This is a genomic window from Tropicimonas marinistellae, from assembly GCF_001509585.1.
In the GTDB taxonomy this organism is placed as follows: domain Bacteria; phylum Pseudomonadota; class Alphaproteobacteria; order Rhodobacterales; family Rhodobacteraceae; genus Tropicimonas; species Tropicimonas marinistellae.
This window is the reverse complement of record NZ_LNCI01000003.1, coordinates 170,906-227,084: the sequence shown is the minus strand read 5'-3', so window position 1 is coordinate 227,084 and position 56,179 is coordinate 170,906. Positions and strand designations below refer to the sequence as shown.

Here is a 56,179-nt window from a genome sequence, read left to right as displayed (position 1 = left end):
GCCTCATAGGTCGGTGACATCTGCCCGTTCTCGATCTTTGACAACGTGGAGCGTGCAAGCCCTGCCTGCCTGGCCGCCTGTTCCAGGGTCCAGCCCTGCGCCTTGCGCAATTCGCGCACCCGTTCGCCCAGATCGAGCGGCGCGCCGTACTCGTCCTGGCCGGATTCTCGCGCAATTCGAATGAGCGACTTGGGGTCGGATGGAGGCGATTGATCGGACATGCCGGTTGTCTTAGGTCGCAAAATTGGCGGTTTCAATGCCGATACCGTTGCCGCCGACGAGCTCAGGACCGAATGGGTCCCGCTTCTCTGCCAACCGAACAGGCGTTCCACGGCGCCTCTCAACGTCCCCGTCCGGCGTTGGCCCGTGTGAGTTGCCCGCCACCAATCGTTACCAACGGCATCTCCTGGCATTGGCGAAGCGCGCGGCAAATCCTCCCCTGGGACGGGACGGTCACGTTGCGCTCCGCTTGGCACCCTCACAAATCGGCCAGATCCCAACAGCATTTATTGAAATTCAGGGAAGCTGTGACCAACTTTCAAATATTGTCGAAAAGAGCTGTGTTTGCTTTGAAGGTGGTCGCTGCTGACGTTCAGGAACATAGTCTTGCTGACGCCCGTTGTGTGAGGAGCCTCTATGCCTTCCAGATACTTCGCTCCGACAGGAGGCCATCCCGGACAGGAGCAGCTCCTGACCGATCGTGCGGTCTTCACGGAGGCCTATGCCGTCATCCCCCGTAGAACGATGCGCGATATCGTGACGAGCTACCTTCCCTTCTGGACAGGTACGCGGCTCTGGGTGCTGTCCCGTCCCTTGAGCGGATTCGCAGAGACCTTCTCGCAATACATCATGGAAGTGACGCAGGGCGGTGGTTCGGAGCGCCCGGAAACCGATCCGACGGCGGAAGGCGTGCTTTTCGTAGTCGAGGGTGCGGCAACGCTGAATGTGAACGGCGCGGAACACGTTCTGACGCCCGGTGGCTATGCCTACCTTCCGCCCTCAACGGAATGGACGCTCTTCAATCGTGGTAGCGAGACACTGCGTTTCCACTGGATTCGCAAGGCCTACGTGGCCGTCGACGGACTGGACGCACCGGATGTGCTGATCCTGAACGAGAACGACATCGCGCCAACGCCAATGCCCGGCACCGATGGCAAGTGGGCGACCACGCGTTTTGTGGATCCGGCCGACATGCGTCACGACATGCACGTGACAATCGTCACCTTCGAGCCCGGCGCGGTCATCCCGTTCCTCGAAACCCATGTCATGGAGCATGGGCTCTATGTTCTGGAGGGCAAAGCCGTCTACAGGCTCAACAACGACTGGGTCGAAGTCGAGGCCGGGGACTACATGTGGCTGCGCGCGTTCTGTCCCCAGGCCTGCTACGCGGGCGGTCCAGGCAAGTTCCGCTACCTGCTCTACAAGGACGTCAATCGGCACATGGCGTTGAACTCGGGATCAGCCTCGGTTCACCGTCCGCAGCGGTTCAACTCGGCGGCCGAGTAGCCGGCCCACCAATTGCGATGGTCAGTTCCTGTGCCGCCTCCATCACCGGGCGGCTCAGGCGTTCGATCTGGCCACCATCGACGCGGCTTGTCGGGCCGGACACCGAAATGCCGGCGATGGCTTCGCGGTTCATGTCGAAGACCGGCGCCGCGATACAACGCATCCCGGTGTTCTTCTCCTCGTCGTCGATGGAAAACCCCCGACTGCGGATTTGCTTCAGATCCTCCAGTAGTGCCGCGCGTTCCGTGATCGTGCGGTCCGTGAAGATCGTGAGTTCCGCCCGGCCCAGCGTGCGTTCCAGCCGCTCGGAATCCATTTCCGCCAGGAGCGCTTTGCCGATACCGGACGCATGCATTGGCGAAAGCGTCCCGGGCGGGAAGAACGCGCGGATGCTGGCATTCGTCTCCACCTGACTGAGGAAAAGGACAGCGCCCTCCTTCTCGGTACCGAGGTTCGCCGTCTCGCCGGTCGCCTCCATGAGCTTTCTCAGGATCGGACGCGCACGGTCGACGAGGCTGGTGCGGCGCAGGAAACGCGCACCAATCACGAAGGCCTGCGGCCCGATGTGCCAAAGCTGTTCCTCGGCATCGAAGCCAACCAGACCACGCCCCTGAAGCGTGACAAGGATTCGATAAACCGTCGCCGGGGATTGCCCCATCTCATCGGAAATCGCGGTGAGCGTCATGCCCTGGGCTTCACTCAGGAACTCGAACACCTCCATTGCGCGATCCAGTGACTTGATCGTGTTCTGGGCCGTCTTGTCGACCCAGTTGCGAGGCCTTCCCCGGGCCTTGCGATGCGGGCGCTGATCATTCTCTCGGGATTCCATAAGATGTTTTCCGCACACTATGAAAGTATATTTCACATTATGAAAAATACAACCAACTGACAACTATACTTTTTTCTCCATACTCCCTCACTTGAAAAACGATTTCAAAAAAATTTCCATCGTGGGCGACTTGCCATAATGTCGCGGCAACGACGCAAGGAGACCGCCATGAGCTTTCAGAATCCCGTCTTCATCCCGGGGCCGACCAATATCCCCGAAAGCCTGCGCAAGGCCTGCGACATGCCGACGATCGACCACCGGTCGCCGCTCTTTGGCCAGATCCTGCATCCCGCCCGCGAGGGTGTGCGGAAGGTCCTGAAGAGCGACAGCGCGGAGGTCTTCATTTTTCCCTCCACCGGCACCGGTGGTTGGGAAACGGCGCTGACCAACACGCTTTCGCCGGGGGACAAGGTTCTGGCGGCGCGCAACGGCATGTTCTCCCACCGCTGGATCGACATGTGCCAGCGCCACGGGCTGGACGTCCAGATCGTCGAGGCCCAATGGGGCGCGGGCCTTCCGGCCGACCGCTACGAGGAGATCCTGACCGCGGACAAGGGGCACGAGATCAAGGCCGTCCTGGCGACGCATAACGAGACGGCGACGGGCGTGAAGTCCGACATTGCCGCCGTGCGCCGCGCGCTGGACGCCGCCGGTCACCCGGCTCTGCTGTTCGTCGACGGCGTCAGCTCCATCGCCTCGATGGACTTCCGCTTTGACGCGTGGGGCGTGGATGTCGCCGTGACCGGGTCGCAGAAAGGCTTCATGCTGACCGCGGGCCTCGCCATCACCGGCTTCAGCGAGAAGGCGATGGCGGCGACCGGCTCCGCCACCCTGCCCCGCACCTTCTTCGATATCCGCGACATGGAGACGGGCTATGCGAACAACGCCTACCCCTACACGCCTGCGGTCGGTCTGCTGAACGGGTTGAACGAGGCCTGCCGGATGCTGCTGGACGAGGGGCTGGAAAACGTCTTCGCACGTCACCATCGCATCGCCGAGGGCGTTCGTGCCGCGGTGCGGGCCTGGGGGCTGGAGCTCTGCGCGATCTCGCCGGAGGTCTATTCGGACACAGTCAGCGCGATCCGCACGCCCGACGGGTTCAATGCGACCGATATCGTCACCCATGCGGCCAACACCTATGGCGTCGCCTTCGGCGTTGGCCTTGGCGAGGTTGCGGGCAAGGTCTTCCGCATCGGGCACCTTGGCAGCCTGACCGATGTCATGACACTGTCAGGGATCGCCACCGCCGAGATGTGCATGGCCGATCTCGGGCTCGACATCACACTGGGCTCCGGCGTTGCCGCGGCGCAGGAATACTACCGTGCCCATTCCGCCCTGCCGCAGAAAGACGCTGCATGATGAAGGACACCGCGATGTATATCCCGACCTACGAGGACATGCTGGCCGCGCACGAGCGCATCAAGCCCCATATCCGCCGGACGCCGGTCCGGACCTCGGACTACTTGAACGAGCTGGCGGGCTGCGAGCTGTTCTTCAAATGCGAGAACTTCCAGGAGCCGGGCGCCTTCAAGGTGCGCGGCGCCAGTAACGCTGTGTTCGGACTGGATGATGCGCAGGCGGAGAAGGGCGTGGCGACGCATTCCTCCGGCAACCATGCCTCCTGCCTCAGCTATGCGGCCATGCTGCGGGGCATTCCCTGCAACGTGGTCATGCCGCGCACGGCGCCGCAGGCCAAGAAAGACACGGTGCGCCGCTATGGCGGCAAGATCACCGAATGCGAGCCTTCGACCAGCTCGCGCGAGGCGACCTTTGCGAAGGTGCAGGCCGAAACGGGAGGCGACTTCGTGCATCCCTACAACGATCCGCGCGTGATTGCCGGGCAAGGGACCTGCTCCAAGGAGTTCATGGAACAGACCGACGGGCTGGATGCCGTCGTTGCTCCGATCGGCGGCGGCGGCATGGTCTCGGGCACCTGCCTCACCCTCTCGACGCTGGCGCCGGAGACGCAGGTCATCGCGGCGGAGCCGGAGCAGGCCGACGACGCCTATCGCAGTTTCAAGGCCGGGCACATCATCGCCGACGATGCGCCGAAGACCATCGCCGACGGGTTGCTGGTGCCGCTCAAGGACCTGACCTGGCACTTCGTCTCGAACCACGTCTCCGAGATCTACACCGCCAGCGACCAGGAAATCATCGACGCGATGAAGCTGACATGGAAGCATCTGCGCGTGGTGATGGAGCCCTCCAGCGCCGTGCCGCTGGCCTGCATTCTCAAGAACCCGGACGCCTTCCGCGGCAAGCGCGTCGGCGTCATCATCACCGGCGGTAATGTCGACCTCGACCGCCTGCCCTGGACTCAGTGAAGGAACCGCAGCCATGAACGCACCCGTTAATCTCGACAATCTCGAAGTAGGTTTCGACGTGCCGGCCCTGCCGGGTATGGACGAGGCCGATATCCAGACGCCCTGCCTCGTGCTCGATCTGGACGCGCTGGAACGCAACATCAAGAAGATGGGCGACTATGCCAAGGCGCATGGCATGCGCCACCGCGTGCACGGAAAGATGCACAAGTCCGTCGATGTGGCGAAGCTGCAGGAGAAACTCGGCGGCGCCGTCGGCGTCTGCTGCCAGAAGGTCAGCGAGGCGGAAGTCTTCGCGCGCGGCGGCATCAAGGATGTGTTGGTGTCGAACCAGGTCCGCGACCCGGCCAAGATCGACCGGCTGGCGCGGCTCCCCAAGCTCGGGGCGCGCACCATCGTTTGCGTCGATGACATCGACAACGTGGCCGAACTGTCCGCCGCGGCGCAAAAACACGGCACCGAGATCGAGTGTTTCGTGGAGATCGATTGCGGCGCCGGTCGCTGTGGCGTGACCACCACCGAGGCCGTCGTCGAGATCGCCAAGGCCATCGACGCCGCGCCAAACCTCAAGTTCACCGGCATCCAGGCCTATCAGGGCGCCATGCAGCACCTCGACAGCTTCGAGGCGCGCAAGGAGAAGCTCGACGTCGCCATCGCGCAGGTGAAAGACGCCGTGGCCGGGCTTTGCGAAGCCGGGCTGGAACCCGAACTGGTCTCCGGCGGCGGCACCGGCTCCTACTATTTCGAGTCCAACTCGGGCGTCTACAACGAGCTTCAGTGCGGTTCCTACGCCTTCATGGACGCCGACTACGGCCGCATCCTCGACAAGGATGGCAAGCGTATCGACCAGGGCGAGTGGGAGAATTCCTTCTTCATTCTCACCCAGGTGATGAGCCACGCCAAGGCGGACAAGGCGATCTGCGACGCGGGGCTCAAGGCGCAATCGGTGGACAGTGGTCTGCCGTTCATCTTCGGCCGCGACGACGTGGAATACATCAAGTGTTCCGATGAACACGGGGTGATTTCTGACCCCGATGGCGTGCTCGCGGTCGGCGAGAAGCTGCGGCTGGTACCGGGCCATTGCGACCCCACCGCCAATGTCCACGACTGGTATGTCGGCGTGCGAAACGGCAAGGTTGAAACCGTTTGGCCGGTCTCCGCCCGTGGAAAGGCTTACTAGCACGTCGCTGCCGACAAAGGGGAAGGACCGGTTCCAAAGTGGGCCGGGAAGCCGCCCGTGTGCATGCCTCCTTCCGGCTCGGCACACGGGCGCACGAACAATCTACGGAGAAACATATGCTGATCGTCCCCGAGCGCGAGATTGCCAACCTGATGACGCGCGAAGCCGCCTTTGAGGCTGTCCAAAAGGTCTTCGCGGCCATGGCATCAGGCGATGCCTACAATTTCCCGGTCGTGCGCGAGGCCATCGGCCACGAGGATGCGCTTTACGGCTTCAAGGGCGGTTTCGACCGAGCCGGTCTGACCCTCGGTTTGAAAGCGGGCGGCTACTGGCCGAACAACCTCGAAAAGCACGGGATGATCAATCACCAGTCCACCGTCTTCCTCTTCGATCCGGATACCGGACGGGCGACGGCGATGGTGGGCGGGAATCTCCTGACCGCGCTGCGGACGGCGGCCGCCTCCTCCGTGTCGATTGCGCATCTGGCACGCGAGGATGCCCGCGTCATCGGCATGATCGGAGCCGGTCACCAGGCGAAATTCCAGCTGCGCGCTGCGCTGGAACAGCGGAGCTTCGAGAAGGTCATCGGCTGGAACCTGCATCCGGAGATGCTGCCGAACCTGGAGGAGGTCGCGTCAGAGGCGGGGCTGCCGTTTGAAGCGGTGGAGCTGGACGGCATTCGAGACGCGGATGTGATCATTTCGATCACCTCCTCCTTCGATGCGATCCTGACGGCCGATCAGGTCAGCCCGGGCACCCACATCGCCTGCATGGGCACCGACACCAAAGGCAAGCAGGAGGTCGATCCGGCACTTCTGGCGCGCGCCACTGTCTTCACCGACGAGGTGGCGCAATCCATCTCCATCGGCGAGGCGCAACACGCCATCGCCTCCGGCCTGATCGCGGAGAACGACATCGCGCAACTCGGCTCAGTCATCAACGGCACGCACCCGGGCCGCACGTCGGCGGAGCAGATCACGCTTTTCGACGGCACCGGCGTCGGTCTTCAGGATCTCGCGGTGGCCGCTGCCGTTGTCGATCTCGCCGCCAGGAACGGCAGTGCCATCGAGGTGGATTTCTGACGAGCCATTGCTGCGGTTTGCCCCCAAATCCATTCTGGGGCCTAGGGGACCTTCGTGACGACCCCGGCAAGGCCGTCGCCTTGCGCAATAGAAGAATGGACGGAAGGGCAGCCTACGTGCATCCGGTGTAATCCGGACGACACTCTCGTTTCGCGGAGCGTCGGCGCCGTGGGGCGCCCGCCCGTCGCGCTCTTCCGGATAGGTAGCCGGGCGGCCGCAGTGTGCGGCCGCCCGGTCTTTCGAAGGACTCAGTCGCGGGCAGCGGTCCAGCCTTGGTACTCGCCGAGGTTATCGGCCGTGATCAGCACCGGCTCGATCAACACCGTGTCCTCGTCCGGAACATTGCCCATGAACAGCTCATACCCCATTTTGAGCGCCATGCCGGCCATGACATAGGGATCCTGAGAGGCGGAGGCCTTCAGGAGCGAGCTCGGATCGGCAAGGGATTCCTCGGTATCGGGCGCGCCGTCCACACCGGTGATGATGATGTCCGTGCGGTTGAACTGCTTGGCCGCGAGTTGCGCGCCGAGCGCCATCGGGTCGTTGGCGCCGAAGACGGCATCGAGATCCTGGAAGCGGGTCAGCAGGCCCTGCATCACTTCGAGCCCGCCATCGCGCGCCGCCTTGCCGTTCTGATCGTCGGAGAGAACGTTAATGCCACCATTGGCCGCGAACACGTCCGAGCAGCCCTTGAAGCGGTCGTTCAGCGACGAGGAGGACGGGCCCTTGATGATCGCGACGTTGCCTTCGCCGTCGAGCGCATCGACGATGAACTGGCAGGCCTTCGTGCCGGCGGCGATGTTGTCGGTCATCACGGTGACGTCGGCGCCGGGGGCGGAAACGTCGAACGCCGCAACCACGATCCCGGCATTCTTGGCGCGCTTCACGGCCGGCGCGATGGCGGTATCGTCGACGGCGTTCAGCATGATGATGTCAACGCCGGCGGCGATGAAGTTGTCGATCTGGTTGACCTGCTTGTTGAGGTCATAGTCGGCCGAAACCGAGGTGATCTCGACATCGGGATTGATCTCGCGGGCACGGTCCTCGATGCCCTTGATCGTGGCCACGAAGAACGGGTTGCCGAGCAGACCGACCGAGATGCCGATGCTCTCGAGCTTCTTGTCCTCGGCCTGCGCACCGGTGGCGATTGCAAGGGCAGCGGCAGTGCCAAACAGGACTTTCGTTAACTTACGCATGGGGATCCTCCGTGTTTTGCGTAGGTTTCTTTCGATGACGGGGCCGGATACCGGCGACCGCATCGTTCAGGTGTTCGAAGTGCCCTTGAGCCGGTAGCGGTCGAGCGCCACGGCGGCGATGATGACAAGGCCCTTGATGATGAACTGCCAGATGTCAGACACGCCGGAGAGGATCAGGCCGTTGGAAAGCACGGCAATGATCAGCGCGCCGATCAGCGTGCCCCAGATCGACCCGACACCGCCTACCAGGCTGGTGCCGCCGAGGATGACCGCGGCGATGGCGTCCAGTTCGTACCCTTGTCCGAGTTGCAGCCCGTTCGCGGCGTAGAGTCGTGCCGCCGACATCACCCCGCCAAGTCCGGCGAGCACCCCGGAGACGGCGTAGACGAAGAGCAGCACCAGCGAGACCTTGATGCCGGTGAGCCGCGCGGCCTCCACATTGCCACCGACGGCGTAGATCCAGGTACCGAGGATCGTGCGCTTGAGTACGAACCAGGACGCGACGACAACCGCCAGCGCGATGATCGCCAGCCAGGGCACGCCCAACAGGCTGCCATTTCCAATGGCCTCGAAGGGCAGGTCCGAATTGAAAACAGTCGTGTCATTTCCGAGCAGCCGCGCGATTCCGCGGACGGCGGTAAGCGACCCCAGCGTCACGATGAAGGGCGGCAATCCCATCCCGGCAACAAAGGCGCCATTTGCCAGGCCGAAGACCAGCCCCGCAAAGAGCCCGGCCAGCACGCCGACGATGCCGCCCAGCGGCCAGAAGGACGCCACCACGGCACACATCGCCGCCGCCGCCAGCGTCGATCCGACCGACAGATCGATACCGCCGGTGAGAATGACGAACGTCATGCCCGCGGCGAGAACGATGTTGATCGACGCCTGCTGCATGACGATCGACAGGTTCGACACGGTGATGAACTTGCCGGTCAGGGCATGGAAGCCGATGGCGAGAAGTACCAGCACCGGCAGCATACCCAGGGCGAAGAAGTAGCTCCTGAAACGCTCCCGCGTGGAAACAGTTTGCGATGCGGTTGCGTCGCTCATGCTGACGCTCCTTCGGTCAGAGGTTGATGTTTGGATCCGCCGACGGTGTCGGCGTGGGTGGCCAGTGCCATGATGGCCTCTTGCGTGATCGGGGCTCCGGGGGCGCGCGCGATGTTGCCGGCGATGACCCCGTCCCGCATCACCAGGACGCGGTCGGCCATGCCGACGATTTCGGGCAGCTCGGAAGAGATCATGACCACCGCCATGCCCTGCTTCGCGAGGCTGTCGATCAGCTTGTAGATTTCCGACTTGGCGCCGACATCGACGCCCCGGGTGGGTTCATCGAGCAATAGCACCTTGGGCTGCAACTCCAGCAGCCGGGCCAGCAGGACCTTCTGCTGGTTGCCGCCCGAGAGCGCGCCCACCTTGAGGCGCGAAGACGGGGTGCGGATATCGAGCGCGCTAATCGCTTTCTGCGCCCGCGCCCGGACAGCGCCCAGGTCACGAACACCGGGGCCGTTGGAATCCTGCTCCATCACGCACATGTCGATGTTGTCGGCGATGGACATCTCAAGGAAGAGGCCGAGGATCTTGCGGTCCTCGGTCAGGTAGACAATGCCATGGTCGAGCGCATCGGAGGGCGATTTCGGTGTGACCTCAGCACCTTCGAGGAAAACCTTGCCCGACTGGGCCGCGTCGGCGCCGTAGATCAGCCGCGCGAGTTCGGTCCGTCCGGAGCCGACAAGACCGGCGATCCCAAGCACCTCGCCCTTGCGGACCTCGAAGCTGCAATCGTGCACGCGCCGGCCGTCGGACATTCCCTCGACACGCAACGCGATATCGTGGTCATCGACCTCAATTGCCTTGTCCTTGGTGTAGAATGTGGAGATGTCGCGACCCACCATCATGCGCAGGAGCGCATCTTCGGTAAGTTCCTCGCGCTCGAGCGACCCGATATAGGTGCCGTCGCGCAGCACCGAGCAACGGTCGGCGAGTTCAAAGATCTCGTTCATCCGATGCGAGATGTAGAGGATCGCGATGCCCTCGCGTTTGAACTGCGCGATCACCTCGAAGAGCTTCGCCACTTCCTGCGCCGAAAGCGAGGTCGTCGGCTCGTCCATGACAATGATGTTCGCGTCGCTGGCCAGGGCGCGCGCGATCTCGACAAGTTGCCGGTCTCCGAGCGACAGCCGCGCAACAATCGTGTCGGGCGAGAAATGCACGCCCAGCCGGTCGAGCACGTCCTGCGAGCGGCGGCGCATCTCGCTCCGGTCCACCCGCCAGCCCTTGCCGATCTCCTCGCCAAGAAACAGGTTTTCGGCAACCGTCAGGTTGGGGGCGAGCGACAGTTCCTGGTAGATCACCGCAACTCCGCGCCGGCGCGCCTCCTGTGGATTGCCATGCGGCAACGGTGTGCCGTTGACGGTCACCTCGCCGCCGGGATCGGGCGTGTAGGCGCCCGAGAGGATCTTCATCAACGTGGATTTCCCGGCTCCGTTCTCGCCCATCAGGCAGTGGACTTCACCGCCATAGGCGCGAAGGTTCACCCCCCGAAGGGCCTTCACGGGTCCGAACGTCTTGTTGATCCCGTTCATCTCCAAAGCCGGAGAGGCGCCGGAACTCGGATCAGGCATGTGGGTCCCTTTTCGTGTCTGCAACAAGGAACGTAACACCCTGGTCTTTCAGCATTTTCGCATGCTTGTCCGACAAGCCATCGTCGGTGATCAGTTTGTCGACCTTGTCAAAGGTCATCGCGACCGTCGGCGGGCGCTCGTCGAATTTGCGGCTGTCGACCAGCACGATGGTTTCGGTCGCAATGGCGCTCATCTCGCGGCTCTGCCGGATCAACAACGGGTTGGATTCGAGAATCCCCTCCTCGCCGACGCCCAATCCCCCCACGAAGAACTGCGCCGCGAAGTCGTTGCGCCGGTTTGCCGAGGGATCGAAGAGGATTCCGGGCTCGCGGTGAAGGTCTCCGCCCCCCACCGTCAGCTGGCAGGTACCATGGTCGGACAGGTAGCACGCAAGCGGCATGGAATGCGTGATGACACGGACATTGCGCTGGGCAATCATCCGCCCGAGGTAGAAGCACGTGGACCCACCATGGATCAGAATGATGCTTCCGTCGCGGACAAGCGTGCCCGCCACCTCCGCGATGGCCTTCTTTTCCTCGACGCAAATGTCGATGTTCTCGACGAAGGGATGCGAAACGGATTTTCGGCCTGCTCCCGGCTTGAGGAGAGAGGCCACGCCACCGTGAACCTTCTTCGCAGCCCCAGCCTTGTCCAGCTTGTCGATGTCCCGACGGATCGTCGCCGGTGACGCACCAGTCTCGCGCTGCAGACTGCGCACGCTGATGAATGACTGCTCCTCGAGAATCCTGAGGATGACTTCTCGGCGACTCATACCGCTCATCTCTCCCCCCAATTATGTTCTTTCGTAATCACCTTCCGGCAAATCTGCAATAAATATTATTATTGGCTTGCCGATTATGACGATCTTTAATCACTTTTCTGGATCCACGCTGTCCCACGCCGCGAGTCCCTTGCGATCGATCTGGATCACAGACCGGATGAATCGCTCAACGCCAACCGCAGGATGGGCAATGCGGCTGCCGAAACTGCGCGTGGCAGGACATCACGCATAGGACCCGGTGGCTCCGCGATGACATGTCTGAGATCCGAGGCACGCGAGAGCATCGCGACCCACGGCGGATTCTTCCTTCAGAGGCACTGCAAAACGGGCGGCGCAACCGGGCACCGTTTTCTGCCCGAGCGGGGGCGCATCCCGCGACTGCGCCTGCCTGTTTCAGACCGGACGCTTCAGGACGCCCCTTGCCGCCATCTCCGCAACTTCGTCCTCACTCATCCCGAGATCCCGTGTCAGGACGTCGGTAGTGTCTGCGCCAAGCAAGCTTGGCGCCGTGCTCGGGGCCGGTCCCTGGCCGTCGAACGTTATCGGCCCGCGCACAAGTTGCATCTCTCCCTGGGTCGGGTGGTGCACCGTTTCGATCAACCCGCGCGACCTCACATGGGGTTGCTCAAGCGAGTCTCCGATGGAAAGGATCGGCGCGCTTGGCACGTCGAACGTCTCCAGCCGGGCGAGCCAATAGGCGGTGCTGTCCTGTCGCATCCGCATGTCTATCACCTCGTGCAGCGCCTCGCGGTTGACGAGCCTGTCCTCGTAAAGCGCAAAGCGCGGGTCCGAGATCAGCGCCTCCTGCCCGAGGCAGCGGGCGAAATTGTGCCAGAACCGTTCGGTCAGACAGGCGACAATCACATGCCCGTCCGCCGTCGAGAAGGACCCGTAGGGCACGATGGACGGATGCTGGGTGCCGACTGGCTGCGGGCTCTGGCCGGTGACGAAATAGATCTGCGAGAGATAGCCCTGCATGGCGATCAGGCTGTCCAGCATAGCGACCTCCACATGCTGCCCCTTGCCGGTGACATTCCTCTCATGCAACGCCGCGAGCAGCCCGAACAGCGAGAAGATGCTGCCAGCCATGTCGCCCAGCGGGATACCCAGCTTGTTCGGCGCCTGTCCGGGCTCGCGGTTGACGCTCATCACACCCGACAGCGCCTGCGCCACGATGTCGAAGGCGGGTTTGTCGGCCAGCGGACTCTCCTGCCCGAACCCGGTGATCGAGCCGTAAATCAGCTTCGGGTTCTCCTCCCGCAGGCGCGCATAGCCAAGGCCGAGGCGCTCCATCACGCCGGGGCGGAAATTCTCCAGCAGGATATCGCTCTGGCGGGCGAGATCGCGGGCGATCTTCTGACCGTCGGGCGTTTTCAGGTCAATCGCGATGCTCTTCTTGTTGCGGTTGAGCGCGATGAAATAGTGGCTCAACTCCCCTTGGAAAGGCGGAAAACTGCGGGTCTCGTCGCCCTTCTCGATGGGCTCGACCTTGATCACCTCGGCGCCCAGATCGGCCAGCACCATGGTCGCGTATGGGCCGGAGAGGATACGGGAAAAATCGAGCACCTTGATGCCGGAGAGCGGGCCCGGGCGCCCCTGCGTGGCTGTGTCGGTCATTCCGTCCCTTTCCGCATCGGCGTGATCTTCATGACGGCGGTCGCGGTGGCGATAGGGGCGTCGCCGCGCGTCACCTCGCCATCGACGAAGAGCAGCGTGCGCGTCGCGTGCCGCAGCCGCGCGCGGCTTTCGAGGAAATCGCCCGCCTTCGCGGCGCCGAGAAAGCGGGTGTCCATCTGCACCGTCACCGTCGGCTGCCGGTCGGCGGCCTGCCAGGCGGTGAGCGCGATGACCTGGTCGAGCAGGCTGGCGATCACCCCGCCATGGATGCTGCCGATGTGGTTGGCATGGCTGTCATTCGTCGCCAGCCCGTAGCGGTCCGCCTCACCCTCCCGGGTCGAGCGCTGTAGCGGGCCTATCTGGTCCATGAACCCCGCGATCTGCAAATTGCGCCACCCCGGCTCGGCGCGTTGTGCTCCCTCCATTCCCTACCTCCCTGTCTCCATCTGCATCTCTTCCAAGTCGTCCCTGATCTTCATCATCGCCCGGGCCAGCGTGGGAATCTCGCTGTCCTTCAACCGTTCGGAGATGCCGATGGCGACCAGCGACCGGGTCATGTTTCCGTTTCGGCCAAAGACCGGCACCGCAACGACCGTCACCCCCGAGATATAGACGCCCTGATCCACCGCGTAGCCGCGCGCGCGGGCCTCCCCGATCTGTTCGAGCCATGTGTCGTAGGCCGGCGGATGGTCCCAGACGAGCTTGTCGAACTCGGACTTGAGCCGCGCATCGTCGGTCACGTTATAGGCCGCGAAGAGGCGCCCGGTGGCGCTGATCAGCGCCGGAAAGCGGCTGCCCAGATCGACCTGCAGCCGGAAGGGGATGTTCGATTGCGACAGCGCCACCACGACCATCTGGCCCGGCTCGGAGAGCTGCGTGGCAATGGAGGTGACGCCGAAATCCTGCGAGAGCTGCGACAGGCGCGGCTGGATCAGCACCGAGAAGGTGTTCTTCTGCAGCGCCGACCGGGCGAGCGGGAGGATGCCGATTCCGATCGAATAGCGCTTGGTCCGCGAATCGAAATCCACCAGCCCCTCGTCTTCGAGCGCGCGCAGGATGTGCAGACAGGTCGAGGGCACCAGCTCCAGTTCCCGCGCCATCGGATTGACCCCGACCGGCTCTGCGCTTCGGGCAAGAAACCTCAGGATTGCAACGGCTCGCGTCACGGCGGGCACCTGTCGCCGGGTTGTCGATCCAGGGTCCTTCTCGGCCATTTTCAACTCCTCGTTTCGCCTGTTTTTATTGCCTATATACAATAAAACTGCGTATTGACAATAAATGACCCACATCCCTACCGTTGTCAACGAGACGGACGTAGCCCGACGGGCGGTCCGGGAACGACTGGGAGGAGATGGCGCGACATGACCCGCCTGACGGATTTCACGTCCTATGCGGACGCACAGAGGCACTACTCGAAAGAGGGCCTTTGGGAGCTGTTCGACGGGACCCGCGAGCGGTTCAACATCGCGCATGAATGCATCGACCGGCATGTGGACGGCGACAGCGTCGCGCTGCGGGTCGCCCATGCCGACGGGGCGGACGAGGTCATCACCTTCGAGGAAATCTCGCGGCGTTCCGCGCAGGTCGCCCATTTTCTGACCGAGCAGGGTATCGGCACGGGGGACAGAGTGGCGGTGATGATAGAGCCGTCTCTGGCCTTCTACTGCGCGATGTTCGGGGTGATCAAATCCGGCGCGGTCGCGGTGCCGATGTTCTCGCTCTTCGGCCCGGACGGCATACGTCTGCGGGTGGATGACTGCGCCCCGAAGGTCTTTTTCACCAATGCCCAGAAGGCGCCAGACGCCATCGAAGGCGGCGCGCAGAATGTCACCATCGTCGACAGCGACTTCCTCGCAAGCCTGGACGATCTTCCGGCAACGTTCGACTGGAGCACGACGGGCCGCGATCTGGCGGTCCTGCAATATACCTCCGGCACAACGCGGCTCCTGCCGGCCGCCGTCAAGCACAGCCACCAATCCATCGTAACGCTCATGGTCGCGGCGCTCTATGGCACCGGCATTCGCCCGGGCGACCGCTTCTTCTGCCCCTCCTCCCCGGCCTGGGGGCATGGTCTCTGGCACGGCACGCTGGCGCCGCTGGCCATGGGCGTTTCAACCGGCACCTTCAGCGGCAAGTTCGACCCCGTCCGCCTGCTGCGTGCGCTGCAGGATTTCCGCATCACCAACCTGACCGCGGCGGCCACGCATTACCGGATGATGCGCAATTCCGGCGAGGCGGAGAATTACACCTATAGCTTCGACAAGCTCTCCTTCACCGGCGAGCCCATCGACACCGAGACCGCTGCTTACGTCGAGCGCGTGTTCGGTACCAAGGTGCGCTCGATGTACGGCACCACCGAGATCGGCGTGATCATCGCCAACTATCCCGGCGCTGCGGATCTGGAAGTGCGCGACGGCGCGATGGGCAAGGCCGTTCCGGGCGTGGAAGTGCAGATCCAGCGCGCCGATGGTACGCTCGCCGACCCCGGAGAGACCGGCGAGTTGATGGTTCTCAAGCGCGGCGAATGGTTCCCGACCAAGGATCTCGGCCGGGTCGATGCGGACGGCTATTTCTACCATGGCGGGCGGGCCGATGACGTGATCATCTCCGCCGGCTGGACCATCGGCGCGGTCGAGGTCGAGGACGCGGTTCTGAGCCACCCTGCCGTGGCCGAATGCGCCGTGATCGGCGCGCCGGACGCGGTGCGCGGGCTGGTGGTGAAGGCCTACATCATCCTCAAGGGCGAAGAGACCCCCGGGCTGGTGGAGGACATCCAGAACCATGTCCGCGCCCGGCTCGCCCGCCACGAATACCCAAGACAGATCGAATTCGTCACCGAGCTGCCCAAGACCCCGGCCGGCAAGGTGAACCGCAAGATCCTGCGCGACCGCGAAGCGGGCAAGCTCGCCGCCGCGCAATAGAGCCAGCCGACACGAGACACATACCGGAGAGACAAAGATGAACGAGATGACGCACAAGAAATTCCCCAAGATCACGCAGGAGGGGCTCGACGATCTGCGCCAGCGGATCGGCGTGAAAGTCGAGAATACCGTCGAGCCGTGGTGCTACGAGGCCACGCGCGACAACATCCGCCACTACGCCCACGGCATCGGCGACGACAACCCGCTCTGGTGCGACCCGGACTACGCCAAGACGACCAAGTACGGCGACGTGATCGCCCTGCCCTCCTTCCTTTTTGCCACCAACCGGATCATCTCCGGCTATGTCGGCGGGCTGCCGGGCGTGCACGCCATGTGGTCGGGCGCCAACTGGAACTGGCACAAGCCGATTGCGCGCAACACCGAGTTCCGCACTGTCGCGCATCTGAAGGACCTGATCGAGCACGACACCCGCTTTGCCGGTCGCGCCGTGCAGCAGATCTACCATGTCGATTTCTACGACGCGCAATCTGGCGAGCTTCTGGCCGATGCCGATAGCTGGTGCTTCCGCACCGACCGCGATCAGGCGCGCGAGAATGGCACCAAGTACACGGAGGCCAAGGCCAAGGGGCGCCGCGTCTGGACCGACGAGGAGCTGAGCGAATTCTACAAGTATTACGAGCAGGAAACGATCCGCGGCGCCGAAACCCTCTATTGGGACGACGTGGCCGAGGGCGAGGAGCTGCCCACCATGGTCAAGGGTCCGATGACCGCCACCGGCTTCATCGCCTATGCCCAGGGCTGGGGCGGTCTCTACATCCGCGCCAACAAGCTCGCCTGGCAGTTGCAGCAGAAACACCCGAGTGCGGGGCCCAAGAACCGCTACGGCATTCCCGACTGCCCCGAGCGGGTGCATTGGGAAGAGGAGTTCGCGCTGGAGGTCGGCGCGCCGGGCGCTTATGACTACGGCCCCGAGCGGACCTCCTGGCTCACCCACCAGATCACCAACTGGATGGGCGATGACGGATTTCTGCGACAGGCCAAATGCCAGGTCCGGCGGCACAATCCCGAGGGCGACATCATCCTGATCCACGGCAGCGTGATCCGGAAATTCGAGGAGGAGGGTCGTTTCCTCGTCGAGATCCAGCAGCGCGCCGAACAGCAGGACGGCGAGTTGTCGGCCATGGGCTCGGCAATCGTCGAGCTGCCCAAGCGCTGAGGAAACGCGCAGTCAACCAGACGGGAGGCAAGGTTGAAGGTCTTTGAAAAGATCCTGACGAAACTCGAGGACATCCTCCATCTCGGAGGGTGCCTCGGCCTCATCGCCGTCGCCGTTCTGATCAACGGCGACATCCTGCTCCGGCTGTTCTTCAACCGGCCGGTGCAGATCCAGTTCGAACTCACGGAACTGTTCCTGATGCCGGCCGTCGCGACGCTGTCGCTGAGCCGTGTGTTTCGCGATGGCGGGCATCTGGCGCTGGACTTCATGCCGGACCGCTGGCCCGGCGGGCTGGGGCGCGTCATCGCGAAGATCCGCCTGCTCTTGCCCGCCGCCTTCTTTGCGGCACTCACGTGGATGTCCGGGAAATTCGCCCTCAAGGCGATCGCTCACGGAGAGATCGAATACGGGGTTATCGACTGGCCGCTCGGGTGGGCCTACGCGCTGATCCCTCTGGGATGCGGCGTGTTGGTCCTGCGGCTGCTTCACGATGCGCTGCGCGAAGGCGCCCTGGAGCAAACCTGACACACATCTTTGGGAGGACGACCAAATGAACACTGCACGTACCATGATTGCAGCACTTGCCGGAACACTGGCCATTGGTGCCGCCGCGGCTCAGGCTGAAACGCTGCGCCTCGGTGATTTCCAGTCAACGAGCCACATCGTTTCCGTGGAGGGGACGTCGAAATGGATGTCGGCCGTGGAGGAGGCCACCGGCGGCGCGATCACTTTCGAACATTTCCCCTCGCAGCAGGCCGCCAAGTCCAAGGCCCAGCTCGACGCGGTGAACAACGGCATTCTCGACGCCGCCCTGCTCGGCGCGTCCTATCACGCCGACGCGCTGCCGCTGAACTCCGTGGTCGGGCTGCCCGGCTTCTATGGCTCCGCCGAGGAAGGGACCAAGGCCTTCCAGGCCATGCTGAAGGACGGTCCGCTGCGCGAGGAGGTGCTGGCCACCGGTGTCACGCCGATCTTCGGCTTCGTCCTGCCGCCCTACCAGGTGCTGGCCAAGGGCCGCCTCGGCAAACCCGCCGACTGGGACGCGCTGGATGTGCGCACCTCCGGCTCCACCCAGGCGATGACGGCGCGCGCGCTCGGTGCGGTGGGCATCTCCATCCCCGGCCCCGAGGTCTACACGGCCGTGGAACGCGGGCGGCTGGACGCGGTGCTCTTCCCGCTCGCCTCCGTGCCCGGCTACAAGCTGAACGAGGTGGTCAGCCATATCTCCACCAACGGCTCCTTCGGCGGCTACAGCTTCATCATGGTGGTCAAGAGCGACCTCTTCGACAGCCTGCCCGAAGACGCCCAGGCGGAAATGCTGCGGCTCGGGGACGAGACCGCCATGCATGTGGCGCAGGCACAGGATGCTTCCGTGTCCGGGCTCATCGAGGAGTGGAAGGCGCAGGGGATCGACACCTATGAGTTCGACGCCGACGAACTGGCGATCCTGACGGATGCCCTGGGCGCGGTCAGTGCCGACTGGGCCGAGCGCATCGGCGGCGATCAGGCGCAAGCCGTGCTCGACAGCTACGCTGCCCTGACGCGCAAGTAATTCCAGCACCACTCACGCCGGAAACGGGACGGGCGGCCGCATTGCCGGCCACCCGTCCCACAAGGAACGCCCCGTCGACATGCTGACTTTCTTCGTCATACTCGCGCTGCTGGCCGTGCTCATGGCCATCCGCATCCCCATCGCCTTCGCCATGGGGATCGCCGGGACAGCCGGGCTCGCCGTTCAGCTCGGCCCCCGCCCCGCGCTGGCCGTGCTCGAACGCACCTTCTTCGACTCCTCGTCCTCCTTCATCCTCGTCGCCATCCCGCTCTTCATCCTGATGGCCGAGTTGCTGACCGTCGGCGGCGTGACGAAGCGGGCGATCGTAGCCTGCCAAAGCTGGATCGGCCATGTGAAGGGCGGGTTGGCGATGGCCACCGTCGCGGCCTCGGTCATCCTCGCGGCACTGGTCGGCAGCTCGACCGCCTCGACCGCCGCCATGGCGGCCTCTGCCTTCCCGGAGATGCGCGCCCACAAATATTCCGACCGGCTGGCCGCCGCCGTCGTTAGCGTCGGCGGCACGCTCGCCGTCGTGGTCCCCCCCTCCATCGTGCTGGTTGTCTACGGCGTGCTGACCGAGACCTCCATCGGCAAGCTCTTCATCGCCGGCATCCTGCCGGGCCTGCTCACCGCGACCGGCCTCGCCGTGGTCATCAAGATCGTCGCCCATACCACCGACCAGGCGCCCAAGGGCGACCCCTTCGTGCTGAAGAAAGCGGTCAAGGACAGCCGGCATGTCGTGCCGATGGTGCTGCTGATGATCGCCGTGATCGGCGCGATCTATGGCGGTATCGCCTCGCCCTCGGAGGCCGCGGCCCTCGGGGTGATGGGCTCGCTGATCATCGTTCTTGCCCAGCGGACGCTGAAATTCGAGCAGTTCAATCGCTCCGTCGGCAGCTCGATCCGCGCCACGGTGATGATCGTCACCATCGTCGCCTGCTCCGCCATCTTCTCCAACTATCTCGCCTTCACCCGCATCACCCACAGCCTGCTGGAATTCGTCGCCGCAACCGAGATGTCGCCCACGCTCATCCTCGGCATCATCATCCTGGCCCTGCTGGTGATGGGCATGTTCATGGACCAGCTCGCCATCCTGTCGCTGGCCATGCCGCTCGCCTTCCCGATGGCGATGGCGCTGGATTACGATCCGGTCTGGTTCGGCATCGTGGTCACGAAGACCGTCGAGATCGGATTGCTGACGCCGCCGCTGGGGCTCAACGTCTATGTCGCCGCCGCCCAGACCCGCGTGCCGCTCCGGACGATCTTCAGCGGCATCCTGCCCTTTCTCGCCATGGAGATCGTGGTTCTGCTGATCCTGCTCTCCTTCCCGCAATTCACCCTGTTCCTGCCGGATCTCATGACCCGCTAGGCCCGCAACCCCACCCTATTTCCGATGCGCGCCGAGACATGCCCTCAGGCCGAGGGCCTCCCCGCGCCTGCCCGAACACCAAGGAAAACTGCCGCATGACCATTCTGGAAAGCAGCATCTCGCCCAACTCGCCAGACTTCGCCGCCAATGCCGAGGCGATGGAGGCGCAATACCGGAAGATCGCCAGCGCGGCGGCGCGCATCCTCCAGGGCGGCTCGGAGGCCTCGCGCCAGCGGCATGTCGCGCGGGGAAAACTCCTGCCGAGGGACCGGATCGCCGGGTTGCTCGACCCCGGCTCGCCCTTCCTCGAAATCGGCCTCTTCGCGGCGAGCGGGCTCTATGGCGACGAGGTTCCGGCGGCGGGGGCCATCGCTGGCATCGGCCGCGTCGAGGGGCGCGACTGCATGATCCTGTGCAACGATGCGACGGTGAAAGGTGGCACCTATTTCCCGCTCACGGTGCGCAAGCACCTGCGCGCGCAGGAGATCGCCGAGCAGAACTACCTGCCCTGCATCTATCTGGTCGATTCCGGCGGGGCGAACCTAAACAATCAGGACGAGGTCTTCCCGGATCGGGACCATTTCGGCCGCATCTTCTTCAACCAGGCGCGGATGAGCGCCGCCGGCATCGCCCAGATCGCGGTGGTGATGGGCTCCTGCACGGCGGGCGGCGCCTATGTGCCGGCGATGAGCGACCAGACGATCATCGTGCGCGAGCAAGGCACGATCTTCCTCGCCGGCCCGCCGCTGGTAAAGGTCGCGACCGGCGAGGTGATCGACGCCGAAACACTCGGCGGCGGCGACACGCATACGCGCCTCTCGGGCGTGGCCGATTACCTCGCCGATGATGACCGCCACGCGCTCGCGCTCGCCCGCGAGATCGTCAGCCACCTTGGCCCTGCGCCGCGCCCGACGGTGGATTTCAAAGCGCCGCAGCCGCCGCGCTACCCGGTCGAGGATGTGATGGGCGTCGTGCCCGCCAATGACAAGACGCCCTATGACGCGCGCGAGCTGATCGCGCGGCTGGTGGACGGCTCCGATTTCGCCGAGTTCAAGCCGCGCTACGGCACCACGCTGGTGACGGGCTTTGCCCATATCGACGGGGTGCCGGTCGGCATCATCGCCAACAACGGCGTGCTTTTCTCCGAAAGCTCAACCAAGGGCGCGCATTTCATCGAGCTCTGCTGCCAGCGCAAGATCCCGCTCCTCTTCCTGCAGAATATCACCGGCTTCATGGTCGGCTCGAAATACGAGGCGGGCGGGATCGCCAAGGACGGTGCGAAGCTCGTCACCGCCGTCTCGACCGCCTCGGTCCCAAAGGTCACGGTGGTTGTCGGCGGTTCCTATGGCGCGGGCAATTACGGCATGTGCGGGCGCGCCTTCGGGCCGCGCTTCCTCTGGATGTGGCCAAATGCGCGGATCGCGGTGATGGGCGGCGCGCAGGCCTCCGGCGTGCTGGCCGATGTCCGGCGTGCGGCCATCGAAGCCAAAGGCGGGGAATGGTCGGCCGAGGAGGAAGCCGCCTTCAAACAGCCGACGCTCGACATGTTCGAAGAGCAATCCCAGCCGCTCTACGCCTCCGCCCGGCTCTGGGATGACGGCATCATCGACCCGCGCAAGACCCGCGACGTGGTCGCCCTCTCGCTGCGCGCGGCGCTCAACGCGCCCGTCGAAGACACGAAATTCGGCCTGTTCAGGATGTGACGATGCAAAAGCCCTTCTCCAAGATTCTGATCGCCAACCGCGGCGAGATCGCCTGCCGGGTGATGCATACCGCCGACCGCATGGGCATCCGCACCGTGGCCGTCTATTCCGATGCCGATGCGGGCGCGCTCCATGTGGAGACGGCGGATGAAGCGGTGCATATCGGCCCCTCGCCCGCTGCCGAGAGCTACCTCGTCGGGCAGAAGATCATCGAGGCCGCGCTTGCAACGGGCGCCGAGGCGATCCATCCGGGCTATGGATTCCTGTCGGAAAACCCCGATTTCGTGGAGGCGGTCGAGGCGGCGGGGCTGGTCTTTGTCGGCCCCTCGGCGGCCGCGATCCGTGCCATGGGGCTCAAGGACGCCGCCAAGGATCTGATGACGAGCGCGGGTGTGCCCGTCGTGCCCGGCTATCAGGGCGAGGAGCAGGAGGCTGGTTTTCTCGCGAAAGAGGCCGAGCGCATCGGCTATCCAGTACTGATCAAGGCGCGCGCCGGGGGCGGCGGCAAAGGCATGCGCAAGGTCGAAGAGTCCGCCGACTTCCCCGCCGCGCTGGCCTCCGCGCAGCGCGAGGGCCAGGCGGCCTTTAGCGACCCGCATGTCCTCATCGAGAAGTTTATCACCTCGCCGCGCCACATCGAGGTGCAGGTCTTCGGCGACAGCCACGGGAATGCCGTCCATCTCTTCGAACGGGATTGCTCGCTGCAACGCCGCCACCAGAAGGTCATCGAGGAGGCCCCCGCGCCCGGCATGACCGACGACCTGCGGCAGGCGATGACCGACGCCGCCCTCAGCGCCGCCCGCGCCATCGACTATTGCGGCGCCGGCACCATCGAGTTCATCGTCGACGGCTCCGGCCCGCTCCGCCCGGACGGGTTCTGGTTCATGGAGATGAACACAAGGCTTCAAGTCGAACATCCCGTCACCGAGGCGATCACCGGTGTGGATCTGGTCGAGTGGCAATTGCGCGTCGCGGCGGGCGAGGCGCTGCCGCTGGCGCAGGAGGATCTGTGCATCGACGGCCACGCATTCGAGGCGCGGCTCTATGCGGAGGACCCCGCCAAGGGCTTCCTGCCCGCGACCGGCAAATTGGGGCACCTATCCTTCTCCGAGGGCGCGCGCAACGACACCGGCGTGCGGAGCGGCGACGAGATCAGCCCCTTCTACGACCCGATGATTGCCAAGGTCATCACCCATGGCCCAAACCGGGAGGCCGCGCGCTCCCTGCTGGTCGCGGCCCTGCACGAAACCCATGTCGCCGGCACCGCGACCAATGCGGAATTCCTTTCGGCGCTCGCACAGCATGACGGCTTTGTCGCCGGCGATTTCGACACCGGCCTGATCGAACGCGATCTGGACGCGCTGATCGCCGCGCCCGTGCTCAGCGAGCTGCATATCGCACTGGCCGCCCTCGTGGCGCTTGGCATCGACCCGGCCGCACCGCGTACCGGCTGGCGGCTCTGGGGCGCGGCCGCGCATGAGATCCGCCTGGCCCATGCGGGCGAGGTTAACACCCGCAGCCTGTCGCTCGCGCCGGACGGGTCGGTCGCGTTGCAAGACAGCGGCGAGACCCGGCTGACGCTGTCGCAAATCCGGCTCGACGGCCCACACATCTCCGCCCGGCTGGGCGGCAGCGGCGCCCGCGTCGACGGTGTGGTGCGGGACATCCCAATGCCGACAAACCGGCTTGTCTCGATTCTGGCCGGGAATGTGGTGCGCGACTTCGACATCCCGGATCCCCGCTCCGGAAACGCACGCGCCGCCGATCACGGCGACGCCGTCGTCGCGCCGATGACCGGCACGATCGTTCATCTGGACGTGAATACGGGGGATCTGGTCGAGGCTGGCACGCGGCTGGGTGTCATGGAGGCAATGAAGATGGAGACCGCGCTCATCGCACCGCGCGCGGGAGTCGTCGCCGATGTGCTCTGCGCGGTCGGCGCCGCCGTGGAAGGCGGTGCGGTTCTGGTCACTTTCGAAGAGGAGGCGGCGGCATGAGCGAACATGTCCGCATCTACGAGGTCGGCCCGCGCGACGGGTTGCAGAACGAGACATCCTTCGTGGCGACGGACATGAAAATCGCCCTGATCGACCGGCTGTCCGATGCCGGGTTCGAGCGGATCGAGGCCACCAGCTTCGTCTCGCCGCGTTGGGTGCCGCAACTGGCCGATGCGGCCGAGGTCATGGCCGGGATCACCCGCCGGGAGGGGACGACATACGGCGTTCTGACGCCGAATATAAAAGGGCTCGAGGCCGCACTGGACGCGGGCGCCGATGAGGTCGCGGTGTTTGCAGCGGCCTCGGAGAGCTTCAGCCGGAAGAATATCAACTGCTCCATCGAAGAGAGCCTGCGGCGCTTCGCTCCGGTCCTCGAAGCCGCGCAGGAGGCCGGGTTGCCGGTGCGCGGCTATGTCTCCTGCGTGGTCGAATGCCCCTATGAGGGCGCCATTGCCCCCGAAGCGGTGCGCGACGTGGCGCATCGGCTGCTGGAGATGGGCTGCGACGAGATCTCGCTTGGCGACACGATCGGGCGGGCCACACCCGACGCGACCCTGCACATGCTCGAAACCGTCCTGGAGTTCGTCCCGGCTGAAAAGCTTGCCGGGCATTTCCACGACACCGGCGGGCAGGCGTTGGAAAACGTTGCGGTGGCGCTCGATATGGGGTTGCGCGTCTTTGACAGCGCGGTTGGCGGCCTCGGCGGATGCCCCTACGCCCCCGGCGCGAAGGGGAATCTCTCAACCGCCGCGCTCGTCGAGTTGCTCGAAAACTCGGGTTTCCACACCGGAATCGACCACACGGCGCTGGCCGCCGCGGAGACCTTGCTTGCCGGTCTCGCCTCCGGCCACCCGCAAGCCGAGGGAGTGACGGCATGAGCTATGAGACCATCCGATACGAGCTTGAGAGCCGCGGCGTGGCGCGGGTCACGCTCAACCGGCCGGCAAAACACAATGCGATGAATGCCGCGATGATTGCCGAGCTGGCCGACGCGGCCCGCACGCTGGAGCAGGACAAGGCGGTTCGCGCGGTCGTCCTGTCCGCCGAGGGGCCGACCTTCTGCGCCGGTGGCGATCTCGGCTGGATGCGGGCGCAGGCCGACAAGGACCGCGCCGGCAAGATGGCCGAGGCGCGGGCACTCTCGGGCATGCTCGGGCTCTGGAACGCGCTCTCCAAGCCAGTGATCGGGCGGGTGCATGGCGCGGCCTACGGCGGTGGGCTCGGGCTCGTGGCCATTTGCGATACCGTCGTGGCCGAAGCGACCTGCCGCTTCGCCCTCACCGAAACCCGGCTTGGCCTGATCCCGGCAACAATCGGTCCATTCGTCATCGGGAAAATGGGCGAAGCCTTTGCCCGTCAGGTCTTTTTCAATGCAAGGCCCTTCGACGCCGCATTTCTGATGCGCTGCGGGTTGGTGGCGCATGCCTGCGCCGCGCCGGATATGGACGCACGGGTCGAGGCGGAGATCGGCCACGTGCTGGACTGTGCTCCGGGGGCGGTCACCGCCGCGAAGGCGCTTTGCCGGGCGCTCGCCGGGGCGGACATGGAAAGCCGCTCGGAGATGACGGCCAATGCCCTCGCCGATTGCTGGGAGACCCCCGAAACGCAGGAAGGTATCGCGGCATTCTTCGCACGGGAAACACCGAGCTGGCGGCAAACGGGATAGCGCCTGCCCGTAGCCGGGCAACATCGGATCTTGCAACCCGCGCGCAAGTGATGGACTCGTTTCTCCGGTTGCCCTCCACGGACGTTTGAGTCGCCACGCTTTCGCGTCTCCCGGATGAACGTTCGCGGGTGCGGCCTTCGCCTCCTGTCGCTCCTGCACGGCGGGACGACCGCTTTGGTGCGATGACCCGGAGAGCCAGCATGCCGCCAAGCCACTGGAACGAACGCGCCGCCGTTGCCTTGCTTGTTCTCGTCACGGTCTTCGTGACACTGGACCAATGGGCGATTCTGGACATGCCGCGACCGGTGCTCTGGGTCACGGCGGCCGCGATCCTGCTGCTGGCAATGCGCGTCCGGTTCTCCCGCAAGGTCTTCGTGCTCGCAGCGCTCGCCCTGACCGGCTTCCTGGTGGCCTACGTCCCCGACTGGCAGGACGTCGTCGCGGACGGGTTGCGCACGGCCTCGTTCATCGCCGCGTTCTTCATGGCGTTGGCAACGCTCCGAAACGTCTCGGAAACCTCTCCGGCCATCGCCGAGGGCGGCACATTCCTCGCCGCTCAGCCGCCTGGCCGGAGATATGCGGCGCTGACGCTCGGTGGGCATCTCTTCGCGCTTCTTCTCAACTACGGCGCCATATCCCTGCTGGGCGGGCTGGCCACCGCGAGCGCGCGGGCAGAGCCAAACCCCGAGATCCGCAGGCACCGAACGCGCCGCATGCTGCTCGCCATCCAGCGCGGCTTCGTCTCCTCGCTCACCTGGTCGCCGCTCGCCTTCTCCATGGCGATCACCAATGCGCTGGTCCCCGGTGCCAGATGGGCGGATGTCGTCGGGCCGGGGCTCGTCTCCACTGCGATCATCGCGGGAACCGGCTGGGCGCTCGACACGGCGTTCAAGCCGCGCCTGTCGGCGCCCGTGCCGCCGCGCGGCCCGGTCGACGGCTCCTGGTACGTGCTGGCGCCGCTCGTCGCCCTGCTCGTCGGCATGGGGCTGACGGTGGCCCTTCTGCACGAGTTGAGCGGCGTTGCAGTCGTCGGTATCGTCATGTTGATCGTGCCGATACTCGCATTGCTCTGGGCTTTGTACCAGCACTCCGGCGGAGCGGTGACGTTTTCCTTCCGCGACCGCCTGCGCGGCTTCTTCGGCCACGATCTGCCGGCCTACCGGGGCGAACTCACCTTGCTGACGATGGCCGGATACATCGGAACGGTGGGCGCACCGCTGCTGCTTCCGCTGGTGCCGCGGATGGGGTTGGACACCGCCACGCTGCCGGCTTGGTTGATCCTGGCGTCGTTTGTCTGGCTGATCCCCCTTCTCGGCCAATTCGGGATGAACCCGATCCTGGCAGTTACGCTGATTGCACCGCTGATCCCCGGCGCGGAGCAACTGGGCATGGCACCCTCCGCGATTGTCATGTCCATCGCGGCAGGCTGGGCGCTGAGCGGCGCCTGTTCGCCCTATACCGCGACGACACTGCTGATCGGTTCTCTCGGTAACGTCAGCGCGTTCCACGTGGGAATGCGCTGGAACGGCGGCTTCGTCCTTGCCGCCGGAACGCTCCTCACACTGTGGGTTCTGATCTATGGCTTCGGCTTGCGCTGGTTCTGATCGGCGTTGCAAGGCTTGCGGCGCGAACGCGAAGCCAACCCGGCACCCGCCGGATGTCGGCGTTGCCGATGGCGATCCGGTTCGACAAGGCCGCCACGGAAAGGACCGTCACGCGCAACTGTGACCTCTGTGGCGAAACAGCGGCATCGGCACTCCAAACGGAAGCGATCCGATGCGCAGCATCGGATCGCTCAGGCAGTGGAGAACGCACAGCGGCTGCGCCACGACATGCCCCCGCCCCTTGCCCGGCCGGACCCCGGCCGGGCGCGAGAGTCAGACGTGGTCGTCGGTGGGCAACGAGCCGAGGCTATGGCCCGCCATGCCGCCCGAAACTTCCTCGGTGGCTTCGTTCGAAAGCTCTTCCGGCAGAACGAGATTGAGAACGATGGCAATCAGCGCGGCCGGCAGGATGCCAGAGGTCGCCAGCACCTTCAGCGTGCCCGGCAGGTATTGCAGCGCGCCCGGCTCCAGTTGCAAGCCAAGCCCCAGCGACAACGCAATCGCGAAGATCACCATGTTGCGGCGGTTCCAGTTCACGTCCGAAAGCATCGAGATACCGGCCGCGACCACCATGCCGAACATCACGATCACGCCGCCGCCGAGCACTTCGATGGGGATCGAGGAGATGATCGCGCCGATCTTGGGCACCAGCCCGCAGACGATCAGGAAGATCGCCCCAATGGTCACGACATGGCGGCTCATCACGCCGGTCATTGCGATCAGGCCGACGTTCTGGCTGAAGGAGGTGTTTGGCAGCGCACCGAACAGGCCCGAGATCGCGGTGCCGAAGCCATCGGCGAAAGTCGCGCCCTGAATCTCCTTGTCGGTCGCCTCGCGCCCGGCGCCGCCCTTGGTGATCCCCGACACGTCGCCAACGGTTTCAACCGCCGAAACGAACGCCATGAGGCAGAAGCCGACAATGGCCGCGACCGAGAACTCCAGCCCGAAGTGCAGCGGGTTCGGCAGGGCAAAGCTTGCCGCGCGACCCACGTTGCCAAGGTTGACCTGCCCGAACAGGAACGCGACCACGTAACCGGCGAGCAGGCCGATCAGCACGGCGGAGACGGAGAGCATGCCGCGGGCAAAGAACTTGAGCACCAGCGTCACGATGATCACCACGCCCGCCATGGTCCAGTTCAGGGCCGAACCGTATTCCTCGGTCCCGATGGCCGGAACCCCGCCGGCCGCATACTGGATGCCGACCTTGACGAGGGCCAGCCCGATCATCGTAACGACAAGGCCGGTCACAAGGGGGGGCAAGGCAAAGCGGATCTTGCCGATGAAGAGCGCCAGGAAGGCGTGGAACAGCCCCCCGACGAGCACCCCGCCCATGAGGACGGCAATCGCGTCAACACCCTTGCCCGCAACCAGCGGAATCATGATCGGGATGAAGGCGAAGCTCGTGCCCTGCACGATCGGCAGGCGCGCGCCCACCGGCCCGACGCCGATGGTCTGGAACAACGTGGCGATGCCGGCGAAGAACATCGACATCTGGATCATGTAGATCATCTGCGGGAAATCAGGGCTGTCCGAGCCGAAACCGAACCCGGCCGCGCCGCATACGATGATCGCCGGCGTGACGTTTGAGACGAACATCGCCAGCACGTGCTGGATCCCAAGCGGGATCGCCTTCGCGATGGGCGGCGTGTAGTTCGGGTCCCGGAGTTGTTCCGGTGTCCCGATGGATGCATCAACCATGGTTGTGTCCTCCCCTTTTGATGCCTTTGCCCGTGCCGGCGCCTTCGCCAGCCCGGGTTATTCCGATACCTCGATGTCCCTGTCGAACCAGTGCTCCTCCAGGTTGGCTCCGTCGCCAATCCGGTCGACCACGGCGAAAAGCCCGGGCGCGCCCAGCGGTGTCAGCACCCCATGCCACACGCCCCGGCGGTAGTTCACGCCCTGTCCGGGCCGCGTCAGAAAAGCGACCGGCTGACCCGGCTTGCCGCCATCGTCGGGTGCGACCACGACGAGAAAACCGTTCTGACTCATCGGCAGAAAGGCCTGGCTGCCGTCGGGGTGGCGCTCCACCATCTCCAGTTTCAACGGCAATGCACGCGGCTGCGCCTCGAACAGGCTGATACCGGCCCGACCATCGGAGAAGTCGAGGTCCGCGCGGTCATGATACCGCCCGCACATCCCCTGGTTGATGAGCTTGTCCGGGTCGCCTGCGGCTTCGAGCACGTCACCGAACGGGGCGAAGGCCTCTGCCGTTAGCGGCTGAATCCGGATACTGGCCGTCATGCGCCAAGCTTCTCCTGAAGGCGCAGTTCGGCGATCCGCTCAACCTGCCGGCAGGCCTCCGAGAACTCCGTTTCACGGTCATGTTCGACCCGGCGCTGGAACGCCTCCATGATCGACGCCTTTGTGTTGTCGCGGACGGCAATGATGAAGGGGAAGCCGAATTTCTCGGTGTAGGCCGCGTTCAGCCGCGTGAAGGCGTCCCGTTCCTCATCCGTCAGCGCATCCAGCCCGACGGAGGCCTGTTCCGCTGTCGACTCCGCCGTCAGCCGCTGTGCCTGCGCCAGTTTCCCGGCCAGATCGGGGTGGGCAGTCAGCACGCCAAGGCGTTTCTCGCTCGACGCCGCGCGGAATACCCGCGCCAGCGCATTATGCACGCCCTGCGCCGTGTCATGCGTCGGCCCCAGCTCCAGCCCGAATGCGCCCTCGGCAATCCAGGGGCTGTGTTCGAATATCCCGCCGAACGCCTCGACGAATGTATCCCTGTCCATGTCCGACGGTCGGAGGCGCGTCATCGGCGGATGCTCCCTTGCCCAGTGATCGGCGATCTGTTCGCGCGTCGCGAACCAGACACCGTCGTGTTTCATGAAATGCTCCAGCGCGCGTTTCAGCGCCGCGGCCCGGCCCGGACGCCCGACCAAGCGGCAATGCAGGCCGATGGACATCATCTTCGGCGCACCTGCCTGACCCTCGGCATAGAGCATGTCGAAGCTGTCCTTGAGATAGCTCTCGAACTGCGCGCCATTGGTGAACCCGGCCTGAATCGCGAAACGCATGTCGTTGCAATCCATCGTGTAGGGCACGATCAGCTGGTCCTTGCCTCCGGCCTTCACCCAATATGGCAGGTCGTCTGCATAACTGTCCGCTATATAGGCGAAATCGCCCTCCTCGGCCGCCAGGTCGATCGTGTTCATGGAGCAGCGCCCGGTATACCAACCACGCGGCGGAGCGCCGACCACGTCGGTATGCAACCGGATCGCTTCGCGGATCTGCGCGCGCTCCTCCTCCGGCGCCATGTCCTTGTGCTCGACCCACTTCAAACCGTGGCTGGCGATCTCCCAGCCCGCGCCCTTCATCGCGGCAACCTGCTCCGGCGCGCGGGCCAGCGCGGTCGCGACGCCGTAGACGGTTACGGGGATGTCCTTGAGCAACCGGTGAACCCGCCAGAATCCGGCCCGAGCGCCATATTCGTAGATGGATTCCATGTTCCAGTGGCGTTGCCCCGGCCAGGGCTGGGCACCGGTGATCTCCGACAGGAACGCCTCGGACGCGGCATCCCCATGCAGAACGTTGTTCTCACCGCCCTCTTCGTAGTTCAGCACGATCTGTACGGCGATCTTCGCGCCACCGGGCCAATTGGCCTTCGGGATGGACGCGCCATAGCCGGTCATGTCTCGAAAATAGCGTGTCACCGTCAGTACCTCTGGTTTTCACATTGGATAAACCAGAAAATCGAGTTCGTTTTTCAAAAAATGCAGAAAGGAGCCTTCGGCGGTCCGACGTTTGAATCCGGTATCGCCCACCGGATAAAACGGCCGGGAAGCAGGGAGGAACGGCGATGACCGGCTATCTTACAACGCATGTACTGGACACCGCGCGCGGATGCCCCGCGAAGGGGCTGACCATAGACCTCTATCGGATCGAGGGCGACACGCGGACCCTGCTGAAGACAGTCGAGACCAACGACGACGGCCGGACGGACGAGCAGATCCTGCCTGCCAGTGCATTCTCAACCGGTGTCTACGAGCTGGTATTCCATGCGGGCGCCTATCTCGACGCCTGCGGCACACCGCCGGAGACGCCGCGCTTTCTCGATGTGATCCCGATCCGCTTCGGAATGTCGGAGGCATCGCATTATCACGTGCCGCTGTTGCTCTCGCCGTTCGGGTATTCGACCTACCGGGGAAGTTGACCGGTCGATTACCGGACCGCGTCGGTATCGCGCACACGGGCGCTGATGCGGTCGATCATGAATTCCATGAACAGCCGCGTCTTGGGGTCCTGCCGCCGACGATGCGTGAACAGACACGCCATCTGGATGGGCTCCGGAGGCGTGCCGGTCGCCACGGGAACGAGCGCACCGGATTTCAGATGCTCGGCGATCTCGAATATCGGCTTCATCGCGATCCCCTGCCCCGCAAGCGCCCAGTCCGTCAGAACGTCGCCGTCGTCGCATTCGTACCGGCCCGACACCCGGAACCGCCGTGGCCCCTCCGCCGTGAGCAACAGCCACTGGAACTCCGTGGCGCCGGGAAATCGCAGGCTCAGGCATTCGTGCCCCTCGGAGACGAGCGCATCGCCGTCCGCGGGCATACCGCGCGCCGCAATGTACGAAGGCGCCGCACAAAGAACGCGATCCACGTCGGCGATCTTGCGAATACGCAGGTTGCTGTCCTCCGGCTGGCCGAGGAAGAACGCAAGATCGAGCCCCTCCGTCGTCAGGTCGACTTTCCGGTCCGTCAGCCGCAAACGCACCATAACCTCCGGATATTTCTTTAGAAAATCCGGCACCTGGGGCGCGATGAGCCGACGCCCGACGCCGAGCGGGGCGGCGACATAGAGGGACCCCTTGGGGTTCTCGGTAATGCTGACGATCTGCGCCTCGGCACTCTCCACGGCTTCGAGAATATCCATCGCGCCGCGATAGAAGGACTTCCCCTGTTCCGTCGGTGCGAGGCTGCGCGTGGTGCGCTGGAACAGACGCACGCCAAGGTGTTCCTCGAGCTGAGAGATCCGCGAGGATGTCACCGCCGGAGAAATCCGCAGGTCCCGGCCGGCGGCCGACATGCTGCCCAACTCATACACGCGCACGAAGGTCCGGATATTGTCGAGGTAGGACATTGTTCCGATTTTTTTGACGCAGCTTGGCTTTTGTTAGGAATACCGGAACAAACGCGACTCGCCTAGTGTGACCCGGAAGACAAAGCTTGGGAGACACGCCATGTACGATCTGGCCGTCATGTGGGATTGGGTCGCCTTCGCGGTCCGCTGGCTCCACGTCATAACCGCGATGGCGTGGATCGGCGCATCGTTCTACTTCATCGCCCTCGACCTGATGCTGAAGCCCAACCCGTCGCTGCCCCAAGGGGCGCATGGCGAGGAATGGGAGGTGCACGGCGGCGGCTTCTACCACACCGTCAAGTACCTCGTCGCACCGGCGGAAATGCCCGAACACCTCACCTGGCACAAATGGCAGAGCTACACGACATGGCTCTCCGGCGCCGCGCTGATGATGATCATGTACTGGGTCGGCGGCGAGCTCTACCTGCTGGACCCCACGAAAGCCGATCTTGCCCTGTGGCAAGGCATCCTGATCTCCGGCGGTTCCCTGACCATCGGCTGGCTGGCCTATGACGCGATGTGCAAGTCGAAGCTGAGCGAGCAGCCGACGCTGCTGATGCTGATCCTCTTCGTGATCCTGGTCATCATGTCCTGGGGCTACAACCAGATCTTCACCGGTCGCGCGGCCCTGCTGCACCTCGGCGCCTTCACAGCGACGATCATGACAGCCAACGTCTTCTTCCAGATCATGCCCAACCAGCGCATCGTCGTGGAAGACCTCAAGGCCGGGCGCACGCCGGATGCGAAATACGGCAAGATCGCCAAGGTGCGCTCGACCCACAACAACTACCTGACCCTGCCGGTCGTGTTCCTGATGCTGAGCAACCACTATCCGCTGGCATTCGGAACCCAGTATGCCTGGATCATCGCCAGCCTGATCTTCCTGACCGGCGTCACGATCCGGCATTACTTCAACACCATGCATGCGACCGGAAAGGGCCCGACCTGGACCTGGCTCGCCACCGCGATCATCATGGTCGTCATCGCCTGGCTCTCGACCGTTCCCGGCATGGACAGCTACGAGGAGTCCGAGGCCCGCGCACTCACCCCGTACGAGCAGAAATTCGCCTCGGCCGAGAGTTTCGAGGAGGCATTCTACGCCGTAACCGGGAACTGCTCCATGTGCCATGCCCGCGAACCGGCATGGGACGGGATCATCGCCCCGCCAAAGGGCGTCGTGCTCGAAACCGAGGCCGATGTCGCGCGCCACGCGAAGCAGATCTACCTGCAGGCCGGTATCTCGCATGCCATGCCGCCCCCGAACGCGATCGAGATGGATGCGGAATACCGCGCCTATATCGTCGCTTGGTATCGCGACGTGGCAGGCGGCTGACGCCCCTATCATAGGGAGCAAGACGCCAGAGGCAGGCTCCCCGCCCGCATCCGCGACGGCAGCATCGCGGTTCGGATTGTTCGACGGTGCCGCACCGCAATCGGGCTTCGTACCTTTTCGCACCGCGTCGCTCGCCAAGGCTCCAGACGGGCGACGAACGCTTCAAACGTCGGCGCTGCGGCACCTTCGACGTCGCAGTAAACCCACCACGACGTGCCTGTTGAGACCACTGGCCACGCGCGGACGCGCTCACGCCGGTAGCCCGTCAGATAATCGCAGTCCTGCCCCCACCGCCACGGGGCCACACCGGCCTCGGTGTGAAGTTCCGAAAACCGGAGTCACGTCATGAACTCGGCGCGATTGCCATCCGCCCCGCCATTGCGGCCCGGCAAGGCAGACGACCGGGATTTGACCGGCCTTGCGCGATGCTGTGGTACGGGGCGGCACGCAAACCGGCAGCTTCCTGACATCCGTCCAAGAAACGCAACTGGGTTTCACCGCCACATCGCCCCCTTTCCCCACCTCCGGGACGGCGCCACACGCTGCCTTGCCGCGCAAGCGCCCCTTTGCGGCATGAATGCCGTCCCATTCCAGGAGCCCCGCGCCCTCTGCCCGGGCGAGCAAGTCGTGCAGGGCCGTGATCGCCGCAAGTATCGCGACGCCCAGCCCCAGAATCGGCGGAATGCCTGCGCCGCAACGCACAGCGGGACCGCGCCGGATATCCCGTGGATCGCCGTGAATTCTGTCATTCCGGCACGTCCCGTCGTCGAATCCTTGCCCCCGCTGGGCGCCTTTCGACGCCATTTCAAGGGTTTGACACCCTCCCGGCGTCCCGGGGAGATGCCGACAATTTCGCCTTGAGTTTCCTGCGGTTGCCCGGCTATACGGGTCGACGGAGACGTGGCCGAGTGGTCGAAGGCGCTCCCCTGCTAAGGGAGTAGGCGGGAAACCGTCTCGAGGGTTCGAATCCCTTCGTCTCCGCCACCACCTATTGAGTATAATCGACAAATCGGCTCTTTGCCGGTTCGTCCCGCGGACCAAATACGCCCCAACCCCACCTCAAAGCGGGTCCGGGGTGTTGTCGGAGTGTCGGCTTCCCGTCCCTTGATCGTGTGACGGCAGGCCCTTCGCAAGGGACCCCATACTCTTCGGGCGCGCTTTGAATGACCCCGGTCGCGGCCGTCAGGCGGCGCCCCACGCAACGCCATTGTGCCCGACACACGTCATCGCACAAACGTCACGCCATCCGGCCATGGCGCCCACCAGAGTCCGATTTCCTCGGGCTTCGTCGGCCCCTTCCCGTCGAGGATCATTACGACAGTGCCAGGATCGCCATCGATCTCCGGCGAGATAGGGGCGTGGCGGTCGTTGAAGGCTCAGCTGCGTGCCGCCCCCGGCGCTGGACATTCGTCCAGAGCGACACCGCGGCCCTCTTGTCGCGCGCCCCGGTCACGAAGCCGTCCGGAAATTGCGCGGGCCGTTCGCCACCATCGCGACGTGGCCGATCACCAGCCGCGCCGACGTGGCGAAGGCCGTCGCCACCCGCAAGCAGGTGCACCTCCACTGCGGCAGGCGCTGTCCCCCACCCCGCTCAGGATGGCCGAACGGATGCTTGCGCCGCGCCAGAAGGAACCGGCGATCTGCCCGACCCGCCTTCGAGAAATGACGGCGCGGCGCGACGCTCTCACACCGGACACCGGGGTCCGCCCTCCCAGCGCGGAAAGGGGCGTCGCCGCCAGTGCCCCGACACTGCACAAGGCATCGCGCGGGGCGCGCACCCTCCGCAGCTCTGGCGGCGATCAGCGGCGCCCAATCCTTAAGGATCGGTGAATCCCGCCTCGTAACCCATTGAAGTGTTTTGCGTGGGTTCCTGTCTCACCGTGAGACACGCGGCCACCCGGTTCGAGGTCGCCACTCCGATCCGGGCCGGCGCGCCGACGCATGAGGCAGGCAAACCGGTCGATCTCGTGAGCCCGCTCGTGGCCAGCCTCCCGGCCGCCGAACGCGGGGATCGTCGCGACCAGCCCGATCTTGCAGGCATCGCGCGACCTCCCTGCGCGGTGACGCCGGTCACCCCCTGAGCTCCTATTCGGAACACCGGCCCCGCGTGGACGGCCGTCGGGATGTCATCCTGCCAGCATCGACCTGTACAGCTTCGTCGCGGCGTCGTCCCGAAGTTCCACATCGTCCATCATGAGCATCTCGCCCACGCCGATGTCGCGTGTGAGGCGCACCCCATGGGCCAAGCCGATCGGCAAAGCCCGGCCAGCGCGGGCAATGGGAAGCGCCTTGCCCCAAACCGTGTACCCTCCCTCGCCATCAAGCACCTCGCCGGCCTTCATGTCGCGTTTGGCTATGGACGCCACCGTCCCGCGCATTTCTCTTGGGCAGCCGGTCGGCTCCCCCCGCAACGCACAGCTCAGCACCGAAATCGAGAGTTCCAGCCCGATAAGGTGGTAGGGCTTGTACATCGCCGCAAAACGCCCGGTCGTGTCGGTAGGAAGCCCGTACTGCCGAAAACAAGCAGCGGCGTAGGTGTTCGGGGCCTCAAGCACGACGTACACGCCCCATCGCAGGTCGCGGAACACGGGCCGGCCATCGCGTTCCAGCGATGACACGGTTTCCACCATTCCGGCCGCATCCAGCAGCCCGCCCACGGCGCGGGGCCGCAACACGTGGGCGAGATCGTCCACACCGCATGGCGGAAACGCAAGGCCGCCCGCCGGAACATCCAGCCCGCAGGAATTCGCGATGGCCACCATTTCGATCGCGCTCTTCGTGCCGTCGAGGAAGGAGTTGAACATCTGTGGGTTCATGCCCGCCGCCGCCGCCTCCTGGGGCGTCAAGCCGTAGTGTTCCCAGACGTGGTCAGGCGTCACGGCATGGTACGCCGGCAGGTACTTGGTGCCTTTTCCCGCAGCCGCCACCCGAAACCCCGCCGCGCGCGCCCAGTCGACCATCTCGGACACCAATGCCGGCTGGTCTCCATACGCCATCGAGTAACAAACGCCCGCAGACGCGGCTTCGGCCGCGAGCACGGGCCCTGCCAGAACATCCGCCTCGACACTGACCATCACCACGTGCTTTCCCGAAGCGATCGCGGCGCGCGCATTGGCAATGCCGGCGTACGGATTTCCAGTCGCTTCGATCACGACATCGACGTCGGAGCGCGCTGCCAGATCGGCTCCATTGTCGAGAAACGCCGTCGCGGCGACCCGGTCCTCGTCCCATCCAACGGTACGGCAGGCGGTGTGCGCCCGAGCGGTGTCCAGATCGGCGATGGCGGTGACGTCCAAGCCCGGGATGCCGGGTACCTGGCAAAGGAACATTGAGCCGAACTTGCCAGCCCCGATCAATCCGGCCCTGATCGGCCTTCCTCGGTCATTGGCTTCAGCTGATAGTCGCGCAAGGTTCATGACCTTCTCCAAGTCTGCGGGATGCCAGTCGACAGATCGGAAAACGATATGTCGCGGCGGCTTACGAGGGCCGGTTTTTCCAACCGCGCCGGGTTGAGACTGACGCACTCACAATGCTGGAGCTTATCAGGAGATTTGAGAAGGGGCCTGGGCAATGCGCCGGGCAGCAGGTTACCTCGATCACGCGTGCGCAGCCTGTCGACGTATCGTTCCGGGGGCCAACACCTGAGCGACGGACCTGCCGCCACGATACTGCGCGATCAGACAGGATCGATCCGTACCCCATCCTGTGGATCGAAGAAGTGAAGACTGCTGGCATCGAACCCCAGACCGATGCGTTCGGCGGGTTTGATCCGGACCTTGGGGTCAAGACGGGCCGTCACTTCCTGGCCTTCAAGATCGCAGATCGCCATCGTGTCCGATCCCAGCGGTTCGTAGACATCCACTTTCGGTGTCAAAAGGCCGTCGTCGACAGAGGTCCAGTAAATGTGCTCGGGGCGAATACCAACGTCCACGTGCGCGCCCGTCCGAAGGGGAAGGTCCGCTGTGGGAACGGATGTTGATCCGAAGCGCAGAACGGTCTGTCGTTCGTTTCGGTCGACAACCGCATCGAGGATATTCATCTGCGGCGAACCGATGAACTCCCCCACAAAGCGGCAATTGGGCCGATCATAGAGTTCAAGCGGGTGTCCTTGTTGCACCACGCGCCCAGCGTCAAGAACCACCACGCGATCTGCCAACGTCATCGCCTCCGTCTGGTCATGCGTCACGTAGATGGTCGTGGTTCCAAGCATTGCATGAAGGCGTTTGATCTGGGTGCGCATCTCGACGCGAAGCTTGGCATCGAGGTTTGACAGGGGCTCGTCGAAAAGGAAAACCGATGGGTCGCGCACGATCGCCCGGCCCATGGCGGCCCGTTGTCTCTGACCGCCGGAGAGTTGCGCCGGCCGCCGCTCAAGCAGCGGCTCGATCTGCAGTATTCGGGCGCATTCGAGGACCTTTCGTTCTATGTCGGACTTCTTCCAGTCGCGCATTCGCAGCCCGAAACCGATGTTTTCGGCAATCGTCATTTGGGGATAGAGCGCGTAGTCCTGAAAGACCATCGCCACGTCGCGGTCGCGTGGCTCTACCTCGTTGACGAACCGCTCGCTGATCAGCAACCGCCCCCCCGAGATCTCTTCCAGCCCCGCAATCATTCGCAACAAGGTGGACTTGCCACAACCGGACGGACCCACCAAGACGACGAACTCGCCGTCGGCGACATCGAGGTCCACATCGTGGATTGCGCGGAATCCTCCGTAGTCCTTGACGATCCCTTCCAGCCGCACCTCAGCCATCGTCGCTCCTCTCATCCTGACAGCCCGCGGGCCGGTTCACGCGAAATTCACCATTGCATTATCGATAATTTGCTTGTTATCGATAATCAACACGCAAGATGGAACCTGTAGGGAGAGGGCGCAGAACAGCGATGGTTTCCCCAACCACCTATCGCCACACTGCCAGCGACGCCGCCGCGAGATCATCCGGCCGGCGGAGCGAGACGGTGTTCGACGAATTGCAGCGGGAAATCGTTCTCGGCCTTGCCGAGCCGGAAAGCGCCCTGATCGAACTGGATCTCGCTGAGCGTTTCGATTGTAGTCAGAGCACTGTCCGGGAAGCCCTGATGCGGCTCAACGAGGAGGGCTTGGTCGCGCGGCGGCCGCGCCGGGGAACGTCGGTCGCGCCATGCCGCTCGGCCGACGCACGCGTATTGATCGCGCTTCGGTTGAGCATCGAATGCGACAGTATCGATCGGCTGATGAGTATGGCCGGTGGAGACCTTTACGAGATCCTGCACGACAAGCTCAACGACATGCGAAACGCGGCGCGCGATGCGGACGAGTACGATCTGGCGGCGCATGACCGGGCATTCCACCTCACCCTGTTCGAGGCAGCGGACCTGCCGCTTGTGACTCCGGTCCTTCGCCGATGTCTTGTTCATGTGCACCGGTTCAAGATCATGAACTCCGGACAACAGCGGGATCTGGAGGAAACCGCGGAACGACATGTTCCGATCCTGGATGCGCTGCGTGCCCGGGACCCGGCCCGGCTCGTGGATGTGTTGCGCCACCATATTTCAACCATCGTGGATTTCGGCCCCGATCTGACGGGGCGGAGCGCCCAATGAGACATCCGAGCCCGTCCATGAAGGCGGTCCTGAAGAGGCTCGAAATCGAGGATGCCGGGCTGCCGCACCCGACGGACGTGGAGCCCATGCATGGGCGTTCATTGTCTCTGCTTAACAACCTTCGCTGGAACGAAGACCTGCCCGAGATGGCAGAGGCACGGACCGTCCTGCACGCGGGCATGCCATCGCGTCTCGTCGTTCCCGACAACGACGAGGGCAGCGATGCGATCCTGCAGGTTCATGGCGGTGGCTGGGCCTTCTGTTCACCTGCGACCCACGAAGGCGCGGCCCGGCGGTTGGCGAACGCGTGCCGGGCGCCGGTTCTGACATTCGATTATCGACTCGCGCCCGAGCATCCCTACCCCCTCGGCCTCGACGATTGTCTGGCGGCGTGGGAGGCGCGCCCGCGGGACCGGCGGTGGAGTCTTGCCGGGGACAGCGCGGGGGCGAACCTCTGCCTCGCACTCATGCTACGGCTCCTTGCCGAACGGCGCGAGATGCCCGCGACGGCTCTGCTGTTCTACGGTGTTTATGGCGCCGATTTCGAGACGGACTCCTATATCGAGCAGGCCGATGGACCGGGCCTGACGCGGGCGGGAATGCGTGCCTACTGGAACCTGTACGCCCAACCCGAAGATCGGGCTGACCCCCTTGTGGCTCCGCTCTGCGCCACCGACAGCGAGCTCGCGCGTCTGCCCCTCCTCTATCTCAACGCGGCGGAACTCGACCCGCTGCGATCCGACACCGAGTTGCTGGTGGCGCGCCTGAAGGCCGTGGGACGCAGTGACCGATATGATCTTTGCCGAGGCGTGATCCACGGGTTCATGCAGATGGGAAATGCCCTGCCCGAAGCGACAGAAGCATTCGAGCGGGCGGGCGAGGCGTTCCGGGAGGTGATCGCCTGAACGGACAGTCATCAAAGGGAGGAAACGATGATGAACACGACTATCAGACTTGGTTTGACCGCCAGCATACTCGCACTTGCGGCCAGTGCTGCCAGCGCCGACAGCACGGTGCGCTTCTGGTACCATTTCGACAATGCCGACAATCCGATGGACGCATTGGTCGCGGCATTCGAGGAGGCCAATCCCGGCATCACGATCGAGGCCGAGAACGTCCCCTGGAACAGCTATTACGATACGCTCTACACGTCGATCGTCGGTGGCAACGCGCCGGATGCGGCGATGGTCAAGATGTTCGCCCAGCCGCGCCTTCTTGAAATGGGCGCACTGGAGCCGCTCGGAGAGCGAATTGGCGCTTGGGAGGGCAAAGCCGACCTTCTGGACAACCTGCTTGACCTGACCGCCGCTGCGGACGGTGAGAACTACTACCTTCCGGTGCAGTATGTCGCGCTCTATCTCTACTACCGTGCCGACATGTTCGACGAACTCGGGCTCGGCGTCCCGTCGACCTGCGACGAATTCCGCGAGGTCGCCAAGGCGCTCACGCGGGACACCAACGGCGACGGGCAGATGGATGTCTATGGCTTCGGCTTTCGGGGCGGCAAGGGCGGGCACGACCATTGGGCCAGTCTCACGCTCAGCCGTGAAGGGGCCGATCTCGTAAGCGGAATGGAGTCCGAAGCCGCCGTGGCGGGCACGAAGTTTGTCGTCGACCTGTTCCGCGAGGACGGCGTGTTCCCGCCCTCGGCCCCCAATGACGGGTTCCAGGAGATCATCGGCGCCTTCAAGGCCGGAACGACGGCAATGACCATCCACCACATCGGTTCGGCCAACGGCATGGTCGAAGCGCTTGGCGACAAGGTATCCGCGGCACCGGTGCCCGAATGCGGTGGCGGCCACTGGACCGCTTTCGGTGACGAGAGCACAGCCGTTTTCTCCACAGCCGAGGACAAGGACGCGGCGTGGAAGTGGATCTCATTCCTCTCGACGGCCGGCAACAACACGATGTTCAACGAGGCAACGGGCCAGCTTCCGGTCACGAAAACCGACAGCGCTGGCTGGTCGCTCCACCCAGAGCGTTTCGTCACGGCGACGATGGACTCCCTGCCCTTCGCGAACCTGCTCCCCAACCGTTCCGAGACCTCGGATTTCGTCAACACGGTCTGGCCGGTCGCGATGCAGCGCGCGCTCACCGGGGAAATCGCCGCGGAAGATATGAACGCCGAGATCGCCGAGCTCTTTGCCGAGTGACCCGAACCAACACGACGGGGCGGCGTCAGTCGTCGCCCCGCCCGATCGCCATGCCACCCAAGCTCGCCCCGACAGAGCCCGACGCCCGATGAGTGCCACCGACATTCCCCGCCACGCCATGCCCGAACGTCCGGTGCGCCGCTCGCTAGCCCGGCAGGTTCTGCCCTATGCGATGCTCTCGCCAGCGGTGCTGGTGACGCTCGCCATCGTCTTTCTGCCGATGCTCCAGACCGCTTGGATGAGCCTTCACGAGTACGTTCTGTTCCGCCCGAAAGACTTCGATTTCATTGGCTTGGACAATTTCCGCGCCGTGTTCCACGACGAGGTCTTCTGGATCTCGCTCCGCCACACGCTAATCTGGATCGGTGTGACCGTGCCCGCCCAGCTCCTGCTGGGGCTCGTCACGGCGTTGCTTCTCAACCAGGATTTCCCGTGGCGGCCGCTTGCCCGTGCGCTGATCATCATCCCCTGGGCACTGCCCTCGGTCGTGATCGCGCTGATGTGGGCCTGGATCTACGACAGCAATTACGGCGTCATGAACGACTTCCTGCTGCGGCTGGGGGTAATCCAGAGCTCCGTGCCGTGGCTTGCCAATCCAGATACCGCGCTCGGCGCCATCATGCTGACGCTCACCTGGCAGGGATTTCCCTTCTTCGCGGTCATGATCCTGGCCGGCCTGCAGGCCATTCCGAAAAGCTACTACGAAGCCGCCTCGATCGACGGCGCTTCCGCCTGGCGACAATTCAGGCACATCACACTGCCGGGCATCTCCGGTGTTCTTGTCACCGCCGTCCTGCTGCGTGTCATTTGGGTCGCCAATTCCTTTGACGTCATCTTCGTCATGACGGGTGGGGGGCCGGGCTACGCCACCTACACGTTGCCGCTCTATGCCTTCATCAAGGCGCGCACCAATCTCGACTTCGGATACGGTTCCGCGCTGGCCGTTACCTTCACGATCCTGCTGATGATCATCGTGGTGATCTACCTGCGCCGCACCGGAAAGGCCCTTCGCTGATGGCACTCAAGCGGAAATCCCTGCGTCGCCGGATACTGACGGTGGACCTGCCGATGCTGGCAATCCTCGCCTTCACGCTTGGCCCCTACCTCTGGATGTTCCTGACGTCGATTACACCGGAAAGCCGGCTGTTTACGGTGGGTCCTTCGATCTCTGGCGCCACGGTCGAAAACTACACCCGCCTGTTCCGCACCGTGGGTTTCGCCGACAACCTGCTCGACAGTTTCATCGTCGCGAGCGGCACCGTCGTCGTCGGACTGTCGCTGTCCGTTACGGCGGCATATTCGTTCTCCCGCTTCACCTTCCGGGGACGCCGGATGCTGATGATGCAGTTCTTGCTGATCAACATGTTCCCATTGGTGCTGCTGATCCTGCCACTCTTCGTGCTGATGCGGGTCCTTGGGCTACTGGACAGTCACCTTGCACTCATCATCGCCAACTCGACCATCGCCATCCCGTTCTCGGTCTGGATGATGACGAGCTACATGAACGGCATCCCCCGATCGCTGGACGAAGCCGCGATGACCGACGGCTGCACGCGTCTCGGCGCCATGCTGCGGGTCGTGCTGCCGCTTTGCCTGCCGGGGATCATCGCCACCGGTATCTACATTTTCATCACCGCCTGGAACGAATACCTCTACGCGCTGACGCTCGGCGGCCGCAACGTGCGAACCATCACCGTCGCGGTGCAGACGTTGATCGGCGAGTACGAGGTGCAATGGGGCCTTCTGACTGCTGGCGGCATCGTCGGCGCGATGCCGGCCACCGTCCTGTTCCTGCTGGTGCAGAAGCGCCTGATCTCCGGCCTCACCCAGGGCGCGGTCAAAGGCTGAGCCTCGAAAGGAAAACCACTTGGACAACCCCGTCGGCATTATCTCGATGCAGTTCACGCGTCCATTCACCGGGCGTGACCTGCACTATTTCGCCCACGCGAAGGCGCTCGGTTTTGACTTCGTCGAGTTACTGGTCCCGGAACCGGAGGACGACCTGTCACCGGTCGAGGTGCGCAAAGCCGCGCAGGACGCCGGCATCGACATCGTTCTCGCGGCGCGGGTCAATCCGCAACGCTCGATTGCCTCGGACGATCCCGCTGCGCGGTCGGGTGGGCTGGACTACCTGAAATCCTGCGTCGAAATCTCCGAGGCGGTCGGCGCGCGCATCATCGGCGGCCCGCTCTATGGCGAGCCCATGGTCTTCGCGGGCCGCCCGCCGGTTCCCCGAACCGACGAAGATATTGCCGCCCGCGCCGCGCGCACCATCGAGGGGCTGGCCGCGGTCGCCCCTGTTGCCCGCGCCGCCGGGAAGGTCTTCGCCGTAGAGCCGCTGAACCGGTTCGAGACCGACATTCTCTCCACCACAAGGCAGGCTATCGAGGTTGTCGACGCGGTGGACGACGCCGGCCTCGGCATCCTGCTCGACACCTTCCACATGAACATGGAGGAACGCTCCATTCCCGATGCGATCCGCGCCGCGGGCTCGCGGATCGTCCATTTCCAGGCGAACGAGAACCACCGCGGCCATCCCGGAACCGGCCACCTCGACTGGCCCGCGATCTGCCGTGCGCTGGATGAGGCAAAGTACACTGGGCCCGTCTCGCTCGAGCCCTTCCGCCGCGCCGATGACCGGGTGGCGCTCCCCATCGCCCATTGGCGTGCGCCTCGGGAGAACGAGAGCGACAAGCTGAAAGCCGGCCTCGGCGTGATCCGCTCGGCGCTGGCCCTTGCGGAGGTGGACCAATGACCCTGAACATCGGCTGGATCGGATGTGGGCGGCATGCTCGCCAGATGCTTCTGCCCCGCCTGCCGGATCATGACATCAGGCTGGCTGCCCTGTGCGACAGGGATGGAGCGGCCATGGCGGCAACCGCGCGGGCCTACGGTGTCACAGACTGCTACGCCGACTTTGGCGATCTCCTGCGGCATCCCGGGTTGGACGCAATCGGTATGGCTGTCGGTCCCGAGATTCACAGGGTTGCGGCAATCGCCGCGCTGGAACGCGGCTTGCCCGTCTTCATGGAGAAGCCGCCCGCCGCCACCGCCGCCGGGGCGCGGGATGTGGCCGCGGCCGCGCAAAAGGCCCGCAAGCCCGTGATCGTGGGCTTCATGAAGCGCTATTCCAGCGGCAATCGTATTGCGATGAACTTGCTGAGGAATGGAGATTTTGGCCCAATTCTTGGAATAACCGGAAGCTATCTTACGGCGCCCACCTATTTCGAGGGCGAGCCGGACTACACCGGCTTCTACCTGCACCACTGCATCCACTACATGGACCTCATCCCCTGGTTTGCATCGAGCGAATTCGGTGATCTGAGCGTGCGCAAGGTCAGCCCGGCGCCCGGTCGGCTTCTGCTGCACCTTGGGTTCACGACCAAGGCGGGTGCGATCGGCAATATCGTGATGGGCACAGTCCAGTCACGGGGGACCCCGATGGAGGAGGTCCGCATCATGGGCGATCACAAGCGGATCGAGGTGGACAACATCGTCAATGTCGAGCTTCACAGGGACCCGCCCTTCAAGGCCGACAACCCGGCGGCGACCCTCGACGACACGGTCGACACCCTGACCTGGCAACCCAATTTCACGGCGGCCGCCAATGAGGATCACAAGGGGTATAGCGGGCTGGTCGCCGACGCCTCGGCGGTTCTGAGGGGGGACAACCGCGAGATGCCAACCATTGAGGACGGCGTTCTCGCGATGGAGCGTTTGGAACGGATGATCCGGTTGGTTGAGGCATAGGCGGCCATTGGCCTCGTTTCCTGTACGCAGCCGGTGCGACCGAACGGAGCGTTCGCGGCACGCCGGATGATGAGCGGCGACGTCCTGTATCCCGAAATTGGTCAGCGATGCATGCGGACCCGCCAAGCTGGAGCCGGGTCCGACAGGATCAATATGCGAGTAATCTGCTACTCCAGACCGTGATACTCCCGGAGCGCCTTCCGCTTGCGCCAGGTGTCGCCCATGCCAGCCTGCAATGCCGGGGGCAGCGCCTCGTAAGGCACGACAAGGTCTTCCTTGCCCGTCGGCCAGTCTTCCATCAACTCGGGCTTGTAGCCCTCCGGATAGTAGAGATCCGGGTCTATCTGGCTCTCGCGAATGCCCGCGTTCTGGATCTCCTCGCGGGTGGTCGGCGGGCCCGGCACCACGAGTTGGTCGTTGTCGAAGTTAAACTGCGGGGCGCGGTTGTTGGGATAATCCGGAATGATCCCTTCGCGCACCCAGATCTTGTCCTTGGTCACGTTGACCACGATCCCGTCCGGCGCGCCGAAGTGATACGGGCCCTGCCAGTGCTCGCGGATCTCGGCAACTGTCTCTTCGTTGAGATAGGGGTCGAAGGGCATATGCGTGGTCAGGAACATGCGCGGCTGGATCAGGTTGGCGACATAGCCGGCCGCGTAGCCCGGCGTGTGATGCGTGTCGATCGTGTAGCGCGCGAGGAAGGGCGGCACGCCCTGCACGCCGGCGGAGATCTCCACCAGTTCCGTTTGCGTTTCAGTCACGTAGACGTCGCACCCCTTGGCGTATTCGACGTCACGCATGTTGGGCCGCCCGTCGCCGGTCCAGACAAAGCAGAGGCCGTTCCAATCGAGCCGGTAGGCCGAGGCCCCGTCTTTGGCGTGGCTGCGCTGCCAGTGGATGATCTTGACGCCGTTCTCTTCGAGCACCACCCCGCCATCATCGTCGAAGGGAAATTCGTTCACCTCGATGTCGTGTCCCTGCCCGACCGGGAAGACGGAGAAGGCATCGGTGTGCCATTTCACCATCTGCTTCATGCCCTCGATCATCGCCGCCGTGCCATATTCCGGCGTGCGGCCCGAAGGACCGAACACACGCAGCGGGTTGTGCCAGCGGCCCGACCAGCCGCCAAAGACATAGATATAGGGCAGCGCGTTATAGTGATCGACATGGAGGTGGGTGATGAAGATCTTGTCCAACTCGTTCAGCGCGATGTTGGAGGCGTTGATATTGGCGACAGAGCCTTCGCCGACATCGAAGAGATAGTTCTCGCCATTGCCGAGTTGCACGAGGATCGAGGTGTTCATCTGGCCGGGGCGGATGATCGGCGAGGTGCCCATGAAGATGATGCGCATCTCTTCAGGCTGCACGTCCTCGGTGCCGGGGAACCAGTTGGACGCCGATTGCATGTGGTCCATCGGTTCCACGCCTTCGAAGAGCAGTCCCTCTTTCCAGCGGTCGCCTGAAATGCCGCCGGTGAGCGCGGCCATGATCTTGTCCTCGTCGGAGGGCTCTGCAAGCTCGGGCGGCGCGGGAGTTTGGGCCATCGCAAACTCTGACGCACCGAGCGCTGCGCAGGCGAGCAGACCCGCCGCCAGCATCTGTCCTTTTGCCATCACGTTTCCTTTCGCATTCGCGGGATGGAAAATTGCTAACATCCCTCTCGGCGTGCAATGATCGAGAATGCGCAAGGATTGGTGTTTTACGGGTCTTTCAAGCACTGAACCGAGGAAAGGTACGGGGTGCCGCTAAAGGGTACGATACTACTGAAGGCGAGCTTCGACGACATGGAGCAGTTCTGCGAGGCGACGAAGAACTGGGACCTCGATTTCGTGCCGCTGGGTGGCTCGCTCGGCAAGGGATCTGCGGCTGAGATCGTACAGATCCGCTTCGGCTGCGTCGATTTCGGCTCCGCGCGCCTGCGGGCGCCGCTGGACCAGGCCGGAATGCCACCAGCGCACCGCCATACATTCGTTCTCCTGTCCGACCGGACGCCCCCTATTTGGTGGCGCGGGCAGCAGGCAAGCTCGGATGAAGTCATGGTCTTTCACGAAGGGGCCGAGTTGCGCGCCGCCTCCGGGCCGGATTTCCTCAATCTCTGCCTCTCCATCGAGGAGGCCGAGGTGGCCGCGATTGCCGAACGGGAACACGTGCCGCTCCCGGCCCTGCGTCAGCGGCCGGAGGTTTTCCGCCCGCCCCCGGCCAGGGTGGCCGCGGCCCGGGCAATCCTCATGGCTGCCCGGGAGGGGCATCCCGGGGCAACGGTGGAACGGGTGGAGAAGATCACTGCGGACCTTGTCTTGAGCTGGCTTCAACAGGCCGGGCTCCGCACCCGACCGGCCAACGGGCCCTCCAAGGATCGCGCCGTAACGCATTGCCTTGAGTTGATCGACGCCGCACCTGGGCAGCAAATTCCCGTGGCAGCGCTTTGTGTCAGCTCGGGAGTGTCCAGACGGACGCTGGAGACCGCTTTCCTGGATCGGTTCGGGGTTGGGCCGGCAGCGTTCATGAAACGCGCACGCCTTGGGAGAGTGCGCCGGGAGTTGCTGGTGGCCGGGCCCAGTGACGTACAAGTCGGCGAAGTGATGGCGCGATACGGTTTCACCCATGTGGGGCAGTTCGCGACCGACTATCGCCGCGCCTTCGGCGAACGCCCCTCCGAGACGCTGGCGCGCGTCAGTTGAACGTGACCTTCTCGAAGCGATGCCCCTGCATCACATAGCTTGCATCCGCAAGGTCGGTCTCGGCCAACACGGTGTTCAGAACTCCAATCGCGTAGACTGGCTCGAACATGGCATTCATCTGGTAGGGATCGGTCGTCGTCAGATAGACCAACTGGTTCGGCGGTGGCGGCGGGACGTGGATACAGGCCCCTACGAACGGCACGAGGAGAAACTCGGTGCCGCCCATCCGGTCGAATTCAAGTGGGACCAGATATCCCGGAAGGCGAACAAGCTTCCCATTGTATTTCTTCTCGACCATGTAAGCCCGCGGATCGGAATAGTCGCGCTCCGGCAGGCGGGAGTGGTTTACAACGCTACCCGTGGAAAATCCTCGCGCCGGCAATGGGCGGAGATCCTTCCAATTCAGGTCCACGGGTTCGGCCATTGCGGATACCCGTCGCACCAGCGCCGGCATTAGTATGCCGGCACCAAGAACGCCAACTGCGTATCTTCTGCTCATACGTTGCTTCAACGCTCTCGCCTCCATCCCGGATTCCGATCGATGCTACCCAATCGACGGAGACGGAAGAACCGCGGCGACCGTTTTCCTGCGCAAATTCGATGGTGCCCGTGCCGGGTGCAAACGGCGGTTTCCAAACGGAGCCATGGGAAAACCGGACACGCGTAGCATCGGCAATTGGATCGATCCGGAGCTTTTCCTGACCATCGACCGTCCATGGCGTTAGGGCGTCCTGAGGCCGATTGCAGTGATCCGAAATCGTGCTGGCTGCGTCTCCAACGCTTCCAGTTTTTCCAGCAACCAACGCCCGCATCCGGAACCGCGCGCGAGGACCCAGGGCCATTGAATTGCCCCGCTGCTAGATCGCAATGTCTCGCTAACGGCAATCTCGTGTCAGGCGCGTTTTCACTGGAGCATGGCTCAGACGTCATCCGAGAGAAGGGGCTGTTCTTCCGAGATGCCGGTCCTCCGGCCCATTCCCACACCAGGTCGAAACGGCCTTGCGGTACCCTGTATTGAACTGCCCGAGGTCGGTGCCTGACGCGCCCGCTCCAGGTCGCCAACCACTCAGAACCCGTCGACGCAGCGTCCAATGTTCCTGAACGCCCGTGCTCAGGGGGTTAATGTGCATTGATCTTCCAAGGCATTCGCCTCACTGGGTGATGACAATGAAAAAGGCGAACCTTTCACATCTGGCCGTTCCGGGCGCCGAGATCGCCGCGAGAGTGACGCCACGGGCGTCGCGCAATGCCGTGGAACATTCAGATGATGGTCTACGTGTCTACGTCACGGCCGCACCGGAGGGCGGCAAAGCCAATGCCGCCGTGCAAACGCTGCTGGCCAAGGCGCTCGGCGTTCCTAAATCGACTTTGAAACTGGTGCGGGGCGGCACGTCGCGCAACAAGGTATTCAGGATCGAGTCCTGACACCGGGTCACCCGAACGCGGGGCGCAGCTGACCGGATTGTCGCGGCTGTACCGGCCGAATCCGAAAACCGAAATCGTTTCAGTCCGCTTTCGGCGAGACCCGATTGACATGGCCCATCTTGCGGCCTTCCCTCGCATCCGCCTTGCCGTATAGATGGATAGCCGCGGACGGCGCGGAAGCCAGATCGGGTACGCGATCAACGTCAGCGCCGATGAGGTTTTCCATCACCACATCCGAATGGCGGCTTCCGTCGCCGAGCGGCCAGCCAGCGACAGCGCGAATGTGCTGTTCAAATTGGTCCACCGCACAGCCGTTCTGGGTCCAATGGCCAGAATTATGGACGCGAGGTGCGATCTCATTCACCAACAAACCGTCGGTGGTGACAAAAAGTTCGACGCCCAGAACTCCCACGTAGTCCAGTGCATTCAGGATGCGACCAGCGAGCAACACGGCATCGGCGCGCAACGCCGCAGGGATCGGCGCGGGCACCGTGGTACTGCGCAATATGCCGCCTTCGTGAACGTTCTGCCCGGGATCGAAACACGAGACCTCGCCGGACAGGCCGCGGGCGGCGATGACAGAGATCTCCATGGAAAAGTCGACAAACCCTTCCAGCAGCGCCGGCGCGCCCTGCATCTCCGCAAAAGCTGTCTCGATTTGTGCCGCGTCGGTGATCCGCACCTGCCCCTTGCCGTCGTATCCCAGCCGCCGGGTCTTGAGGATTGCTGGTAGCCCGAGCGCGACAACGGCGGCGGCCAGATCCGCCGCGCATTCGACATTCGCGTAAGGGGCTGTTTTCAAACCGAGACCGTTCAGAAAGTCCTTCTCCGACAATCGGTCCTGGCTCACCGCCAGCGCGCGGCGGTTCGGACGCAGCGGTCGTAGCGCCTCGATACGGTCGAGCGCTTCGGCCGGGACATTCTCGAACTCGAAGGTCACCACATCCACAGCGCGGGCGAAGCGCTCCAACGCCTCCGCATCCTCGTAGGACGCTTGGGTGACGGCGGCCGCGACGTCGCCGGCCGGCGCCGCACCCGGCTCAAATATGTGGCAGCGATAGCCGAGGCGGGCCGCCGCTGCGGATAGCATCCGGCCAAGCTGGCCGCCGCCGAGGATTCCGATCGTCGCACCGGGCGGTAGGATGGGCATAGTCACTCTATCCGTTCAAACGTTCGTCGATTGCAGACAGCGCCGCGCAGAGAGCATCCTGGGCACCGCCGCTGCGCAGGTCATCGACCATTTGCAGGCTCAGTGTGCCATCGGTTGCAAGCGCGTCGCGCTCCGTTGCAAGCCCACCAGCCGCCCCCTTTTCCATGGCGTCCAGAAAACCAGCGGTGAGTTGCGTTGTGTAGAATTCGGACGCCGCCGCGTTGCCGGTCTTTGCGCCGAGCCAGCTGCTGGCTCTCTCCATGAGATCGAGGATGCCCGGCACCATGGCACAAATCGCGAAATGAGCGTTCAGTGCGGCCTCGCTCGGGGTCGTCACGACGGGGTTCTCCGGCTCAAAAAGCGTGCTCAGAAGCTCCGCGTTGCCGTAGGCCGCGAGTGGGCACCCGCCCTGCTCCAGAAACCCAAGCGGAATAGTCTGGACGAAATCCGCAGCCGGCGCGCAGAGCGATTTCAACTCGGCCTCGGTCACGCCCGCCATGACCGAAACGATCCGGTGGTCACTGCGAAACGCTAGCCCTTGCAGAACCTCCGCCGCCACATGTGGGCGCAGGCAGAGAAAGACGATATCGGATTGCTCAAGTACACCAGCCGCATCGGTCACCGCGACACCACATTCCGCGGCCAGCGCCGTGGACACCCCTTCGTTTCGCCGGGTGACCGTGATCTCATGCCCACGCGCCGCGAGAAACCGCACCATCGGGGCCGCAATATGCCCGGTTCCGATGAAGCCAAGGCGACTCATCCCTCCGGCACTTCCGGGATCGAGGCGGAAAGCGCCGCACGCCATTCTTCGAGACGGCTGGCGAGCGCCGGATCCTCGTTGGCCAGGATCGCCGCTGCCATCAATCCGCCGTTGGCGGCGCCTGCGGCACCGATGGCCATCGTCGCGACCGGAAAGCCGCGCGGCATCTGCACGATGGAATAGAGTGAATCGACGCCGGAGAGCGCCTTCGTCTGCACCGGCACACCGATGACAGGGACGCGGGTCTTCGAGGCGACCATTCCAGGCAAATGCGCCGCACCGCCCGCGCCGGCAACAATGGCCTTCAGACCACGCTCCGCGGCGCTCTTGCCATAGCTCCAGAGGCGGTCGGGCGTGCGGTGGGCCGAGACGATGCGCGCTTCATAGGTCACGCCGAGTTCATCCAGGATCGCGGCCGCTTCCTTCATGGTCGGCCAGTCGGATTGGCTCCCCATGATGATTCCCACTTTCGGCTCCGCCATGGCACCCTCCTGCTCAACAGAGCGCGCACCATAGCAGCGCCTTGGCAGAGGGCAACGGGGGCAATTCGGTCAGGCGATGATGTCCGGAGTAATCTCGTCTTCCAGAGCGGCAATCCGGTCCTTGAGCGACAGTTTCTGCTTTTTCAGACGACGAATGGTGAAAGAATCCGCCGTCCCCGTTTCTTCGAGGGCACGGATAGCCTCGTCGAGATCCCGATGCTCGCGAACAAGCACCTGCAACTTCACGCGCTTAACCTCGATCGGGTCCATTTCGTTAGGTGCGTTCATGCGTGCCTTGTCTGAACTTTTCGCGACAACACTCCGAATATAGGGTTTTCTACCGCCCCCCGCAAAGCCCGAACCTTGCAGAGCTGCGTCCTTGCGCCCATATTTTTCGAAGGGTGCCCGAATGCGGGGCCCGAAATCGCATGGTCGCTTCGCGAAAGGACGTGCCCGATGACCAAAACCGCCCTTGGCTCGCATCCATTTCTGTTGGGATTCGAGCAGCTTGAGCGCCTCGTCGAACGAACTGCAAAGTCCGGGAACGAGGGCTATCCACCGTATAACATCGAGCAATCCGGTGATCGTAGCTATCGGATCACGCTCGCCGTAGCGGGCTTTGCCGAAGAAGACCTTTCGATCACTGTCGAGGATCGTCAACTCGTGATCCGCGGACGCCAGGGCGATGACGAGGGCGAACGGATCTTCCTGCACCGCGGCATCGCGGCACGCCAGTTCCAACGGAGTTTTGTTCTGGCCGACGGCGTGGAAGTGACGGGCGCCAAGATGGAGAACGGGCTCTTGCACGTCGACCTGGAACATGCGGTGCCGGAAACAATCGTCCAGACGATCCAGATCAATCAATCGTAAGGAGGCAGGAATGGATCACAAGCACCCGCTCGGCGATGCGCCGACACCGGAGACGAAACCCATCGTTTACGTCCGTCCTGTTGACGTAAGCGACCTTCCGAAAGAGCTGCAACAGCAGGCCGAAGGCGTGGAAGATCTCTACTCCGTACATGACGCGCAGGGTCAACGGCTCGCTCTGGTCCGCGGCCGCAAGTTGGCATTTGTCCTCGCCCGCCAGAACGACCTGACCCCGGTCAACGTTCACTGATCCGCCCAAGGTCTCGGGCTCGTTCATCGCATCCACAGCGTGCGGAGGCCGAGGGCTAATTCGATAACCCGTTGAAAGTCGTAAACCGGAGCGGTTGCGTGGATTCAGCTGCAATAGCGTCGGGTCCGGGCACGATGGGGACAGTTCCTGAGAGGTTCGAGGGGCGAACAACTGGACGAATGGAACGTGCCACGGCCAGTTCGCGCTGCGGCTTGTCCGTCAAGAAATAGACAGTGTTGTCGACCGGTTCAGGAAGATCCGACAGGTTCACATGCCGTGTACCTTCGACTTCCGGCAAGTCGGAAAGATTGACGACCGGGACGACCGCGGCCACGGGAAGGTCAGACAGCCGAAGCTTCCCAGTGTCGGCACTGATATCCGGCTCCTTCACGTGGACGCGCGCCTGCAATGCCTCGGAACGGCCGAGAAATGCGCCAACCGCCTCGGTCACGGGCATTGCAATTGCTGCCAGCCGTGCATGGATCTGCGCGCGCTTGGTCGGCCCCGCCAGAAGATAGACCCCGACGCAAATCAGGATTGGCAGCGCGAGATAGCGCAGCATGACCCAGATTCCGGTCGTCCAGAAACTCGAACGCTCTTCCCTCGCCACGTCGCAACCCTCAACCGCGAACCATAACTCGCGCATGAAGGGACATTGAAATCGTGGCCTCCGCACAGGGCCGAGGCGGCATTTTCGCGAAGATTGAGGACGGAAATTGGGCGCCCACCCGCATGGGTTGTGTACGCGCCGTTCTTTGGGAGCAGCCTGCAGGCCCGGCGTGAATCCTGACCCGAGATGCGCATCAGCTCATCCCAAGCGCTTCCTTGTACATCTCGAGCACGGCCTCTTCCTCGGCGATGTCGTCCGGCTCGCGCTTGCGCAGTGCGATAACCTTGCGCATGACCTTGGTGTCATAGCCGCGCGCCTTGGCCTCGGCCATCACTTCCTTCTGTTGCTCGGCAATGTCCTTTTTCTCGGCTTCGAGACGTTCGAACCGCTCTATGAACTGCCGCAACTCGCCGGCTGCAACCTTGTATGTCGCATCACTCGCGGCGGTGCTGCCGCTCTCGCTGGGAATGTCGCTCATGACTGCCTCTGTCCTATCGTGGTGCTCGCATGGCCCTACAGAAGCCCTGTCCTATAAGGCCCCGCCTCGGCCCGCAAGACCGGTTGCGCCTGCCCGCAAGAGAGGATAGCGCGGACGATGGGACGGCTTGTGGGAGGTGTGATGGAACTTCTGATCTGGATCGGCGCTGCGATTTCGCTGGTGGGGCTAGCAGGGATCATCGGATGCGTCGTCTCGGTTGCGCGGGCGCGCAGGCAAGGACTGGAGGACGCGGTAATGCGGGAGCGACTGCAGAAAGTGGTGGTGTGGAACCTCGGCTCGCTTGCGGTTTCTGCAGTCGGCCTGATGATGGTTGTCGTTGGCGTAATCCTGGCCTGAGGGCACATCAGGCCGCTGGCGCGCCGTGGGGAAAACCTGACGCCGCTCCACGCACCACCATGCGTTCCAGAAACCGCGGCGGTGCCCAGAACCGCGCGTCCGCCCGCTGCGCAAGCTCCAAGAGCCTGCCATGCACCTCCGCCAGCCCGAGCAGACCGGCTTGATACATTGGCCCCCCAAGGCTTCGGGGAAATCCAAGACCGTGGACCGCCACAAGGTCGACATCGGTCGGAGACTTCGCCACGCCGCTTCCGAGCGCCGAAAAACCGGCCGAGATCAGCGCGAGTTGACATCGATCCACAATCTCAGCGGCCGATATCGGGCGTGGGGCGACCCCGGCAGCGCTGCGTACGTCCTGCACGATGCGCCCGACCGCGCCCGAAGCAAGCCCCTCCGGAATACCGTCCGGATAATCATAATACCCCTGCCCCGCCTCTTTGCCCCAGCGGCCGGTCGCGCAGAGCCGGTCCAGCACTGGCACGTAGCGGTCGCGCGGATCGCGCATCTCGGCCCGCGCGCGCCGGCGACGGTGGACGCCGCTCAACCCTTCGCAGTCGAGCCGTCGATACGGCCCCAGTGAATAACCGGCCGCCTCAAGCGCTGCGTCTATCGATTGCGGCGTGGCACCGTCTTCCAACAGATGATCAGCCGCCGTACGAAGCCGCGACGTCAGCACACCGGCAATGGACAAAGTCGACTGTCCCGACACGATGGGAAAGGCCCCGATCAACCGCAACAGCCCGGTTACCGACGAAACGACGGAAGGGGAGGACGCGACACCGGGCAGGAGTTCCGCCAGGCTCCCCGGTCGAAACCGCTCGGTCATTGCCAGGTGCAACTCCGTGCCATTCACCTCTGCTGCGACATCAAGCGGATCATCCGCCGGAACGACTGTGACCCGGATCGGTTCGGGCCCGCCGGAAGGATGGCACATCAATCGCGGCACACGCCCGTCCTGCGCCATGAAACGCAAGGCCAGATCTCCGCATGCCCCCCCACCAGACCGACCTGCGTGCAACCGGGTCAGGTGCGCGCGCCGTGTGGCCTCGTCACACCGGCCGTCTGCCACATCGCGCGCCAACTCTTCCCCGATACGCGACAACATTTCCCGACCCGGTGCATGCTCGGCAACCGTGACCTCGACGCCGGCCCGCAGCAGTGCCAATGCGAAAGGTGCCGCGGTGGTGTCGCCGGCATGGACCGAGACATGGCGGATCGGTAGCGGGTTGGCCGTTACCTCAACCGACGCGGCCACCTTGCGTTCGGCTGAAACCACATGGCGCAAAGCTGCCGCCTCCGGCGCTTGCCGCAGTGCCTCGGCTGCCGCACGCTCGAATGCGACCCCGGCATCGAAGGGCAGCACGAGCGCCGCCTCAACGCATTCGATGATCCGATTTGCCGGAGGTGTGTCGTACCGTTTTCGCGCTGTCTCCACAGCGTCATGGAACGCGGCCCGGTCCGACAATGCCTCGTTGCGTAGGCGTGCCGGCCGTGGAGGCGCATCAGCCTGTGCAAGTTTTTCCGCAAGGGACAACGCCGCCTCGATCACGTCACCCTGAACCACGCCATCCAGAACTCCGGCCGTACAGGCCGCCTCGGCGGAAAGTGGGGTTCCACCAAGCAAAGCTTCGAGCGCGAAAGCCGCACCACCCAGTCGCGGCAACCGTTGCGTCGCACCGCCGCCCTCCAGCGTACCGGTCTCGATTGCGGATAGCGCGAGGCACGGCCCTTCCCCACGAAGACGGAAATGCGCGCTGAGCGCGAGTTCCGCCAACGTCCCGCTGGCACACCCTGTCAACGCCGCGACAATCGGCCGGCCGAACGCCTCCAACGTCGTACACAGATCGGCCAGAGCCGGCGTGGTCTCTGGCGAGGTATCGAGCGTTGCTGCGGTTGCATCGCAGGCCGGCAACACCAGGACGATTGCGCGAACGTCGGCATCGTCCTCGAGCGCGTCCAAGGTCGACATGATCTGGGCTCGAAGTGGCGCATCAAGGACAGCGGAGCCGAGCGCCAGCAGCGCCACCGGTCCGATCCGTTCTACTTCCATTCGAAGAACCGCCATGCGCTGCTCCTGCCTCCGGCCTTCCTAA

Annotated in this window: 53 protein-coding genes and 1 tRNA gene (1 of these 54 only partly in view); 30 read left to right on the top strand and 24 right to left on the bottom strand. The window is 64.1% G+C overall.

Annotation, left to right across the window (positions count from 1 at the left end; translation table 11 throughout):
• Positions 1–221, bottom strand: partial view of a helix-turn-helix domain-containing protein gene (locus tag ARC39_RS07305; RefSeq protein WP_068112310.1) — the start only. The gene continues 415 nt to the left of window position 1, outside the view; only the first 221 of its 636 coding nucleotides appear in the window; its start codon is at positions 219–221; its stop codon lies off the left edge, out of view.
• A gap of 415 nt (positions 222–636) precedes the next feature.
• On the opposite strand from ARC39_RS07305, the gene ARC39_RS07300 reads away from it, so the two are divergent.
• Positions 637–1,506 carry a bifunctional allantoicase/(S)-ureidoglycine aminohydrolase gene (locus tag ARC39_RS07300; RefSeq protein WP_068112308.1) on the top strand — a complete coding sequence of 290 codons (870 nt, stop codon included), beginning with the start codon at positions 637–639 and terminating at the stop codon, positions 1,504–1,506.
• On the opposite strand, the gene bhcR is transcribed toward ARC39_RS07300, so the two are convergent.
• The gene (gene bhcR, locus ARC39_RS07295) at positions 1,487–2,335 is read right to left on the bottom strand and encodes an HTH-type transcriptional regulator BhcR (protein ID WP_068112304.1); all 849 of its coding nucleotides are present in this window, start codon (positions 2,333–2,335) and stop codon (positions 1,487–1,489) included. The genes ARC39_RS07300 and bhcR overlap by 20 nt on opposite strands.
• 168 nt (positions 2,336–2,503) lie before the next feature.
• Between bhcR and bhcA the strand changes: the two genes are divergently transcribed.
• The 4 genes from bhcA to bhcD all read left to right on the top strand — a co-directional run bounded on the left by bhcA (position 2,504) and on the right by bhcD (position 6,918).
• Entirely contained in the window at positions 2,504–3,694 is a 1,191-nt protein-coding gene (bhcA, locus tag ARC39_RS07290) for an L-aspartate--glyoxylate aminotransferase BhcA (protein ID WP_068112302.1), read from the top strand.
• The gene (bhcB, locus tag ARC39_RS07285; protein ID WP_068113213.1) at positions 3,694–4,659 is read left to right on the top strand and encodes a beta-hydroxyaspartate dehydratase BhcB; all 966 of its coding nucleotides are present in this window, start codon (positions 3,694–3,696) and stop codon (positions 4,657–4,659) included. Before bhcA ends, bhcB begins: the two co-directional genes overlap by 1 nt.
• A gap of 13 nt (positions 4,660–4,672) precedes the next feature.
• Entirely contained in the window at positions 4,673–5,836 is a 1,164-nt protein-coding gene (gene bhcC, locus ARC39_RS07280) for a 3-hydroxy-D-aspartate aldolase BhcC (protein ID WP_068112297.1), read from the top strand.
• A gap of 116 nt (positions 5,837–5,952) precedes the next feature.
• On the top strand, positions 5,953–6,918 hold the full coding sequence (gene bhcD / locus ARC39_RS07275; RefSeq protein WP_068112293.1) for an iminosuccinate reductase BhcD: 966 nt from the start codon (positions 5,953–5,955) through the stop codon (positions 6,916–6,918).
• 248 nt (positions 6,919–7,166) lie between these two features.
• On the opposite strand, the gene ARC39_RS07270 is transcribed toward bhcD, so the two are convergent.
• The 7 genes from ARC39_RS07270 to ARC39_RS07240 all read right to left on the bottom strand — a co-directional run bounded on the left by ARC39_RS07270 (position 7,167) and on the right by ARC39_RS07240 (position 14,350).
• Positions 7,167–8,114 (bottom strand): ABC transporter substrate-binding protein, encoded by a 948-nt coding sequence (locus ARC39_RS07270; RefSeq protein ID WP_068112290.1) that lies wholly within the window; start codon positions 8,112–8,114, stop codon positions 7,167–7,169.
• Positions 8,115–8,180: 66 nt separating this feature from the next.
• Positions 8,181–9,164 carry an ABC transporter permease subunit gene (locus ARC39_RS07265; RefSeq protein ID WP_068112287.1) on the bottom strand — a complete coding sequence of 328 codons (984 nt, stop codon included), beginning with the start codon at positions 9,162–9,164 and terminating at the stop codon, positions 8,181–8,183.
• Positions 9,161–10,738 carry a sugar ABC transporter ATP-binding protein gene (locus tag ARC39_RS07260; RefSeq protein WP_068112284.1) on the bottom strand — a complete coding sequence of 526 codons (1,578 nt, stop codon included), beginning with the start codon at positions 10,736–10,738 and terminating at the stop codon, positions 9,161–9,163. Before ARC39_RS07260 ends, ARC39_RS07265 begins: the two co-directional genes overlap by 4 nt.
• A complete protein-coding gene (locus ARC39_RS07255) occupies positions 10,731–11,510 on the bottom strand; it encodes a DeoR/GlpR family DNA-binding transcription regulator (protein WP_201455725.1) in 780 nt (259 codons plus the stop codon). The genes ARC39_RS07260 and ARC39_RS07255 overlap by 8 nt, the downstream gene beginning before the upstream one ends.
• 402 nt (positions 11,511–11,912) lie before the next feature.
• Entirely contained in the window at positions 11,913–13,136 is a 1,224-nt protein-coding gene (locus tag ARC39_RS07250) for a CaiB/BaiF CoA transferase family protein (RefSeq protein ID WP_068112278.1), read from the bottom strand.
• On the bottom strand, positions 13,133–13,561 hold the full coding sequence (locus ARC39_RS07245) for a PaaI family thioesterase (RefSeq protein WP_068112276.1): 429 nt from the start codon (positions 13,559–13,561) through the stop codon (positions 13,133–13,135). The genes ARC39_RS07250 and ARC39_RS07245 overlap by 4 nt, the downstream gene beginning before the upstream one ends.
• Before the next feature lie 3 nt (positions 13,562–13,564).
• Positions 13,565–14,350 carry an IclR family transcriptional regulator gene (locus ARC39_RS07240; RefSeq protein ID WP_068112273.1) on the bottom strand — a complete coding sequence of 262 codons (786 nt, stop codon included), beginning with the start codon at positions 14,348–14,350 and terminating at the stop codon, positions 13,565–13,567.
• 147 nt (positions 14,351–14,497) lie between these two features.
• On the opposite strand from ARC39_RS07240, the gene ARC39_RS07235 reads away from it, so the two are divergent.
• The 10 genes from ARC39_RS07235 to ARC39_RS07190 all read left to right on the top strand — a co-directional run bounded on the left by ARC39_RS07235 (position 14,498) and on the right by ARC39_RS07190 (position 27,125).
• Positions 14,498–16,057 carry an acetate--CoA ligase gene (locus ARC39_RS07235; protein WP_068112270.1) on the top strand — a complete coding sequence of 520 codons (1,560 nt, stop codon included), beginning with the start codon at positions 14,498–14,500 and terminating at the stop codon, positions 16,055–16,057.
• A 37-nt stretch (positions 16,058–16,094) separates the two neighbouring features.
• Positions 16,095–17,234, top strand: a complete 1,140-nt coding sequence (locus ARC39_RS07230; protein WP_068112267.1) for an FAS1-like dehydratase domain-containing protein — start codon at positions 16,095–16,097, stop codon at positions 17,232–17,234.
• A gap of 33 nt (positions 17,235–17,267) precedes the next feature.
• Positions 17,268–17,759: a TRAP transporter small permease gene (locus ARC39_RS07225; RefSeq protein WP_068112264.1), complete on the top strand. Its 492-nt coding sequence runs from the start codon at positions 17,268–17,270 to the stop codon at positions 17,757–17,759.
• 25 nt (positions 17,760–17,784) lie between these two features.
• Complete coding sequence (locus tag ARC39_RS07220) at positions 17,785–18,786, top strand: TRAP transporter substrate-binding protein (RefSeq protein WP_068112261.1); 1,002 nt, start codon at positions 17,785–17,787, stop codon at positions 18,784–18,786.
• Between the two features lie 79 nt (positions 18,787–18,865).
• Entirely contained in the window at positions 18,866–20,155 is a 1,290-nt protein-coding gene (locus ARC39_RS07215; protein WP_068112258.1) for a TRAP transporter large permease, read from the top strand.
• Positions 20,156–20,250: 95 nt separating this feature from the next.
• Positions 20,251–21,858: a carboxyl transferase domain-containing protein gene (locus ARC39_RS07210; protein WP_068112255.1), complete on the top strand. Its 1,608-nt coding sequence runs from the start codon at positions 20,251–20,253 to the stop codon at positions 21,856–21,858.
• Between the two features lie 2 nt (positions 21,859–21,860).
• Positions 21,861–23,855 carry an acetyl/propionyl/methylcrotonyl-CoA carboxylase subunit alpha gene (locus ARC39_RS07205; RefSeq protein WP_068112254.1) on the top strand — a complete coding sequence of 665 codons (1,995 nt, stop codon included), beginning with the start codon at positions 21,861–21,863 and terminating at the stop codon, positions 23,853–23,855.
• Entirely contained in the window at positions 23,852–24,733 is an 882-nt protein-coding gene (locus ARC39_RS07200; RefSeq protein ID WP_068112251.1) for a hydroxymethylglutaryl-CoA lyase, read from the top strand. The genes ARC39_RS07205 and ARC39_RS07200 overlap by 4 nt, the downstream gene beginning before the upstream one ends.
• Entirely contained in the window at positions 24,730–25,521 is a 792-nt protein-coding gene (locus ARC39_RS07195) for a crotonase/enoyl-CoA hydratase family protein (RefSeq protein ID WP_068112248.1), read from the top strand. The genes ARC39_RS07200 and ARC39_RS07195 overlap by 4 nt, the downstream gene beginning before the upstream one ends.
• A 200-nt stretch (positions 25,522–25,721) precedes the next feature.
• Entirely contained in the window at positions 25,722–27,125 is a 1,404-nt protein-coding gene (locus ARC39_RS07190) for a hypothetical protein (protein ID WP_068112244.1), read from the top strand.
• Between the two features lie 273 nt (positions 27,126–27,398).
• Here ARC39_RS07190 and ARC39_RS07185 read toward each other — a convergent pair whose 3' ends face one another.
• The 3 genes from ARC39_RS07185 to puuE are packed head-to-tail and all read right to left on the bottom strand — an operon-like array spanning position 27,399 to position 30,775.
• A complete protein-coding gene (locus ARC39_RS07185) occupies positions 27,399–28,823 on the bottom strand; it encodes a uracil-xanthine permease family protein (RefSeq protein WP_068112243.1) in 1,425 nt (474 codons plus the stop codon).
• A gap of 57 nt (positions 28,824–28,880) precedes the next feature.
• Complete coding sequence (locus tag ARC39_RS07180) at positions 28,881–29,366, bottom strand: ureidoglycolate lyase (protein ID WP_068112240.1); 486 nt, start codon at positions 29,364–29,366, stop codon at positions 28,881–28,883.
• Positions 29,363–30,775, bottom strand: coding sequence for an allantoinase PuuE (puuE, locus tag ARC39_RS07175; RefSeq protein WP_068112237.1), 1,413 nt, complete (start codon positions 30,773–30,775; stop codon positions 29,363–29,365). The genes ARC39_RS07180 and puuE overlap by 4 nt, the downstream gene beginning before the upstream one ends.
• A 146-nt stretch (positions 30,776–30,921) precedes the next feature.
• On the opposite strand from puuE, the gene uraH reads away from it, so the two are divergent.
• Entirely contained in the window at positions 30,922–31,275 is a 354-nt protein-coding gene (uraH, locus tag ARC39_RS07170) for a hydroxyisourate hydrolase (RefSeq protein WP_068112232.1), read from the top strand.
• Positions 31,276–31,283: 8 nt separating this feature from the next.
• Here uraH and ARC39_RS07165 read toward each other — a convergent pair whose 3' ends face one another.
• The gene (locus ARC39_RS07165; RefSeq protein ID WP_068112229.1) at positions 31,284–32,204 is read right to left on the bottom strand and encodes a LysR family transcriptional regulator; all 921 of its coding nucleotides are present in this window, start codon (positions 32,202–32,204) and stop codon (positions 31,284–31,286) included.
• Between the two features lie 100 nt (positions 32,205–32,304).
• On the opposite strand from ARC39_RS07165, the gene ARC39_RS07160 reads away from it, so the two are divergent.
• Together ARC39_RS07160 and ARC39_RS07155 are read left to right on the top strand one after the other, a co-directional pair.
• The gene (locus ARC39_RS07160; RefSeq protein WP_068112226.1) at positions 32,305–33,537 is read left to right on the top strand and encodes a urate hydroxylase PuuD; all 1,233 of its coding nucleotides are present in this window, start codon (positions 32,305–32,307) and stop codon (positions 33,535–33,537) included.
• Positions 33,538–34,431: 894 nt separating this feature from the next.
• Positions 34,432–34,521, top strand: a tRNA-Ser gene (locus tag ARC39_RS07155).
• Positions 34,522–35,663: 1,142 nt separating this feature from the next.
• Here the strand turns inward: ARC39_RS07155 and ARC39_RS07140 are convergent.
• A complete protein-coding gene (locus ARC39_RS07140; protein ID WP_068112216.1) occupies positions 35,664–36,953 on the bottom strand; it encodes an NAD(P)H-dependent oxidoreductase in 1,290 nt (429 codons plus the stop codon).
• 260 nt (positions 36,954–37,213) lie between these two features.
• On the bottom strand, positions 37,214–38,290 hold the full coding sequence (locus tag ARC39_RS07135) for an ABC transporter ATP-binding protein (protein ID WP_068112214.1): 1,077 nt from the start codon (positions 38,288–38,290) through the stop codon (positions 37,214–37,216).
• A gap of 131 nt (positions 38,291–38,421) precedes the next feature.
• Here ARC39_RS07135 and ARC39_RS07130 point away from each other — a divergent pair, with 131 nt between their 5' ends.
• From ARC39_RS07130 to ARC39_RS07100, 7 genes are all read left to right on the top strand, one after another.
• Positions 38,422–39,120, top strand: coding sequence for a GntR family transcriptional regulator (locus ARC39_RS07130; RefSeq protein WP_068112210.1), 699 nt, complete (start codon positions 38,422–38,424; stop codon positions 39,118–39,120).
• Positions 39,117–40,025: an alpha/beta hydrolase gene (locus ARC39_RS07125; RefSeq protein ID WP_068112208.1), complete on the top strand. Its 909-nt coding sequence runs from the start codon at positions 39,117–39,119 to the stop codon at positions 40,023–40,025. Before ARC39_RS07130 ends, ARC39_RS07125 begins: the two co-directional genes overlap by 4 nt.
• A 27-nt stretch (positions 40,026–40,052) precedes the next feature.
• A complete protein-coding gene (locus ARC39_RS07120; RefSeq protein ID WP_068112205.1) occupies positions 40,053–41,273 on the top strand; it encodes an ABC transporter substrate-binding protein in 1,221 nt (406 codons plus the stop codon).
• 88 nt (positions 41,274–41,361) lie between these two features.
• A complete protein-coding gene (locus ARC39_RS07115) occupies positions 41,362–42,288 on the top strand; it encodes a carbohydrate ABC transporter permease (RefSeq protein WP_068112202.1) in 927 nt (308 codons plus the stop codon).
• Entirely contained in the window at positions 42,288–43,121 is an 834-nt protein-coding gene (locus tag ARC39_RS07110; RefSeq protein WP_068112200.1) for a carbohydrate ABC transporter permease, read from the top strand. The genes ARC39_RS07115 and ARC39_RS07110 overlap by 1 nt, the downstream gene beginning before the upstream one ends.
• A gap of 19 nt (positions 43,122–43,140) precedes the next feature.
• Positions 43,141–44,028 (top strand): sugar phosphate isomerase/epimerase family protein, encoded by an 888-nt coding sequence (locus ARC39_RS07105; protein WP_068112197.1) that lies wholly within the window; start codon positions 43,141–43,143, stop codon positions 44,026–44,028.
• Positions 44,025–45,023 (top strand): Gfo/Idh/MocA family protein, encoded by a 999-nt coding sequence (locus tag ARC39_RS07100; RefSeq protein ID WP_068112194.1) that lies wholly within the window; start codon positions 44,025–44,027, stop codon positions 45,021–45,023. Before ARC39_RS07105 ends, ARC39_RS07100 begins: the two co-directional genes overlap by 4 nt.
• Before the next feature lie 167 nt (positions 45,024–45,190).
• On the opposite strand, the gene gntH is transcribed toward ARC39_RS07100, so the two are convergent.
• A complete protein-coding gene (gntH, locus tag ARC39_RS07095) occupies positions 45,191–46,636 on the bottom strand; it encodes a guanitoxin biosynthesis MBL fold metallo-hydrolase GntH (protein WP_236545143.1) in 1,446 nt (481 codons plus the stop codon).
• A gap of 126 nt (positions 46,637–46,762) precedes the next feature.
• Between gntH and ARC39_RS07090 the strand changes: the two genes are divergently transcribed.
• Positions 46,763–47,704, top strand: a complete 942-nt coding sequence (locus ARC39_RS07090) for a helix-turn-helix domain-containing protein (protein ID WP_068112191.1) — start codon at positions 46,763–46,765, stop codon at positions 47,702–47,704.
• On the opposite strand, the gene ARC39_RS07085 is transcribed toward ARC39_RS07090, so the two are convergent.
• Positions 47,697–48,203 (bottom strand): DUF3299 domain-containing protein, encoded by a 507-nt coding sequence (locus ARC39_RS07085; protein ID WP_161470940.1) that lies wholly within the window; start codon positions 48,201–48,203, stop codon positions 47,697–47,699. The two genes, ARC39_RS07090 and ARC39_RS07085, sit on opposite strands and share 8 nt — an antisense overlap.
• Before the next feature lie 668 nt (positions 48,204–48,871).
• Between ARC39_RS07085 and ARC39_RS07075 the strand changes: the two genes are divergently transcribed.
• Complete coding sequence (locus ARC39_RS07075; protein WP_068113207.1) at positions 48,872–49,129, top strand: DUF167 domain-containing protein; 258 nt, start codon at positions 48,872–48,874, stop codon at positions 49,127–49,129.
• Positions 49,130–49,208: 79 nt separating this feature from the next.
• Here ARC39_RS07075 and ARC39_RS07070 read toward each other — a convergent pair whose 3' ends face one another.
• The 4 genes from ARC39_RS07070 to ARC39_RS07055 form a co-directional block, all read right to left on the bottom strand.
• Positions 49,209–50,279, bottom strand: coding sequence for a 5-(carboxyamino)imidazole ribonucleotide synthase (locus ARC39_RS07070; RefSeq protein WP_068112183.1), 1,071 nt, complete (start codon positions 50,277–50,279; stop codon positions 49,209–49,211).
• A 7-nt stretch (positions 50,280–50,286) separates the two neighbouring features.
• Positions 50,287–51,042 (bottom strand): NAD(P)-binding domain-containing protein, encoded by a 756-nt coding sequence (locus ARC39_RS07065; RefSeq protein WP_068112180.1) that lies wholly within the window; start codon positions 51,040–51,042, stop codon positions 50,287–50,289.
• Entirely contained in the window at positions 51,039–51,524 is a 486-nt protein-coding gene (purE, locus tag ARC39_RS07060) for a 5-(carboxyamino)imidazole ribonucleotide mutase (protein ID WP_068112177.1), read from the bottom strand. The genes ARC39_RS07065 and purE overlap by 4 nt, the downstream gene beginning before the upstream one ends.
• A gap of 69 nt (positions 51,525–51,593) precedes the next feature.
• Positions 51,594–51,812, bottom strand: coding sequence for a YdcH family protein (locus ARC39_RS07055; RefSeq protein ID WP_068112173.1), 219 nt, complete (start codon positions 51,810–51,812; stop codon positions 51,594–51,596).
• Between the two features lie 168 nt (positions 51,813–51,980).
• Here ARC39_RS07055 and ARC39_RS07050 point away from each other — a divergent pair, with 168 nt between their 5' ends.
• Positions 51,981–52,394 carry an Hsp20 family protein gene (locus ARC39_RS07050; protein WP_068112171.1) on the top strand — a complete coding sequence of 138 codons (414 nt, stop codon included), beginning with the start codon at positions 51,981–51,983 and terminating at the stop codon, positions 52,392–52,394.
• Positions 52,395–52,404: 10 nt separating this feature from the next.
• Complete coding sequence (locus ARC39_RS07045) at positions 52,405–52,641, top strand: DUF1150 family protein (protein ID WP_068112168.1); 237 nt, start codon at positions 52,405–52,407, stop codon at positions 52,639–52,641.
• Positions 52,642–52,696: 55 nt separating this feature from the next.
• On the opposite strand, the gene ARC39_RS07040 is transcribed toward ARC39_RS07045, so the two are convergent.
• On the bottom strand, positions 52,697–53,287 hold the full coding sequence (locus ARC39_RS07040) for a hypothetical protein (protein WP_068112166.1): 591 nt from the start codon (positions 53,285–53,287) through the stop codon (positions 52,697–52,699).
• A gap of 157 nt (positions 53,288–53,444) precedes the next feature.
• Complete coding sequence (locus ARC39_RS07035) at positions 53,445–53,729, bottom strand: DUF2312 domain-containing protein (protein ID WP_068112163.1); 285 nt, start codon at positions 53,727–53,729, stop codon at positions 53,445–53,447.
• A 141-nt stretch (positions 53,730–53,870) separates the two neighbouring features.
• Between ARC39_RS07035 and ARC39_RS07030 the strand changes: the two genes are divergently transcribed.
• Positions 53,871–54,086 (top strand): hypothetical protein, encoded by a 216-nt coding sequence (locus ARC39_RS07030; RefSeq protein ID WP_068113205.1) that lies wholly within the window; start codon positions 53,871–53,873, stop codon positions 54,084–54,086.
• Positions 54,087–54,093: 7 nt separating this feature from the next.
• On the opposite strand, the gene ARC39_RS07025 is transcribed toward ARC39_RS07030, so the two are convergent.
• A complete protein-coding gene (locus tag ARC39_RS07025; RefSeq protein WP_068112161.1) occupies positions 54,094–56,151 on the bottom strand; it encodes a 3-hydroxyacyl-CoA dehydrogenase family protein in 2,058 nt (685 codons plus the stop codon).
• Positions 56,152–56,179: the final 28 nt, after the last annotated feature.

What these genes read in the sequence shown, in the direction of transcription:
- ARC39_RS07300 (WP_068112308.1), top strand. Translation starts at nt 637, where the DNA reads ATGCCTTCCAGATACTTCGCTCCGACAGGAGGCCATCCCGGACAGGAG.
- bhcR (WP_068112304.1), bottom strand. Translation starts at nt 2,335, where the DNA reads ATGGAATCCCGAGAGAATGATCAGCGCCCGCATCGCAAGGCCCGGGGA.
- bhcA (WP_068112302.1), top strand. Translation starts at nt 2,504, where the DNA reads ATGAGCTTTCAGAATCCCGTCTTCATCCCGGGGCCGACCAATATCCCC.
- bhcB (WP_068113213.1), top strand. Translation starts at nt 3,694, where the DNA reads ATGAAGGACACCGCGATGTATATCCCGACCTACGAGGACATGCTGGCC.
- bhcC (WP_068112297.1), top strand. Translation starts at nt 4,673, where the DNA reads ATGAACGCACCCGTTAATCTCGACAATCTCGAAGTAGGTTTCGACGTG.
- bhcD (WP_068112293.1), top strand. Translation starts at nt 5,953, where the DNA reads ATGCTGATCGTCCCCGAGCGCGAGATTGCCAACCTGATGACGCGCGAA.
- ARC39_RS07270 (WP_068112290.1), bottom strand. Translation starts at nt 8,114, where the DNA reads ATGCGTAAGTTAACGAAAGTCCTGTTTGGCACTGCCGCTGCCCTTGCA.
- ARC39_RS07265 (WP_068112287.1), bottom strand. Translation starts at nt 9,164, where the DNA reads ATGAGCGACGCAACCGCATCGCAAACTGTTTCCACGCGGGAGCGTTTC.
- ARC39_RS07260 (WP_068112284.1), bottom strand. Translation starts at nt 10,738, where the DNA reads ATGCCTGATCCGAGTTCCGGCGCCTCTCCGGCTTTGGAGATGAACGGG.
- ARC39_RS07255 (WP_201455725.1), bottom strand. Translation starts at nt 11,510, where the DNA reads ATGAGTCGCCGAGAAGTCATCCTCAGGATTCTCGAGGAGCAGTCATTC.
- ARC39_RS07250 (WP_068112278.1), bottom strand. Translation starts at nt 13,136, where the DNA reads ATGACCGACACAGCCACGCAGGGGCGCCCGGGCCCGCTCTCCGGCATC.
- ARC39_RS07245 (WP_068112276.1), bottom strand. Translation starts at nt 13,561, where the DNA reads ATGGAGGGAGCACAACGCGCCGAGCCGGGGTGGCGCAATTTGCAGATC.
- ARC39_RS07240 (WP_068112273.1), bottom strand. Translation starts at nt 14,350, where the DNA reads ATGGCCGAGAAGGACCCTGGATCGACAACCCGGCGACAGGTGCCCGCC.
- ARC39_RS07235 (WP_068112270.1), top strand. Translation starts at nt 14,498, where the DNA reads ATGACCCGCCTGACGGATTTCACGTCCTATGCGGACGCACAGAGGCAC.
- ARC39_RS07230 (WP_068112267.1), top strand. Translation starts at nt 16,095, where the DNA reads ATGAACGAGATGACGCACAAGAAATTCCCCAAGATCACGCAGGAGGGG.
- ARC39_RS07220 (WP_068112261.1), top strand. Translation starts at nt 17,785, where the DNA reads ATGAACACTGCACGTACCATGATTGCAGCACTTGCCGGAACACTGGCC.
- ARC39_RS07215 (WP_068112258.1), top strand. Translation starts at nt 18,866, where the DNA reads ATGCTGACTTTCTTCGTCATACTCGCGCTGCTGGCCGTGCTCATGGCC.
- ARC39_RS07210 (WP_068112255.1), top strand. Translation starts at nt 20,251, where the DNA reads ATGACCATTCTGGAAAGCAGCATCTCGCCCAACTCGCCAGACTTCGCC.
- ARC39_RS07205 (WP_068112254.1), top strand. Translation starts at nt 21,861, where the DNA reads ATGCAAAAGCCCTTCTCCAAGATTCTGATCGCCAACCGCGGCGAGATC.
- ARC39_RS07200 (WP_068112251.1), top strand. Translation starts at nt 23,852, where the DNA reads ATGAGCGAACATGTCCGCATCTACGAGGTCGGCCCGCGCGACGGGTTG.
- ARC39_RS07195 (WP_068112248.1), top strand. Translation starts at nt 24,730, where the DNA reads ATGAGCTATGAGACCATCCGATACGAGCTTGAGAGCCGCGGCGTGGCG.
- ARC39_RS07190 (WP_068112244.1), top strand. Translation starts at nt 25,722, where the DNA reads ATGCCGCCAAGCCACTGGAACGAACGCGCCGCCGTTGCCTTGCTTGTT.
- ARC39_RS07185 (WP_068112243.1), bottom strand. Translation starts at nt 28,823, where the DNA reads ATGGTTGATGCATCCATCGGGACACCGGAACAACTCCGGGACCCGAAC.
- ARC39_RS07180 (WP_068112240.1), bottom strand. Translation starts at nt 29,366, where the DNA reads ATGACGGCCAGTATCCGGATTCAGCCGCTAACGGCAGAGGCCTTCGCC.
- uraH (WP_068112232.1), top strand. Translation starts at nt 30,922, where the DNA reads ATGACCGGCTATCTTACAACGCATGTACTGGACACCGCGCGCGGATGC.
- ARC39_RS07165 (WP_068112229.1), bottom strand. Translation starts at nt 32,204, where the DNA reads ATGTCCTACCTCGACAATATCCGGACCTTCGTGCGCGTGTATGAGTTG.
- ARC39_RS07160 (WP_068112226.1), top strand. Translation starts at nt 32,305, where the DNA reads ATGTACGATCTGGCCGTCATGTGGGATTGGGTCGCCTTCGCGGTCCGC.
- ARC39_RS07140 (WP_068112216.1), bottom strand. Translation starts at nt 36,953, where the DNA reads ATGAACCTTGCGCGACTATCAGCTGAAGCCAATGACCGAGGAAGGCCG.
- ARC39_RS07135 (WP_068112214.1), bottom strand. Translation starts at nt 38,290, where the DNA reads ATGGCTGAGGTGCGGCTGGAAGGGATCGTCAAGGACTACGGAGGATTC.
- ARC39_RS07130 (WP_068112210.1), top strand. Translation starts at nt 38,422, where the DNA reads ATGGTTTCCCCAACCACCTATCGCCACACTGCCAGCGACGCCGCCGCG.
- ARC39_RS07125 (WP_068112208.1), top strand. Translation starts at nt 39,117, where the DNA reads ATGAGACATCCGAGCCCGTCCATGAAGGCGGTCCTGAAGAGGCTCGAA.
- ARC39_RS07120 (WP_068112205.1), top strand. Translation starts at nt 40,053, where the DNA reads ATGATGAACACGACTATCAGACTTGGTTTGACCGCCAGCATACTCGCA.
- ARC39_RS07115 (WP_068112202.1), top strand. Translation starts at nt 41,362, where the DNA reads ATGAGTGCCACCGACATTCCCCGCCACGCCATGCCCGAACGTCCGGTG.
- ARC39_RS07110 (WP_068112200.1), top strand. Translation starts at nt 42,288, where the DNA reads ATGGCACTCAAGCGGAAATCCCTGCGTCGCCGGATACTGACGGTGGAC.
- ARC39_RS07100 (WP_068112194.1), top strand. Translation starts at nt 44,025, where the DNA reads ATGACCCTGAACATCGGCTGGATCGGATGTGGGCGGCATGCTCGCCAG.
- gntH (WP_236545143.1), bottom strand. Translation starts at nt 46,636, where the DNA reads ATGGCAAAAGGACAGATGCTGGCGGCGGGTCTGCTCGCCTGCGCAGCG.
- ARC39_RS07085 (WP_161470940.1), bottom strand. Translation starts at nt 48,203, where the DNA reads ATGAGCAGAAGATACGCAGTTGGCGTTCTTGGTGCCGGCATACTAATG.
- ARC39_RS07075 (WP_068113207.1), top strand. Translation starts at nt 48,872, where the DNA reads ATGAAAAAGGCGAACCTTTCACATCTGGCCGTTCCGGGCGCCGAGATC.
- ARC39_RS07070 (WP_068112183.1), bottom strand. Translation starts at nt 50,279, where the DNA reads ATGCCCATCCTACCGCCCGGTGCGACGATCGGAATCCTCGGCGGCGGC.
- ARC39_RS07065 (WP_068112180.1), bottom strand. Translation starts at nt 51,042, where the DNA reads ATGAGTCGCCTTGGCTTCATCGGAACCGGGCATATTGCGGCCCCGATG.
- purE (WP_068112177.1), bottom strand. Translation starts at nt 51,524, where the DNA reads ATGGCGGAGCCGAAAGTGGGAATCATCATGGGGAGCCAATCCGACTGG.
- ARC39_RS07055 (WP_068112173.1), bottom strand. Translation starts at nt 51,812, where the DNA reads ATGAACGCACCTAACGAAATGGACCCGATCGAGGTTAAGCGCGTGAAG.
- ARC39_RS07050 (WP_068112171.1), top strand. Translation starts at nt 51,981, where the DNA reads ATGACCAAAACCGCCCTTGGCTCGCATCCATTTCTGTTGGGATTCGAG.
- ARC39_RS07045 (WP_068112168.1), top strand. Translation starts at nt 52,405, where the DNA reads ATGGATCACAAGCACCCGCTCGGCGATGCGCCGACACCGGAGACGAAA.
- ARC39_RS07040 (WP_068112166.1), bottom strand. Translation starts at nt 53,287, where the DNA reads ATGCGCGAGTTATGGTTCGCGGTTGAGGGTTGCGACGTGGCGAGGGAA.
- ARC39_RS07035 (WP_068112163.1), bottom strand. Translation starts at nt 53,729, where the DNA reads ATGAGCGACATTCCCAGCGAGAGCGGCAGCACCGCCGCGAGTGATGCG.
- ARC39_RS07030 (WP_068113205.1), top strand. Translation starts at nt 53,871, where the DNA reads ATGGAACTTCTGATCTGGATCGGCGCTGCGATTTCGCTGGTGGGGCTA.
- ARC39_RS07025 (WP_068112161.1), bottom strand. Translation starts at nt 56,151, where the DNA reads ATGGCGGTTCTTCGAATGGAAGTAGAACGGATCGGACCGGTGGCGCTG.